The 57,671-nt window shown below is 40.2% G+C and carries 52 protein-coding genes and 3 pseudogenes (1 of these 55 running past the window's edge); 51 read left to right on the top strand and 4 right to left on the bottom strand.

Going from position 1 to position 57,671, the window contains the following annotated elements; all coding sequences use genetic code 11:
• The 13 genes from ABWW58_RS10680 to ABWW58_RS10620 all read left to right on the top strand — a co-directional run.
• Positions 1-360, top strand: the 3' portion of a protein-coding gene (locus ABWW58_RS10680) for a rod shape-determining protein (protein ID WP_353869137.1). Its footprint begins 642 nt before the window's first position; the window shows 360 of its 1,002 coding nt (coding positions 643-1,002); its start codon lies beyond the left edge, outside the window; its stop codon occupies positions 358-360.
• 146 nt (positions 361-506) lie between these two features.
• Positions 507-1,322 carry a flagellar hook-basal body protein gene (locus ABWW58_RS10675; RefSeq protein ID WP_353869136.1) on the top strand — a complete coding sequence of 272 codons (816 nt, stop codon included), beginning with the start codon at positions 507-509 and terminating at the stop codon, positions 1,320-1,322.
• A 66-nt stretch (positions 1,323-1,388) separates the two neighbouring features.
• A complete protein-coding gene (locus tag ABWW58_RS10670; protein WP_353869135.1) occupies positions 1,389-2,231 on the top strand; it encodes a flagellar hook-basal body protein in 843 nt (280 codons plus the stop codon).
• Positions 2,232-2,245: 14 nt separating this feature from the next.
• On the top strand, positions 2,246-2,581 hold the full coding sequence (locus ABWW58_RS10665) for a DNA-directed RNA polymerase subunit beta (protein ID WP_353869134.1): 336 nt from the start codon (positions 2,246-2,248) through the stop codon (positions 2,579-2,581).
• Between the two features lie 18 nt (positions 2,582-2,599).
• The gene (fabZ, locus tag ABWW58_RS10660; RefSeq protein WP_353869133.1) at positions 2,600-3,031 is read left to right on the top strand and encodes a 3-hydroxyacyl-ACP dehydratase FabZ; all 432 of its coding nucleotides are present in this window, start codon (positions 2,600-2,602) and stop codon (positions 3,029-3,031) included.
• A gap of 439 nt (positions 3,032-3,470) precedes the next feature.
• A complete protein-coding gene (locus ABWW58_RS10655) occupies positions 3,471-4,172 on the top strand; it encodes a hypothetical protein (RefSeq protein WP_353869132.1) in 702 nt (233 codons plus the stop codon).
• Positions 4,173-4,543: 371 nt separating this feature from the next.
• Positions 4,544-5,461 (top strand): dihydroorotate dehydrogenase, encoded by a 918-nt coding sequence (locus ABWW58_RS10650; protein ID WP_353869131.1) that lies wholly within the window; start codon positions 4,544-4,546, stop codon positions 5,459-5,461.
• Positions 5,462-5,552: 91 nt separating this feature from the next.
• On the top strand, positions 5,553-6,065 hold the full coding sequence (locus tag ABWW58_RS10645; RefSeq protein WP_353869130.1) for a thioredoxin domain-containing protein: 513 nt from the start codon (positions 5,553-5,555) through the stop codon (positions 6,063-6,065).
• A gap of 366 nt (positions 6,066-6,431) precedes the next feature.
• Positions 6,432-7,661 carry an MFS transporter gene (locus tag ABWW58_RS10640; RefSeq protein ID WP_353869129.1) on the top strand — a complete coding sequence of 410 codons (1,230 nt, stop codon included), beginning with the start codon at positions 6,432-6,434 and terminating at the stop codon, positions 7,659-7,661.
• 38 nt (positions 7,662-7,699) lie between these two features.
• Entirely contained in the window at positions 7,700-8,461 is a 762-nt protein-coding gene (locus ABWW58_RS10635) for an IclR family transcriptional regulator (RefSeq protein WP_353869128.1), read from the top strand.
• Between the two features lie 138 nt (positions 8,462-8,599).
• Positions 8,600-9,868 (top strand): Zn-dependent hydrolase, encoded by a 1,269-nt coding sequence (locus ABWW58_RS10630; protein ID WP_353869127.1) that lies wholly within the window; start codon positions 8,600-8,602, stop codon positions 9,866-9,868.
• Positions 9,865-10,644, top strand: a complete 780-nt coding sequence (locus ABWW58_RS10625; protein ID WP_353869126.1) for a dihydroorotate dehydrogenase electron transfer subunit — start codon at positions 9,865-9,867, stop codon at positions 10,642-10,644. Before ABWW58_RS10630 ends, ABWW58_RS10625 begins: the two co-directional genes overlap by 4 nt.
• Positions 10,644-11,558, top strand: coding sequence for a dihydroorotate dehydrogenase (locus tag ABWW58_RS10620; protein WP_353869125.1), 915 nt, complete (start codon positions 10,644-10,646; stop codon positions 11,556-11,558). Before ABWW58_RS10625 ends, ABWW58_RS10620 begins: the two co-directional genes overlap by 1 nt.
• Before the next feature lie 196 nt (positions 11,559-11,754).
• Here ABWW58_RS10620 and ABWW58_RS10615 read toward each other — a convergent pair whose 3' ends face one another.
• Positions 11,755-11,937, bottom strand: a complete 183-nt coding sequence (locus ABWW58_RS10615) for a hypothetical protein (RefSeq protein WP_353869124.1) — start codon at positions 11,935-11,937, stop codon at positions 11,755-11,757.
• Between the two features lie 80 nt (positions 11,938-12,017).
• On the opposite strand from ABWW58_RS10615, the gene allB reads away from it, so the two are divergent.
• On the top strand, positions 12,018-13,412 hold the full coding sequence (gene allB / locus ABWW58_RS10610; RefSeq protein WP_353869123.1) for an allantoinase AllB: 1,395 nt from the start codon (positions 12,018-12,020) through the stop codon (positions 13,410-13,412).
• A gap of 498 nt (positions 13,413-13,910) precedes the next feature.
• On the top strand, positions 13,911-14,339 hold the full coding sequence (locus ABWW58_RS10605; RefSeq protein ID WP_353869122.1) for a hypothetical protein: 429 nt from the start codon (positions 13,911-13,913) through the stop codon (positions 14,337-14,339).
• 148 nt (positions 14,340-14,487) lie between these two features.
• Here ABWW58_RS10605 and tnpB read toward each other — a convergent pair whose 3' ends face one another.
• Positions 14,488-15,639 (bottom strand): IS200/IS605 family element RNA-guided endonuclease TnpB, encoded by a 1,152-nt coding sequence (gene tnpB, locus ABWW58_RS10600; RefSeq protein WP_353868932.1) that lies wholly within the window; start codon positions 15,637-15,639, stop codon positions 14,488-14,490.
• Positions 15,640-15,868: 229 nt separating this feature from the next.
• Here tnpB and ABWW58_RS10595 point away from each other — a divergent pair, with 229 nt between their 5' ends.
• The 4 genes from ABWW58_RS10595 to ABWW58_RS10580 all read left to right on the top strand — a co-directional run bounded on the left by ABWW58_RS10595 (position 15,869) and on the right by ABWW58_RS10580 (position 19,910).
• Positions 15,869-16,342 (top strand): hypothetical protein, encoded by a 474-nt coding sequence (locus ABWW58_RS10595; protein ID WP_353869121.1) that lies wholly within the window; start codon positions 15,869-15,871, stop codon positions 16,340-16,342.
• Between the two features lie 353 nt (positions 16,343-16,695).
• Positions 16,696-17,997 carry an AAA family ATPase gene (locus ABWW58_RS10590; protein WP_353869120.1) on the top strand — a complete coding sequence of 434 codons (1,302 nt, stop codon included), beginning with the start codon at positions 16,696-16,698 and terminating at the stop codon, positions 17,995-17,997.
• A gap of 174 nt (positions 17,998-18,171) precedes the next feature.
• Positions 18,172-19,245, top strand: coding sequence for an AAA family ATPase (locus ABWW58_RS10585; protein ID WP_353869119.1), 1,074 nt, complete (start codon positions 18,172-18,174; stop codon positions 19,243-19,245).
• Positions 19,246-19,247: 2 nt separating this feature from the next.
• The gene (locus tag ABWW58_RS10580; protein ID WP_353869118.1) at positions 19,248-19,910 is read left to right on the top strand and encodes a DUF3226 domain-containing protein; all 663 of its coding nucleotides are present in this window, start codon (positions 19,248-19,250) and stop codon (positions 19,908-19,910) included.
• 264 nt (positions 19,911-20,174) lie between these two features.
• Here the strand turns inward: ABWW58_RS10580 and ABWW58_RS10575 are convergent, their stop codons facing one another.
• Together ABWW58_RS10575 and ABWW58_RS10570 are read right to left on the bottom strand one after the other, a co-directional pair.
• On the bottom strand, positions 20,175-21,524 hold the full coding sequence (locus ABWW58_RS10575) for a TrkH family potassium uptake protein (protein WP_353869423.1): 1,350 nt from the start codon (positions 21,522-21,524) through the stop codon (positions 20,175-20,177).
• Between the two features lie 48 nt (positions 21,525-21,572).
• Positions 21,573-22,229, bottom strand: a complete 657-nt coding sequence (locus ABWW58_RS10570) for a potassium channel family protein (RefSeq protein WP_353869117.1) — start codon at positions 22,227-22,229, stop codon at positions 21,573-21,575.
• A 402-nt stretch (positions 22,230-22,631) separates the two neighbouring features.
• Here ABWW58_RS10570 and ABWW58_RS10565 point away from each other — a divergent pair, with 402 nt between their 5' ends.
• From ABWW58_RS10565 to ABWW58_RS10410, 32 genes and pseudogenes are all read left to right on the top strand, one after another.
• The gene (locus ABWW58_RS10565) at positions 22,632-22,880 is read left to right on the top strand and encodes a hypothetical protein (RefSeq protein ID WP_353869116.1); all 249 of its coding nucleotides are present in this window, start codon (positions 22,632-22,634) and stop codon (positions 22,878-22,880) included.
• Positions 22,881-23,308: 428 nt separating this feature from the next.
• Positions 23,309-24,190, top strand: a complete 882-nt coding sequence (galU, locus tag ABWW58_RS10560) for a UTP--glucose-1-phosphate uridylyltransferase GalU (RefSeq protein ID WP_353869115.1) — start codon at positions 23,309-23,311, stop codon at positions 24,188-24,190.
• A gap of 74 nt (positions 24,191-24,264) precedes the next feature.
• Complete coding sequence (locus tag ABWW58_RS10555) at positions 24,265-24,906, top strand: sugar transferase (RefSeq protein WP_353869422.1); 642 nt, start codon at positions 24,265-24,267, stop codon at positions 24,904-24,906.
• Between the two features lie 32 nt (positions 24,907-24,938).
• The gene (locus ABWW58_RS10550) at positions 24,939-26,348 is read left to right on the top strand and encodes an O-antigen ligase family protein (protein WP_353869114.1); all 1,410 of its coding nucleotides are present in this window, start codon (positions 24,939-24,941) and stop codon (positions 26,346-26,348) included.
• A complete protein-coding gene (locus tag ABWW58_RS10545) occupies positions 26,345-27,115 on the top strand; it encodes a DUF4422 domain-containing protein (RefSeq protein WP_353869113.1) in 771 nt (256 codons plus the stop codon). Before ABWW58_RS10550 ends, ABWW58_RS10545 begins: the two co-directional genes overlap by 4 nt.
• Before the next feature lie 22 nt (positions 27,116-27,137).
• Positions 27,138-28,214 (top strand): glycosyltransferase, encoded by a 1,077-nt coding sequence (locus tag ABWW58_RS10540; protein WP_353869112.1) that lies wholly within the window; start codon positions 27,138-27,140, stop codon positions 28,212-28,214.
• 14 nt (positions 28,215-28,228) lie between these two features.
• Positions 28,229-29,143, top strand: coding sequence for a glycosyltransferase family 2 protein (locus ABWW58_RS10535; RefSeq protein ID WP_353869111.1), 915 nt, complete (start codon positions 28,229-28,231; stop codon positions 29,141-29,143).
• Positions 29,144-29,161: 18 nt separating this feature from the next.
• Positions 29,162-30,271 (top strand): UDP-galactopyranose mutase, encoded by a 1,110-nt coding sequence (gene glf / locus ABWW58_RS10530; protein ID WP_353869110.1) that lies wholly within the window; start codon positions 29,162-29,164, stop codon positions 30,269-30,271.
• Positions 30,272-30,284: 13 nt separating this feature from the next.
• A pseudogene (locus ABWW58_RS10525) lies at positions 30,285-31,725 on the top strand (flippase).
• A 69-nt stretch (positions 31,726-31,794) separates the two neighbouring features.
• On the top strand, positions 31,795-34,032 hold the full coding sequence (locus ABWW58_RS10520; protein ID WP_353869108.1) for a hypothetical protein: 2,238 nt from the start codon (positions 31,795-31,797) through the stop codon (positions 34,030-34,032).
• Between the two features lie 29 nt (positions 34,033-34,061).
• A complete protein-coding gene (locus tag ABWW58_RS10515; RefSeq protein ID WP_353869107.1) occupies positions 34,062-35,054 on the top strand; it encodes a glycosyltransferase family 2 protein in 993 nt (330 codons plus the stop codon).
• A gap of 29 nt (positions 35,055-35,083) precedes the next feature.
• Positions 35,084-36,112, top strand: a complete 1,029-nt coding sequence (locus tag ABWW58_RS10510; protein WP_353869106.1) for an acyltransferase family protein — start codon at positions 35,084-35,086, stop codon at positions 36,110-36,112.
• A 519-nt stretch (positions 36,113-36,631) separates the two neighbouring features.
• Entirely contained in the window at positions 36,632-39,064 is a 2,433-nt protein-coding gene (locus tag ABWW58_RS10505) for a GW domain-containing glycosaminoglycan-binding protein (protein ID WP_353869105.1), read from the top strand.
• Positions 39,065-39,158: 94 nt separating this feature from the next.
• Positions 39,159-39,589 (top strand): annotated as a pseudogene (tnpA, locus tag ABWW58_RS10500) (IS200/IS605 family transposase).
• A gap of 352 nt (positions 39,590-39,941) precedes the next feature.
• Complete coding sequence (locus ABWW58_RS10495; protein ID WP_353869104.1) at positions 39,942-40,127, top strand: GH32 C-terminal domain-containing protein; 186 nt, start codon at positions 39,942-39,944, stop codon at positions 40,125-40,127.
• Positions 40,128-40,815: 688 nt separating this feature from the next.
• Positions 40,816-41,070, top strand: a complete 255-nt coding sequence (locus tag ABWW58_RS10490) for a hypothetical protein (RefSeq protein ID WP_353869103.1) — start codon at positions 40,816-40,818, stop codon at positions 41,068-41,070.
• Between the two features lie 129 nt (positions 41,071-41,199).
• Positions 41,200-41,337 (top strand): hypothetical protein, encoded by a 138-nt coding sequence (locus ABWW58_RS10485; RefSeq protein WP_353869102.1) that lies wholly within the window; start codon positions 41,200-41,202, stop codon positions 41,335-41,337.
• A gap of 604 nt (positions 41,338-41,941) precedes the next feature.
• Entirely contained in the window at positions 41,942-42,715 is a 774-nt protein-coding gene (locus ABWW58_RS10480; protein ID WP_353869101.1) for a YveK family protein, read from the top strand.
• Entirely contained in the window at positions 42,702-43,403 is a 702-nt protein-coding gene (locus ABWW58_RS10475; RefSeq protein WP_353869100.1) for a CpsD/CapB family tyrosine-protein kinase, read from the top strand. The genes ABWW58_RS10480 and ABWW58_RS10475 overlap by 14 nt, the downstream gene beginning before the upstream one ends.
• A gap of 41 nt (positions 43,404-43,444) precedes the next feature.
• Positions 43,445-44,212, top strand: coding sequence for a tyrosine-protein phosphatase (locus ABWW58_RS10470; protein WP_353869099.1), 768 nt, complete (start codon positions 43,445-43,447; stop codon positions 44,210-44,212).
• Between the two features lie 22 nt (positions 44,213-44,234).
• Complete coding sequence (locus ABWW58_RS10465) at positions 44,235-45,554, top strand: UDP-glucose dehydrogenase family protein (protein WP_353869098.1); 1,320 nt, start codon at positions 44,235-44,237, stop codon at positions 45,552-45,554.
• A gap of 21 nt (positions 45,555-45,575) precedes the next feature.
• Positions 45,576-46,457: pseudogene (gene galU, locus ABWW58_RS10460) on the top strand (UTP--glucose-1-phosphate uridylyltransferase GalU).
• An 11-nt stretch (positions 46,458-46,468) separates the two neighbouring features.
• Complete coding sequence (locus ABWW58_RS10455; RefSeq protein ID WP_353869097.1) at positions 46,469-47,170, top strand: sugar transferase; 702 nt, start codon at positions 46,469-46,471, stop codon at positions 47,168-47,170.
• Between the two features lie 47 nt (positions 47,171-47,217).
• On the top strand, positions 47,218-48,267 hold the full coding sequence (gmd, locus tag ABWW58_RS10450; protein WP_353869096.1) for a GDP-mannose 4,6-dehydratase: 1,050 nt from the start codon (positions 47,218-47,220) through the stop codon (positions 48,265-48,267).
• A gap of 109 nt (positions 48,268-48,376) precedes the next feature.
• Positions 48,377-49,303, top strand: a complete 927-nt coding sequence (locus tag ABWW58_RS10445) for a GDP-mannose 4,6-dehydratase (protein ID WP_353869095.1) — start codon at positions 48,377-48,379, stop codon at positions 49,301-49,303.
• 14 nt (positions 49,304-49,317) lie between these two features.
• Positions 49,318-50,478: a glycosyltransferase gene (locus ABWW58_RS10440; protein WP_353869094.1), complete on the top strand. Its 1,161-nt coding sequence runs from the start codon at positions 49,318-49,320 to the stop codon at positions 50,476-50,478.
• A gap of 9 nt (positions 50,479-50,487) precedes the next feature.
• Positions 50,488-51,534, top strand: coding sequence for a glycosyltransferase family 4 protein (locus tag ABWW58_RS10435; RefSeq protein WP_353869093.1), 1,047 nt, complete (start codon positions 50,488-50,490; stop codon positions 51,532-51,534).
• Positions 51,531-52,604 (top strand): glycosyltransferase, encoded by a 1,074-nt coding sequence (locus ABWW58_RS10430; RefSeq protein WP_353869092.1) that lies wholly within the window; start codon positions 51,531-51,533, stop codon positions 52,602-52,604. The genes ABWW58_RS10435 and ABWW58_RS10430 overlap by 4 nt, the downstream gene beginning before the upstream one ends.
• Positions 52,605-52,606: 2 nt before the next feature.
• On the top strand, positions 52,607-53,656 hold the full coding sequence (locus tag ABWW58_RS10425) for a glycosyltransferase family 4 protein (protein WP_353869091.1): 1,050 nt from the start codon (positions 52,607-52,609) through the stop codon (positions 53,654-53,656).
• 25 nt (positions 53,657-53,681) lie between these two features.
• Entirely contained in the window at positions 53,682-55,133 is a 1,452-nt protein-coding gene (locus ABWW58_RS10420) for a flippase (RefSeq protein WP_353869090.1), read from the top strand.
• A 107-nt stretch (positions 55,134-55,240) separates the two neighbouring features.
• Entirely contained in the window at positions 55,241-56,533 is a 1,293-nt protein-coding gene (locus ABWW58_RS10415; protein ID WP_353869089.1) for an O-antigen polymerase, read from the top strand.
• Positions 56,530-57,447: a glycosyltransferase family 2 protein gene (locus tag ABWW58_RS10410; protein ID WP_353869088.1), complete on the top strand. Its 918-nt coding sequence runs from the start codon at positions 56,530-56,532 to the stop codon at positions 57,445-57,447. The genes ABWW58_RS10415 and ABWW58_RS10410 overlap by 4 nt, the downstream gene beginning before the upstream one ends.
• Positions 57,448-57,671 lie beyond the last annotated feature (224 nt).

Raw genomic sequence — 57,671 nt, 5'->3', positions numbered from 1 at the left:
AAGAACGCGCGCGACGAAAGCATGGACATCCGCGGCCGAGACATGGTCACCGGACTGCCGAAAACGCTCACCGTTCATTCCAATGAAATCGAAGAAGCACTCGCCGATTCTGTGGGCACACTCGTCCGCGCAGCGAAGAACGTGCTCGAACAAACCCCACCGGAACTGTCCGCCGACATCATCGACCGCGGCGTCATCCTCACCGGCGGCGGCGCGCAGCTGCACGGCATCGACCAACTACTCGCAAGCGAACTAAAGGTGCCCGTAGTTGTAGCCGACAACCCGATGACCTGCGTCGTCGAAGGCGCCGGCAAAATGCTGGAACACCTAGACAAACTCCCAAAGCGCAAAGCAAACTAATTGCTCTGCGCTTTTCGCGCATAGAGAATAAGGACGACCTCCTATAGGGGAAAATGCGGCATCCGCCGCACCGAAGCCGATGTTTCGGCAAGCCGCGCGTCATGTTGGCGTGAGGCAAAGAAATCAAAACAGGCAGGTGAAAGACATTGATCAGAGGCTTATACACATCGGCGGCAGGCATGATTGCCCAACAAAGAAAGCAGGAAACGCTGTCAAACAACTTGAACAATATGGATACGCCGGGGTATAAGAGCGACCAAAGCAAGCTGCGTACGTTTCCCGAACAATTGATTAATCGGCTGGGCGGCGATGCGACAACATCACGAGAAGTCGGCAGAATTGCGACCGGTGTTTATATGGATGAGGCAATCCCTGACTTTTCGCAAGGAACCGTCACAGAGAGCGGCAAGGCAACCGATGTGGCACTGACCACCGCGCAGTTGCCGGTGAATCCGCAAACCGGCGCGCAGGAAGGTGCCTTGCTCTTCAATGTCCGGACACCCGCAGGCGACACGCGCTATACGCGCAATGGTCATTTCACGCTCAGCCCGACCGGTTATTTGACCGATGATATGGGCGACCAAGTACTCAGCACCGCGGGGCAGCCGATTCAGCTTCCGTCCGATCAATTTCAAGTTGCCGGAGACGGAACGATCTCAATAAATGGTGCTAACTACGGACAGATCGGCGTCAGCTATGCGGCAGATACGAACCAGCTCGTCAAAGAAGGAAGCGGCCTGTTCCGACTTGATGGCGGCGGCACGCTTCCGGCGGCCGGCGGCAACGCGGCAATCAGCTATAGCTTGAAACAAGGCTTTGTTGAGGGCTCCAACGTCCAGGCCGATCAGACGATCACCGACATGATGGAATCGTATCGATCCTTTGAAGCCAATCAAAAAGTACTGCAAATCATCGACGGATCGCTGGATAAAGCAGTCAATCAAGTGGGTCGCGTCAATTAAATGAGGCTTTTCTGATAAGCGACGTGCACAATGCAGTAGTAAAAATGAAAAGGGCAGGTGAGTGGAATGCAACGGCAAATGATGGCCACAGCAGTAACTTTAGGACAGATTCAGCAGCAATTGGCGACGGTCGCCGACAATATCGCGAACGTCGGTACAACCGGCTATAAGAGCCGCGATGCGAAATTTACCGATCTGCTCTTTCAGCAAATTGATAACATGCGCCCGGCAGATAGCGATCAAGCAGATCAAAAGAATCGACTGACTCCGTCCGGAATTCGTGACGGGTCCGGCGCGCGAATCGGAGACACAGCGGTGGATTTGTCCATGGGCGCGATCAAGCAAACCGACAATCCGCTCGACCTTGCCTTGACCAATGAACACCAATTTTTCACCGTGAGTCACGGTGGCGCGACCGCCTATACGCGGTCGGGCGCTTTTAACGCGCAGCCGGACGCCAATGATCCGAACACCCTGCGCCTGCTCACGAAAAGCGGCGACGCTGTGCTCGGCGCAAGCGGACAGCCGATTACTCTCCCGGCAAATTATCGAAATCTGCAAATCAGTAGCGCGGGCGTGATTACGGCTGAATTGCCAACCGGCGCGCGTGTCAACGCGGGGCAGCTTGGACTGGTCACAGTCAGCCGTCCTCAATTACTCGAAAACCAAGGCAACAGCCTCTACACATTGCCCAATCTCGCACAGCTCGGTGTCGGCATGAACGAAGTTGTTCAGCCGGTTGCCGCAGATGCGGGGAGCGTGGCTCAAGGCAAGTTGGAAAATTCAAATGTTGATCTGACCAAGGAAATGGCGGATCTGATTAATCTGCAGCACAACTATCAGCTGAACGCGCGATCCGTTACCATCGGCGATCAGATGGCCGGACTGGTGAACGGTCTGCTGCGCTAAGCGAGGAATTGATCATGGAATCTAACGAAAAGCTACATAATAAATCAGATAAGCCCAATACGAGGCAAGCGGCCCGCGCGGCGAGTGAAGAAGCGCAAAAGGCTGAACGAGCGGCTTCAAAAAGGCCCAAGGCAGAAGAGGAGAAAAAACCGCTTTTTAACCCATTTTTCGGCTATAAAAAGCGGCGCTTCCCCATCTGGCAGCGCCTGATCGCGCTAATCGCTCTGTGCGCGATCGCTCTGGTAGCCGGAATGATGGTCGGTTACGGCGCGCTTGGCCACCGCAGTCCCTGGGCCGTATTTGAGCCTGCCACTTGGCAGCATATTTTCGACTTTTTGAAAACGAAATGATGAAAAGGAGGCGGTCGTTTGTTAACGATCGACGAAATCAAAAAAATATTACCCCATCGTTATCCATTCTTGCTTGTCGATAAAGTACTCGAAGTTGAGGACGGCAAGAAAGCGGTCGGTATCAAAAATGTTACCGTGAACGAGCCTTTTTTCCAAGGTCATTTTCCTGATTATCCGGTAATGCCCGGTGTCCTGATTGTTGAGGCGCTGGCCCAGGTCAGCGGCATCGCCGTTCTCAGCAAAGGCAAACAGGAGAACATGCTGACACTTTATGCCGGCATTGACAAATGCCGTTTTAAACGCCAAGTACGCCCTGGCGATCAGCTGAAGTTGGAAGCAGAGATTCTCCGATTCCGCGCGGGCTTCGCTAAAGCAAAAGGCGTTGCAACCGTTGACGGAGAGGTCGCTTGTGAAGCGGAAATGATGTTCGCACTCAAGGCAGTAGAATAAGCAGTAGACCACAGACGCCAACAAGTCATTAGGCGTCTGTTTTCACACTGATAAGAAAATATATGATTGTACGTCAATAAGTGCCATAAAAATTCGGTTGGGCGATTAGACAAGTGCCCAATCGGATAAATAAGCGGAAAAATTCCGCTTATTTCCGGATTGAAGGAAAAAATAGCTTAAATAGACGGAGAAATTCCGCTTATCGAATTGAAAAACGTGAAAATGGAGGGCTTTTCTGTGAATAAGCGGAAAAATTACCCTTATTTACCCGTGAAACAGGCGCCTTGAGGGAAATAAGCGGAAAATCTCCGCTTATTTTACACGAGTTATGACCAATCGGTAACGAGCCAGAGCGCCAATCCAATCGGGGCCGAATGCTCAATTAATCAGTGAAAAATCCGGAACAATCAAGGAAAAAATCGGATCAATCGGGAAAAAAGTGCGGCTAATCGGTGAAACGAGCCAGAGCACCAATCCAATCGGGTCAAAGGTTCATTTAATCAAGGGAAAAAGCGATTTAATCGGAGAAAAATCTGGATCAATCAAAGGAAAAGTGCGGCTAATCGGTGAAACGAGCCAGAGCACCAATCCAATCGGTCCCAACGCTCAATTAATCAAGGGGAAAATTGATTTAATCGGAGAAACGAGCCAGAGCACCAATCTAATCGGGTCAAAGGTTCATTTAATCAGGGGAAAAAATGATTTAATCGGAGAAAAATCCGGATCAATCAAGGAAAAAGTGCGACTAATCGGTGAAACGAGCCAGAGCACCAATCCAATCGGTCCCAACGCTCAATTAATCAAGGAAAAAATTGATTTAATCGGGGAAAAAACCGGATCAATCAAGGAAAAAGTGCGGCTAATCGGTGAAACGAGCCAGAGCACCAATCCAATCGGGTCAAAGGTTCATTTAATCAAGGGAAAAAGCGATTTAATCGGAGAAAAATCTGGATCAATCAAAGGAAAAGTGCGGCTAATCGGTGAAATGAGCCAGAGCACCAATCTGATCGGGCCGAATGCTCAATTAATCAGTGAAAAATCTGGAACAATCAAGGAAAAAATCGGATCAATCAGGAAAAAAGTGCGACCAATCGGTAACGAGCCAGAGCGCCAATCCAATCGGGGCCGAATGCTCAATTAATCAGTGAAAAACTTGGATCAATCAGGAATGTCTGTTCAAGTACAAAGTTGATGATTCAAAACGACATTCGGAGCAAGGGTCTTTCCTATGTAAGGGACTTTCGTGTTGCATACAGGACGTATGCGTAATTAGCGAAAGTCCCTTACCTTAGCAGAAGCTCCTCATTGCTTTTTTCCCGGACTTTTTGAACACCCTCTAATAAGTCAAGCGAAAAAAGGTAAAACTAAGGAGAAATCATTCTATAATAACAGTGGATCGATTTAGAGACAAAGCACTGTTGACAACCGGATATTGGAATACGGAAACAAATAATTGGAGTGAATGGACACCATGAGAATTCAGCAACAGAAGGCTATTTTGGAGACCTTGCAATGAGACAGGAACCGGATCTATCTGTTAACATTGCTGATCTGTCTTTGCAAAGTCCGGTCATGCCCGCGTGCGGCACTTTTAATGTGAGTGAAGGCGCGCCGTTCGATCCGGGCCTGCTCGGCGCCTTTATTCCAACAAGTGTCTCAATGAATGCGCATAGCAAAGAACAAGCGTCAAGCATTTTCGAGGCGGGGGGCAGCATGCTAAACGCCGCTACCTTCCAAAGTGATGCAATTGACTTTTTTGAAATGAGCGTCTTACCTACATATAACGCATACAGGCAGCCGCTGATCGCCAATATTTCAGGTGAGTCTGTCGATGAATTTACTCGGACAGTGGATCGGCTGAGCAAACAGGACAAAGTCGCGGCCTTCGAAGTGAATCTTTCCTGTCCGGATCGGGACAACAATCGGCAAATTTTCGGCTTCCTCAGTGAGACAACCTATAGCCTCATTCGCAATATTCGTTCGGTTACCGACAAACCATTGATCGTCAAATTATCTCCGAATGTGTCACGCATTCAAGAAATCACACTCGCGGCGGAACAGGGCGGCGCCAATGCATTTACGGTGGCGAACGCCTATTCAGCGATGTCCATCGACATTGAAACACGAAAGCCGAAGCTCGGCAATGTCATCGGCAGCCTGTCCGGCGCGACGATCAAACCTTTGATCGTACGCCTTGTTTTTCAAACACACCAGGTCACGCATTTGCCAATTATCGGCAGTGGCGGCATCATGAGCGGCAGCGATGCAATCGAAATGATACTCGCCGGCGCCTCCGCAGTTCAAATCGGCACGGCGAATTTCCTGAATTCCAACGCGATGATCGAAATCACGAACGAAATCCGCGACTACATCGTCCAACATGAACTCAACTCGGCTGCTGAATTGGTCGGTCAAGTTGACTTTAGCTGAGCGCCGCAACATGATTCGTTGCTTATTTCTTGCAAGACGCATCTATTTAAGCTAGCGTAAACGTATCAATATCATTTATGGAGGGATTCACATGTCGACATTATCAGAAATCGGCTTTCATTTCGGCGCCAAAGAAGCACCAATAAAAGTGTTCGTGTTCACCAACCTCGCCTGCCCGCACTGCTCAATCTTTTTGCAAGACTATGATACCGAGCTAATGCCGGCAATCGAGAATAAACAGCTTGAGCTCATCCTGAAACCGTTCGACAAGCCAAAGGTCGGCCTGCTTAAGGGAAACCTCGTTCACCTGTTCCTCAATTATGAGGATCAGGCAACGACCAACCCAATCATTCTGCAGCTGTTCAAGGATCAAGCAGAATGGAAAGCTCTTTCCGACAACGAAATCAAAATCTACCTCACCGAAAACTACGGCCTGACCGCGCAGCCGGATAACACCGACAAAAGTCTCGTCATCACTCAAGAAGCAGTCACTTTCGACGCCACCTCCGTGCCAACCGCACTGATCAGCCGCAACGGCGCAGCGCCAACCAAAATAACGCAAGACGAGCTTAAAAAAGAGCTCAAAGCCGCAACGGCAAAATAATCGAAGTACAAAAGGACCGAGCGCCTCATGCGTCCGATCCTTTTTCACACCGTAACAACTCGCCCAGCGAGTTGTAACCAAATAGAGAAAAGTAGTAACCAATCGATCCGAAGTAGTAACGGAAATTTGAAGCCGTAACCAATCGCTAAATTCGAACACAGTTGGTCATTCTCAAAAAGAAGTGTGTCAGAAAATATGACAGACTTCTTTTCATTTTGACAAAAATACTCTAGAATTGGTTTTGCAATTAAATTTTAGTTTATTCTAAATCGAAACGGAGTTCCACTAAACGGAACAACAGCTACAACACCAGCAATTCTGGGCACTCATAACACATTTCAGAAAAAGAAGGGTTGAGAACAAAGAATGACAGAGTCAAGCAGCACTGTAGAATTGAACGGAAAAATCGGGCCTTATCAACATAAGACCCTGTGGGCATCTATTGTCGGGTATGCAATGGACGGGCTGGATATGATGATGCTCGCGTTCGTACTGCCATTAATTATTGCTTATTACAGCATCAATCCGGCACAAGCCGGAAGCATCTCGACCATTACCATGCTCGGCGTAGTGATCGGCGGTTATGCCTTTGGTATTCTTGCCGACAGCTATGGACGTGTTCGCGTGTTTACATGGACGATCCTCATATTCTCCGTATTTACAGGATTATGCGCGTTCGCTCCGAACTTTGAAACCTTTAATATTTTCCGCTTTCTCTCCGGACTGGGTCTTGGGGGCGAGTTCGGAATTGGTATGACGCTTGTTACCGAAACATGGCCGAAAAAATTGCGAACACGCGCTACTTCCTACGTCGCACTCGGCTATCAGGCCGGAACCATACTGGCGACACTGACCGCTGCGTTTATCGCGCCGCATTTTGGCTGGAAAGGCGTTTTCCTAGTTGGCGTTATCCCTGCGCTGCTTGCGTGGTGGTCGCGCCGCAGCTTGAAGGAACCGGATATTTGGCTGAAAACAAAGAACGAAAAGAAAACGTCAATTTCGATTGTTGAGCTGTTCAAAGGCTGGCGCGTTACCGGTACAACCATCGGATTGATCATCATTTGCAGCGTGCAGAACTTCGGTTACTTCGGCATCATGAACTGGATGCCGACGATGCTTGCGACGCAGCATCACTATACCATTAACGGCACTGTGGTTTGGACGATTTCCACTGTTATCGGAATGGTGCTTGGAATCATCACGTTTGCTTGGCTGGCGGACAAGTGGGGCCGCAAACCAGCGTACATCACGTTCCAGATTTGCGCGGCGATCATTGTATGGATCTATTTCCAGATCGACAGCCCGACACTGCTTGTTGCCCTTGGCTCTGTTCTCGGATTTTTCGTCAATGGAATGATGGGCGGTTACGGCGCGCTGCTGGCCGAGCATTATGCGACGCGGGCACGCTCCACAGCTGAAAATATTATTTTTAACACCGGACGATTCATCGGCAGCTTCGGCCCGCTGATCATCGGATTCATGGCACTCAATCATTCGCTCAGCGCGGCGCTTGGCACCATATCATGTGTCTATATCATTGCGGCGCTGTCCATGTTCTTCCTCGTTCCGGAGACCAAAGGCAAAGATCTCGCATAATCACAAAAAGGTGAAGGGATGCGATCACGATCGAATGGATGGACCGGTTTGTGAAGCTGATGGATCAAATCAGCGAATGCCCGGCTGCCGGCATTGGGATTGCAGATCTTTCTAGGCAGACCCTGCTCAGCAAAGGGACCCTGCATCGCATGCTCCAGAGCATGATCGGTTACCAATTAGTGGTGCAGGATCCGGAATCAAAAAAATATACACTTGGGCCCAAAGCGATGACCTGGGGAAGCAGCTTCCTCCATAATCGCGACCCGATCGGCCTGCTCGCTCAGTACTGTAAGCAGGTCGGCGATGAGACAGGCGTGTACGCATTCATCTGCCGCTACCAAGCCGATGAAATATTCTGCACACACACCTATCAGCCATCGAGCACCGGCAACAGCTTTTTCGTCCATGTCGGACAGCGCATGCCCATCCATGCCGCAGCCGCAGCACAGATCATCGCGGCCTTTCAATCGGACGAAACCATTAACCGGCTGCTCGAAAAAGAAGTCCCGGAGCCCTACACACCCTTTACATTGACGGACCCGGACCAACTGAGACAAAAGATCCATCAAGCACGAATCAACAAAACCGCCTACTGCGAGCAAGAGCTCGAACTCGGCACATCAGCACTGTCTGTCCCAATTTTTCACAACGAAACCCAGACAATGATCAGCCTGAGCCTAGTCGGCGAACATCACCACATCGAGACCAATAAAGAAGCATTAATCACAACATTGCAGCGAGTGGCAGAGCAAGCAAGCAGCCACCTCACCTCAATGCAGGCACTGAGTTCATTAGTTTAAAAAAAAGCCGGCTGACGAGAATCTTCTCAAGAGCCGGCTCTATTTTCTTCATTATAGAGAGAGCGTTGAGCTGGCCGCGCATAGATAAATATCAGCAACGTACTTATTTAGGAACTGCATGAAGGATGGCGATAAACAATGGTTGATGTACAGCGAGTCAAACAGACAATGGATGAAATTGGGAAAATCGGTTGCACAGATCGTGGAATGAAGCGGCTCGCCTATAGTAAAGAGGAGAAACAAGCGACGGACTACTTTCGTGCGCAATGCATTGCCGCCGGGCTGACCGTGCGCATCGATGCGGCAGGCAATGTGATCGCGCGCAGGCAAGGTACTTGCCCGGAGCTGCCGGCGATCGGGATCGGCTCCCATCTTGACACTGTCTATCAAGGCGGGAAATATGACGGGACGATCGGCGTGATTGCCGCATTGGAGATTGTGCGCGACTTGAATGATCGGCACGTGCAAACGAAGCATCCGATTGACATTTTTGCCTTTGCCTGCGAGGAATCGGCTCGATTTGGATTCTCACAGATCGGCAGCAAAGCGCTGGCAGGATTGATCGAGCAAAAGGATATCGCGGGATTGACCGATAAAGACGGCCGCCGCATCCAATCCGTCTTTGCCGAACGCGGGCTCGACTTCAGCCGTCTTGAAGACGCGCGGCTGCCGAAGCATGCGCTCGCAGCATTCATGGAGATGCACATTGAACAAGGACCTATTCTTGACGGGAAAAATCTGCCGATCGGCGTGGTCAACGGAATTGCCGCGCCGACACGGTTTAACATTTGCGTCAAAGGGCATGCGGCTCATTCCGGCTCGACGCCGATGAATCAGAGACAGGACGCGCTGATTGGTGCCGCCGAAATTACGATTGAGCTGGAAAAAGAAGCACGCCGCGAGATGGAGCACGGAACAGTGGCCACCGTCGGCGATATCGAAATCGCTCCGGGCGCCATGAATGTTGTCCCCGGCGAAACCCATCTCAAGGTTGACATCCGCAGCATTTCACGTGCGTCCAAAGACCGAGTTGTCCAATTTCTCGACACATTCCTTGACCATTTGCGCGCGGCACGCCACCTGCATATTGATTGCACCCTGCTCAGCGATGAAACACCGGTGCGCATGGATGCCGGTGTCATTGATACCTTTGAAACCGTCTGCCGCAAGCAAAACGTTGGCTTCATCCGTATGCCAAGCGGAGCGGGACACGACACCATGAACATGGCAGCCCTTTGCCCCGTCGGCATGATTTTCGTCCCATCCACCGGCGGCATCAGCCACCATCCCGACGAACACACCGACCTGCCGCAGATCATCAACGGAATCGAAGTTCTGGAAGCGGCGGTGCTCGATCGGGCGGTTATCGCTACAACCAAGAAAGAGGGGACAGGAAACGTACAATGAAAACATTCGATGCTCAAATTCTCGCAAATCATCCCGTAAGCGCGCGCTACTGGCAAATGACATTGGACGCGTCCGTACTTGACGGTCCTGTCCGCCCCGGTCAATTTTTTCATATTCAGTGCGGGGACCCGTGGAAAAATCCGCTCCGTCGCCCGCTCAGCGTTTATCACTACGAACAAACAGCGCGCACATTGAACTTTCTGTATCTCGTCAAAGGAATCGGTACGCGGCAGATGACCCGCATGAAAAAAGGCGACACCGTAAACCTTATTGGACCGCTTGGGCGCGGGTTTACGCTGCCGGGCCAAGGGGCGCTGCTTCTGATCGCGCGCGGTGTCGGTGTCGCCACACTGCATGCATTGGCCTGTCGGGCGCGCGAAGAGAATAAAAGCGTGCATGTCATTTTAAGCGCGCGCACGCCTGCAGATTTGCTGACCGTCGATGCATTGACGCAGATTGGCGCAGCAGTATACACGGTGACAGATTCAGAGAGAACCAGCTCAGTAAACTCAGTGCGCACCCTTTCCGAAAAAATAATTCGAGAAGAAGGAGTCAGCGCAATCTATACCTGTGGCTCCGGCCGGCTGAACACGCTCGTGCAAGAACTTGCAGAGACCTACCAGCTAAAAGGCGAGCTCGCCGCCGAAGCGCATATGGCCTGCGGCATCGGTGACTGCTACGCCTGCGCCTGCACCATTCGCAAAGACAACCAGTTGAAAACGGTCCGCGTCTGCACCGACGGACCGGTGTTCCCAATCAGTGAGGTGGTGCTCTAATGACTGATTTATCCGTGAAAATCGGCAGCCTGACCTTGAAAAACCCGATCATGCCGGCTTCCGGAACATTCGGACCTGAACTGGCGCCGCTGCTTGACATCAACCGTCTCGGCGCACTCGTGCCCAAGAGCATCACTGTGTCCGCACGCGACGGCAATCAAACGCCGCGCATTTGCGAAGCGGACGGCGGAATGATCAATTCAATTGGCATTCAAAGTAAAGGCATTGATCATTACATCGCGCATACACTGCCTGCTTATCAAGACTATGAACCGCCGCTGATCGCCAGCATTTCCGGTGAAACCATCGACGAATTTGAGCAGTTGGCCGCGCAGCTGGACAAGCAGCCGGATGTTGCGGCACTTGAACTCAATATATCCTGTCCGAATCTGCGCGACAATGGTCAGGCATTCGGTATGAGTGCAGACGCCACGAATCAACTGCTCAGCACCGTGCGCGAAGCAACCGACAAACCGCTGATCGCCAAACTGACTCCGAATGTCACACGTATCCAGGACATCGCCGAGGCTGCCGAACGCGGAGGTGCCGATGCGCTTACTGTCGCCAACACCTTTCTCGCAATGGCGATTGACATCGAATCACGCAAGCCGCGCATCGGCAACGTCATGGGCGGTTTATCCGGAGCAGCCGTCAAGCCACTCATCGTTCGGCTGATTTACCAAGCACACCAAGCAACCCATTTGCCGATCATCGGCAGCGGCGGCGTCATGAACGGGCAGGACGCCATCGAGATGATCCTCGCCGGCGCAACCGCCCTGCAAGTCGGCACGGCAACCTTTATCCAGCCGAATGCCATGAACACAATCACCAACGAGATCAGCGATTATCTCACGCGTCATCACATTAACGCAGTCACAGATCTCATCGGCCAAGTTGATATCGGCCAAAGCTAGCCCGAACGGATGAAAAGTTAGACCGAATGCCCAGAAAACTAGATCGAATCAACTAGAAGTTAGACCGAACTCATCCAAAGTTAGGCCGAAAATAGTAGGTTAGACCGAACGCCGGAGTTGAACCGAACAGCTGAAAAGCAGAACCGAACCAGGGAAAAGTCGAACCGAACACTCAGAAACCTAGACCGAACTTTCTCTAAACTCCACCGAACCGGAGTTTAGATCCGATCCATTTTTCAAATGCGTAACCGATCGCCCAGCAACAGAAACCAATAATTTCCAAATCGCAACCGATAATCAACGCACTTCTTAATTCCCATGCTGACAGATCCGCATCCGGCGGATCTTCCGAATGACCATCAAGATCAACCTTTGGCATCCGGACATAAATCCCGTATAATCGAATCAGACAGAGGAGACCGCGCGCGGTCTCACTGAACGGATGGAGGCTCAATACAGATGAACTGGGATTACGTCATCAAGAACGGAACCATTGTCACACCAACCGAAACGTACCAAGCCCATATTTATATCAATGATGGAAAAATCGCCGCGATCTCAAAACAGCCGCTCGAAGGCAAAGCGACAAAAGAGACCGACGCCACCGGCCAATACATACTGCCCGGCCTGATCGACGTCCACGTCCATTCGCGCGACCCAGGCCCGACTTACAAAGAAGACTTCTTCACCTCAACCCAAGCCGCGGCCGCCGGCGGAATCACGACCATTTTCGATATGCCCAACACCACACCGCCGACACGCGACGCAGCCAGCTTTAACGCGCAGGTCGCCAACCTGACGCCCAAGGCACACATCGATTTCGGCATCTGGGGCATCGCCCTCGGCCCGATGAACAACGCGCAGCTGCCCGAGCTCCATGTGTCAGGCGTCATCGGCTTCAAGTACTTCTGGGGCTACGCCGTCAACAAGAACACCTTCCAGCTCACCTACAACTATGAGCCCGGAATGACCGACGTCCTGCCGCCACTGTCCGACGGCGAAGTTTATGAGATCTTCCAAAACGTCGCCAAAACCGGCCAAGTGCTCGCCATCCATGGCGAAGACAGCAGCCTGATTCAAGTACTCACTGCCCAGGTGAAAAAATCGAGCCGCACCGATTACGACGCGCTGCTCGACGGACGGCCGAATTTAGCTGAAGAAGTCACGGTTCAGATGGGGACCTCTTTTTCACGAGCATCCGGTGCCAAGCTGCATGTGCTTCATGTGACAACGGCGGAAGCCGCCGATGCCATCCGACGCGCGCAGGCACAAGGCGCGCCGGTCAGTGCAGAGACTTGCCCGCACTACCTGTTCCTCAGCAACGAGGACTATCCGAAGGTCGGTCCGGTCATGAAAATCTATCCGCCGGTCAAATATGAAAGAGACAAGGAAGCACTTTGGCAGGCGATCAGCGACGGCACGATCACCATCGTCTCATCCGATCACGCGCCGCACACCCCCGAAGAAAAAGCGGGCAGCCTGTGGGAAATCCCTGCCGGCATGCCCGGCACCGAAACGATGGCGCCGCTCATGCTCAACGCCGTGAGCGAAGGCAAGCTCACGTTGCAAAAGCTGACCGCGCTGATGGCCGAGAATCCGGCCAAGCGCTTCGGCATCTACCCGCAGAAAGGTTCGCTCGAAGTCGGCACCGACGCCGATATCACGATCGTCGACATGAACAAAGAAACGACGATCAAAGCGGCCGACCTGCACAGCAAAAGCAAAGTCACCGCCTACGACGGCTGGCACGTTAAAGGCCTCCCCGTCGAAACCATCGTCCGCGGCGAAACGATCATGAAGAACGGCGAAATCGTCCACAAGCCGATTGGGCACGTGGTCAAACCAGGAAAATAAAGAAACGAAAAGGCAAACGTCCACACCTGGATGTTTGCCTTTTTTACAAGAAAGGAAAAATAGGTTGTGCCTTGCTGGTACGATGATCAGTCATAGGGTGATGATTCCCAATTCGTACGGATCAGTTGGACGATCAGGAGAGCGTCCAATCTGAGAAATAGACGGATAAATTCCGCTTATTTAGAAAATAAACGAAAAAATAGCTTAAATAGGCGGAAAAATTCCGCTTATCGAATCGAAAAACGTGAAAATAGAGGTTTTTTCTGTGCATAAGCGGAAAAATTACCCTTATTTACCTGTGAAACAAGCACCATGAGGTAAATAACCGGAAAATCTCCGCTTATTTACTCTCGCCAGATTAATTCACATCTCAGCCTTTTCACTATATAAAATGTCTGCGCGCCACATCCGAATTTTTTTGCGCATCTTCAGAGTATACGAACATGTATGATGCAGTTTATAATGCTCGTAAACAATAAAAATCGAGGGGGAGACGCAATGAAAAAAATAGCGAGCGCGCTCGTATCCCTATCTCTGGCATTGTCACTGGCTGCCTGCGGCGGAGCGGACTCAGAACAAAGCAATCAGAAATCCGAGACTGCGCATGCGAAGAAGGAAGCACCATCCGCCCCCTCCGCAAATAGAGGAACCGCTGCGGATTCTCCCGGTCAAACGGTAAAAAGTGATCCGACTGCTGCTAAGAAGCAGCCCTATAGCGGTTATTGGACATCCACAGGCGATCCGTCTCATTCCATAACGATCCGACCTGACCGCATTTTGTACAATGAAGGCATGGACAGTTACGGACAGGTCGCTTGGAGCAATAGGCTGACGACCAAAGGAAACCAAATCATCGTGCAAAAAGCGCCGCTGATTGGAGACGGTGGCCAAGCAGCCGGCTTCGTGACACAGACCATGACCTTATGAACCTCCCACGACTAAAGTCGCGGGCTTCTGATCTCTCAATCAAAAGTTCCTGCGAACAATAAGCTTGCCCAACACGACTTATCATTGGGTAGCGGCTCATTTCTTTGAGCAGGCGAACCCCGTCGTTCCGACGGTTCTTAGCTTTTATTCAGCCCCCAATTGAGGGCTTTTTTAGCCCTTCATGCAAGATGTTGAGAGCTGCATTGACATCTCGATCGTGGTGAGCCCCGCATTGCGGGCAGTCCCATTTCCGGATGTGAAGCGCTTTCTTTCCATCCTGGTGCCCGCAAGTGGCACACCTCTGGCTAGAGGGAAAGAAGCGATCTATTTTTATCAGTGTTTTGCCATACCATTGAGCTTTGTACGTGAGTTGACGCACAAATTCTGCCCAACTGACCTCACTAATGGTTTTGGCTAAATGATGGTTTTTTAGTAACCCTTTGACGTTGAGGTCTTCGACCACTAACTGGTCGTGATTTTTGACCAGTTTCGTGGACCATTGATGTAAAAAATCTGTCTTACGGTTACTGATTTTTTCTTTAAGACGAGCAACCTTAATCTTTTGTTTCTGATAGTTGCGCGCATCCATTAAGGTTAGATTCTTTTGTTTTAGGATTCGCTTTTTCGCTCCCTCGTAGCGATGGGCCAGCTTTCGCTGCTCACGGCGAAGCTTTTGTTCCACGGAACGCCCAAACTTGGGATTGGTGATTTTTTCTCCGGTAGACAAAGTCATGAAGTCCAGCAACCCTAAGTCAATGCCGACTGCTTTGCCGGTTTTCGGATGTTCTTTTACTTCCGTTTCCGCAACGAGCGAAATAAAATACTTGCCGCTTGGCACATGCCTGATAAAGGCAGATAAAAGGCGTCCTTTCACCTGACGAGAGCGGGCGTAACGCACCCAGCCCAGTTTAGGAAGTTTGATTGTTTGATCCGTCACCTCAATATTGTGATTGGTGAAGCAGGTCTTATACGCCTGATTCGGATTCTTTTTACTCTTAAAGCGAGGATGCTTGGCTTGTTTTTTAAAGAACCGGTCATAAGCCTTGGAAAGGTTCTTTAAGCTATTCTGTAAGGCAAACTTATCCGGCTCTTTGAGCCAAGGCAGCTCGGCTTTGAGCTGCGTCAGGGCTTTACTGCAGGTGTTATAGGTTAAGCCCTTCCCGGTTTGTTTATAGGTCTTTTCCCAACAGTCTAAAAAATGATTGTAGACAAACCGGCTGCATCCAATGGACTTATTGATTTGAACGGCTTGTTCTTCCGTAGGGAAAAGCCGAAACTTAAACGCCTTTTGGATGAGCACAGCCGTTCCTCCTCGTCTGCAAAAATAGTATCTTTATTATAGCGTGTATGTTCGCTTTTTGTAAAAAAAGAGCGTCCTTACTCATGACTGAAGTCACGAGTAAGGACGCAGGAAATCAAAAGACAAAAAGACGTTAAACGTATCAGAAAATACAGCTTTCGGCAGTTCGAACGAGAAGGATCCTGCGTGGGCTCAGTACTATGCGCGTTTTAACAAGAATTATTCCGGCGTGTTCAAAAAAGTGGAGACCCAAAACAGCAAGACAGCATCTGCCGACACGCAGCAGCGAAGCGATAACCGTACAAAGTCCGCCACCAATTCCGGCTCCGGATATAGCGGAATCTGGTCCAATACAAAGAAGAGCTTTAACGAATACTATAAAGATCAATTTACCGATCATGGTCCCACCGAACCCATACAAAATGTGACGATTGAGATGCCGGTCTATAATGTCGTGAGAATTTCAATAGAAAACATCCTCGGCAATAGGCAGGCGCCGGCGACAATGAATCATACCGTTGCAATTGATCTCAAGGGCAGAGGCCAGTTTCGCTTCGTCGACAGCTTTCATAACAAGGGCGGAATCGCTAAATTCCAATTAAAAGACAACAAGCTCTATTATGAGATAGACTACTCAATCAAGCCGAAAAATCCATCCATTCCTGAAGGCGCGCATGTGCTCAGTCTGATGAGAGGCGGGTAAATCACTACACAGACAGAACAGCATTAAAATGAAAAAATTTATTCAGAGGTACCTATGAAAGTGCCCTGTAATCCAAGCAGGTGCCCGATTAATTAGGCATAAAACTCAATCTAATCCGGAAAAAAACTGAACAATGCCGTGCAATAGGTCCTCGATCCGGGAACAGACACCTTGTGCACCCAGTTCTTAAAGCAGCCACGAAACCGTACTTTGGTCTCGTGGCTTATCCTTTGGCACTTTATTAAGATACTCACGAAAAGTGAGAAAATATCTCAATATTAGTGTTAAAAATTGATATAATGTATATAATAGTGGTATCAATTGAGAATAATTCGAATGTTGAGGTGCGTTGTATGATCCTGCAATTCAGTGTGGGTAATTTTCTATCCTTTAGGGACGAAGTGACATTGAGTATGGTCGCCTCCAGAATAACGGAACATAAAGACACCCATTTAATAAAGTTACCGCACATAAACCTGCTCAAAACCGCCGTTGTTTACGGAGCCAACTCAAGTGGTAAAAGCAATCTAATTAAAGCAATCAATTTTATGAAGAATTTTGTCCGGTTATCTTCAAAAGAGGGACAAATCGGAGAAGAAATTGGCGGAATCGACAGTTTTAAGCTAAATACGGTAAATGCTGATAAACCAAGTTTATTTGAAATTGTATTTGTTCATCAGGAAAAACAATACCGTTATGGTTTCCAGGCAGACCGCAAAGAAGTAAAAAACGAATGGTTATACGTTGCCCATTTAGGTGGAAAAGAGAAAGAACTTTTTTATCGCGAGAATGGAGAAATCAGTGTTACTAAAGATTTTCCAGAAGGTGAAGGATTAGAAAAAAGAACGAGAATTAATGCGCTATTCTTATCAGTAGTCGCTAATTTAAATGGTGAGATAGCGACAAGTATTCTTTATTGGTTTAAAAGTCTACGCGTACTCGATGGATTAACTGACTTTACAGTTGGATACACGATGAAAAAAATACAGGACGCATCTTCTAAAAAAGAACTAATGATCCTTATAAATAAGTTAGATTTAGGCATTGAGGATCTCATTGTTGAGGACGAAACGCTCCCTAAAGGAATGTATGAATTCATCAAAAAGTTTTCCGCACCTGTCAACACTGATCAATTACCTGCACAACATCATAGCATAAGTACCTTGCATAAAAAATATGACGGAAATAATCAGTTCGTAGGTCTCGAAAAATTTCGGATGGCAGCCAATGAATCGGAAGGAACAAAAAAAATCATTTCTCTATTGGGACCAATTATTGACACGTTAAACAATGGCAGAATTCTCGTTGTTGATGAACTTGATGCCAAACTGCATCCACTTCTGACACGATTTATTATTCGTTTATTTCATTCAAATGAGTTCAATAAAAAAAGTGCGCAGCTGATTTTTAACTCCCATGATACAAATTTATTAAGTAAGGAATTTTTCAGAAGAGATCAGCTTTGGTTTACCGAAAAGGACGAATATGGAGCGACTGACTTATATGCCTTATCTGACTATAAGGTTAGAAAAGACGCAAGCTATGAAAAAGATTATTTACACGGTAAGTATGGTTCCATACCTTATATAGGTTCATTTGATTTCTCCGATAAGGAAGGGAGGACTAAAATCCTTTCACAATTTAAAAACAAGTAAAGTAAGAGGAGCGCTTGTGTGGACTGTCCAGAAGCTTGGTCTGAATGAAGCAGATTAATCCTTATAACCAAAGTGCTATCTGGGAAAACTGTTTCTACTTATGAATCAATGATTTGATTTCGAAAGTGTTATAATATTTGGAGAACGAATTAATAGTATACGGAGGAAAGCCGAATGATAAGATCGGTGAGCGTAAAAAATTTTAAAGGATTAAAAAGTGTTTCATTAAAAAATGCCTCGCGAATTAATTTACTTGGTGGTAAGAATAATGCGGGGAAGACTTCAATTTTAGAAGCACTTTTTTTATATCACGACCGTTTAAACCCTAACATGTTATTAAGACAATACAATTGGAGGGGAATCGATAATATTGACTTTTCTCCAGGATCGATTTTCGGACCGATATTCTTCGATTATAATCTTAATAATAGAATTGAAATTCAAGTAACCGATCATAAAGAGTTTCAGCATAAGATGCTTATAAAGCATGAAGATAATGTGGGCAATATTATCAATAGCAATATTAAAGATGGTCAGATCAATACAGCGGATGAACGTGTTGCTCCTAATGAAGCTTTGGATATTAGGTATTCAGGCGGTAATGAAAGAGAGCAGCATGTGAGGCTGGTTCTTAATAATAATGGAATTACGCTCAACGTAATTACGGCCAAAAACTTTGGCATTACATGCTCGTTTTTAGCTGCCAAAGCGCATTCCAATACAAATGAAACGGCAATTAAGTTTGGCAAAATGGATCGAGAAGGTAAATCGGAAGAATTGATTGATTATTTAAAGATCATTGAACCGAGATTAAAATCATTGAGCACCATAACACTAAATCCGAATAATTCAATGGTATTTGGTGATATAGGATTTGGGAAAAAGGTCCCCATTTCTTATATGGGCGACGGAACGTCACGACTGTTAAATATTTTATTATCAATAGCAACGAATCGAAACGGAATTGTATTTATTGATGAAATAGAAAATGGAATTCATTATTCAGTAATGAGTACTATTTGGAAAGCGATTAGTAAGGCATCTTTGGACTATAATTGTCAAATTTTCGCTACCACGCACAGTTATGAATGTCTATCTGCCGCAATAAATGGGCTGGATGTAGATGTACAATCTCATTTTAAATACTTTAGAATTGAACATTCACCAAAGAATGATGAGATCACTCAAAAGACATTTGACTTTGAAACATTAAGAGCAGCAATTGTTAATGGTTGGGAAGTGCGATAAAGATGCCTACAATGCCTATGAGCACACAACGCGCGAATCTGGAAATATCCAAACGTCGATTGTTATTGGTTGAAGGAAAAGATGAGGAAATTTTTTTCGATGCTTTATATCGGGAAAATAACCAATTAACGGATAACCTTTCCGACATTCAAATAATCCCAGTTAATGGGAAAGATAACTTCAAGTTCAAGTTACTTGCCTTAACGAATACTTCAGGTTTTGATATCGTTACTTCCCTTGCGATTATTAGGGATGCTGACAGTAGTGCTGATGATGCGTTCAAAAGCATAAAAAATACGTTAATAGATTGTGGACTTCCTTTTCCTTCTGATCATGGAAAGTTCTCTGAAACTGCCGATTTTGATGATTTGCGCATAGGAATTTTTATTATGCCGGGGGACAATAACGAAGGCACCATGCTAGAAGACCTTTGTCTTAACACTAAAAGTGATCATCCGGCAATGCCTTATATTGACTCCTTTTTTCAAAATATAGCTGAACTAGATATTCCTTACCCATCAAATAAGGCTAAAGCTAAGTGTCAGGTCTATTTAGCCTGTATGCATAAAATAGTGAATAATCTTGGATTAGGGGCTCAAAAAGGGTATTGGGATTTAAATAATGATTGTCTTAAAACGCTTATAGATTTTCTAAAAGAACTCTAATGCCTTGTTAAGCTTGCACTTAAAATTTCTCCGTAACCCTGTTTTTCTACATTTATCAACAAAAAACACGTCCGAATTCGGAACCGAATAAATAATAAATGACGATTAAAGCAGACAAATCTGCACCGCAAAAGTAAAGGTACCCTACACCGACCTGTGCGTCAAAGGGGTGCCAGTCGAAAGTTAAAGAGGCTACTCACGGTAGCCTCCTTAACTGCACTTAATAAAAGCCGCAAACCCACCTTTGGGTTTCGCGGCTTTCCATCACCCCGTATAAATCTCCCCGTCCGGATAGCGGATGTCCACATGGGAGCGCTTGGTCACGGAGAAGGCCAACGTCAGCGGGCCGACCTTGCCGAAGAACATAACGCACATGATCACAATCTTGCCAAAGGCGGAGAGGTGGGCGGTCGCGCCGATCGACTCGCCCGCCGTACCGAACGCCGAGATCACTTCAAATAGAATCGCAACAAACGGCTGATTCTCAGACAGACAGAGCAGGAACACAGCAAGCAGGACGACAATCACTGAAATTGAGATGATCGACACCGCCCGCACAATAACCTGATGGTTGACCGTGCGCTTGTTGATCACAACCTCGCGCCGTCCCTTCAAAAAGGTGAACACCTGAGCAATAATGATCATAAACGTCGTCAGCTTGATACCGCCGCTTGTCGATGTACTGCCCGCGCCAATGAACATCATCAGCATGGTGAGCAGCAATGAAGCTTGGCTCAGTCCGGCCGGATCAATCGTCGTCAGACCGGCAGTTCGCGGCGAGATGCCTTGAAAAAACGCTGCCCAGAATTTGTCGCCAATGCTGAGTGGTCCCAAACTATTCGGATTCGCATACTCAATAATGAAAATAGCGAGCACAGCGAGCGCATTAATAATCAACGTCCCGGTGATCATCACCTGAGCGTGAAGCGAGAGCTTGTGATAGCGATGCGTGGACAGCAGCTCGGCAAGTACCGTGAAGCCGATACCGCCGAGCGTAATCATCACGATCATCGTCAGATTCACAATCGGATCACCAAGATATTGGCTCATGCTGCCGGGAAAAAGCGAAAAACCGGCCTGATTGAATCCGCTGATCGAATGAAAGAGCCCATAATAAAGCCCCTTGCCCCAGCCAAAATCAGGCACAAACCGGAACGCGAGGAAGAAGGTACCGATCAGCTCAATCACAAAGGAGAAGACTAAGATCCAACTGACCAGCCGGATCACGCCGCCAATCGACGGAACATTCAGTGCTTCCTGCATTAACTGTCTCTGCCGAATCGACACCTTTTTGCCCAGTAAGATAACGAAAAATACGGCAAACGCCATAACGCCGATACCACCGACCTGAATCAGCAGCATCAGAACGATCTGCCCGAAAAAGGTAAACGTCTGCCCGGTTTCAAAGGGAGACAAGCCTGTAACCGTCGACGCCGAGGTTGATAGAAATAAAGCATCCAACCACGAAATCGGATGCACGGTGGAAATCGGCAGCTTCAGCAGCAAGGTACCGATCACAATAATGACAAACAGCAAAATGGACAGAAAGAGCGGGGGGCTGAATCGGAACGGCTTGAGGTCAAGCGCGGAAAGTATTTTCTTTGTTGATTGCATCATATCAAACTCCCTACCTTAAATAGGAGGAATGCCCGAAAAAATTAATCAGACGCCCTCTTTTTCAAACCGTTCCAGATCCTCGCTCTTTCCGATAATCAGTAGCACATCATCGCGCTCAAGCTTCAATTCACCAATGTTGCGGACAATGACCGTACGGTTACGGCGGATCGCGATCACGTTGCATCCGTAATTCGCGCGCACATCGATTTCCATGATCGACTTCCCAATCAGTCGATCTGTCACTTCAATTTCAATAATACTGTAATCCTTCGACAGCTCGATGTAATCAAGAATCTTATTCGCCGTCGCCAGGTGCGCGATCCGGTAGCCGATTTCAACCTCCGGACGAATGATCTTGTCCGCGCCGAGCTTTCTCAGAATCTTCTCATGATAGTCATTCTGAGCCTTCGCCCAAATCTCCTTCACGCCCGACTCCTTCAGCAGCAGCGTCGTCAGGATGCTCGCCTGAATGTTGCGCCCGATCGCGACAATTACATGATCGAAATTGCGGATCCCGAGCGCTTGCAACACCTTCTCATCCGTCGAATCCGCCTGCACCGCCTGCGTCACCACGTCTGAGTAATCATTCACTTTATCTAAATCAATATCGATCGCCAGAACCTCACAGCCCATATTGCTCAGCTCAATGCTGACACTTGAGCCCAGCTGACCGAGACCGATGACAGCAAATTGTTTGTTCATTAGAATCTTCCTTTATGTAGGATGCACCAACAGAGGGGAAATACCCCGGAAATAGTCCAAAAAAACCATGAAAGTCACATTTACTTTATTTGAAAGAACGGTCAATGTCAAATGCCTCCGGGACGCCAAAACTTCGTTACACATACCGTTTGAACCATAAAATACAAAAATACTTTCCGACAAAATTCGGGAATCGAAACGAATCAGTATAAAGGATGCAGGACAGAATACTAGCGTGTTGGTCCATTTTTCGGCATCAAACAACGGAGAACATCCCCCAAAAAATGACCCAAGCGGACACTATTCCCCACCACGCGAGCCCACTCGCCGACAAGGAATTCCGCATAGAAAGCGAGAAGAGAATCATACATTCAATTCGGAACATAAAGGAGAACATCAATTATGACCATATACACGTTTTATCATGAATCCGATGGCAAGCGGACAATCTCTGACGCATATAACAAACCAATCGCAACGATACAAGCGGAAAGTATTGAGCAGGCGGCAGAACAGTTCAGTGAGAAATACGCGCTGAAGCTTGTTGACTTCGAATCATTACTGCAAGGCGACTATCGTGTCTACACAAGGACGACGCGGCCACTATGGAACCGCCATGAGCAGATTTATTATGTAAAATCCGAGGTATGACAGTTCAGACGCGCAATGCATACGAATTATAGCGGAAAATTGCCTAAGTTCACGCAACAAACGACAAAATAGAACACATTCAGCACATCATTCTGAAACATTTTTGTAAACAAAACGTAAATAGAGAGCAACATAATGTAACAAAAGCCTATCTAGTCAACTTCTATGACTTTCTTCCCATATCTCCCTCTTTTCATAAAAATTAAATATGCTATAATGCTTATAGCTTGACGAGACAAAAAATGTCGAGTTTTAGCTTCACAGCGCATATGAATAGTGTATAATTAGAGAATCTTGAGTTCTCAATCCTTTCCAGTAATTTATTATTAAAAAGATAAACTAGAATTTCCTCATTACTTAACGAGACATCATCCCAGATTTTCACAACAACGAATAGACTATGTCTCCACTTTTCAGGGGGTTTTTTGATGAAAAAGGTTAGAAAAGCGGTCATTCCGGCTGCAGGATTAGGTACACGGTTCTTACCGGCGACAAAGGCACTGCCAAAGGAAATGCTTCCCATTGTCAATAAGCCGACGATCCAGTATATTGTGGAGGAAGCAGTTCAAGCCGGTATTGAAGATATTATTATTGTTACCGGCAAGGGCAAACGCGCAATTGAAGATCACTTCGACATTGCATACGAATTGGAACAGAATTTGATTCAAAAAAATAAATTAGATCTACTCGAGAAAGTGCGTGAACCATCCAGAATTGATATTCACTACATCCGGCAAAAGTCGCCGCAAGGTCTGGGTCACGCCGTTTGGTGCGCCCGCAAATTCATTGGCGATGAACCATTCGCTGTCCTTTTGGGCGATGACATTGTTCAGGCTAAGACACCATGCATCAAGCAATTGATGGACCAATATGAGAAAACCGGCTGCTCCTGCATCGGTGTCAAAGAAGTTCCTGAGAATCAGACACACCGTTATGGTATTATTGATCCGAAGGAACAGGATGGCCGTCTATTCGATGTACGCAAGTTCGTTGAAAAGCCGGAAAGCAATCCGCCTTCCAATATGGCGATTATCGGCCGCTACGTGCTGACTCCGGAGATCTTTGACTTCCTCGACAAGAAGGAAATCGGAGCGGGCGGAGAGATTCAGTTAACTGACGCAATTCAAAGATTGAATGAACTACAGGGTGTATATGCCTACCAGTTTGAAGGCAAACGCTTTGATGTTGGTGAAACCCTGGGTTTTGTATTGACAAACATTGAGATGGCACTTCAGGACAAAACGATCCAGAAGGAAGTCTTAAAGGGTATTGAACAAATTCTTCACGACAACAAACTACCACTCGAATGATGGAGGATAAGACGATGGCTATGCCAAAATCAGAAATTAACGCACGTTATCTTGAAGAAACTCAGCGTACCGTTATGACGAGCAGCCTTAAAAATGACAGTACAGTATATTCGTTCTTTAAAAGGACGCTTGATCTGTTTGGCGCAGTCATTGGCCTTATATTAAGTTCACCTCTGTTCTTGATCATTTCTTTACTCTACCTTAGAGGCAGTCAAAAAGGACCTGTGTTTTTTAAACAAGAAAGAATTGGTCAAAATGGAGTACCATTTTATATTTATAAATTCCGCTCGATGGTTGTTAATGCTGAAAGTGTGCTGAAAGCGAACCATGCATTATATCGGAAATATCTAGATAGTAGCTATAAACTAGAACAAGATGAGGATCCACGTATTACAAAAATTGGTCGTTTCTTGCGCAAAACAAGTTTAGACGAACTTCCTCAGTTAATTAATGTGCTAAAGGGTGAAATGAGTTTAGTTGGTCCACGTCCGGTTGTTTCAGAAGAATTACGAGAATATGGTGATGATAAACATTTATTTCTCTCGGTTAAACCAGGATTAACTGGAAATTGGCAGGTATGTGGACGGAGCGAAATTGAATATCCTGAAAGATGCAATGTTGAATTGTACTATGTCCGTCACAAGTCAATGGCATTTGATCTGAAAATTATTTTCAAAACAGTTTTGACTGTAATTACTAAAAAAGGTGCATATTAATTTTTAGAAGAAAAAATAAATGAGGTCAGTGCATGGCATATTTACTTTTACCAATTAGCTTGTTTATTAAAACATTTAATATTTCAACAACGCTTTATTATGTTGTTCAGTTGCCAGTGTATCTGTATTCATTAATTGCCGTTTATGCTTTTTTTAGTCAATCTAAGAATAATTATAGACGGTTGATGAAGGATTCATTTAATAAACGGGTTATTAGTTGCTTGTTAATTACTTTAGGCCTTCAAATAGTTGCATTAAGTTGGAGCTATTTTAGTCTCATAGGGAATGACTTCAATAGGAACCCAATAAATGAGTTTGTAAAATTAATCATTGTGATACTATGTATAATTAGCCACTATTGTGTAGTAAAATTTGTAGTTTCTGATGAAAAAAGTATAATGAAGTTTCTACAGGGAACTGGTATTGCTTTAGTAATTCTATTAGTCATTTCTTATATACAATTTCTATATTTGTTATTTCCTAATATATTTTCAAAAGCAGTCGAGATATTGGGGAGCTTTGAATATAGGTATAAAAGGGATTGGTATAGTGCTGGCAGCTATGTTCAAACAGAGAGTAGAATTAATGGATTGAATCCAGAATCAGACTATTTGGCAGTACAATATTTGGTTATATTTGTTCCGTTTATACTTGCTTCGATTAAAAATAAATTTAATTTTTTTTCGGAAAAAATTAAATATCATCCGTCTCTCTACTATCTTCTGTTAGTTAGTATTATAGTGATTTTGTTTTTTGCAAAAACTTCAACAGGCATTCTAGCTATAGGAATGATTATGTTTTCATTATGGTTAATTGTTCCATTGAGAGAAAAGATAATTTTTGCAGTTCTGATATCAATTGCCTTAGTAACTATATATATAGCAGCTATACATAGTCCTATGATTATGGAGATACTAAATATCACTTTATTCACAAAATTAGGTGGAGACTCCATGCTCAACAGAACTGGGGGCACATTAGGATTAATATTTACATGGTTGAGACATCCTATATTTGGTGTTGGCTTTAATTATCACGATTATTATCTATTTAAATTTGTTCCCAAATGGACGATGACAAGCTATGAATTCAGAAGTGTTTTTGCACCCGAAAGAACATATCCAATTCTTAGTGCTATCTTTGGTTGGCTTGCTGAATTTGGGGCTATCTTTGTAGCTTTCATAAGCGTGTACGTATACCGATTATTAAAGGATTTCCGGCGGATTTCTAACTTTGTGCAATCAGTTAATATTAGTGAACGTGAAAAACAGATGATAAATGCACTAAAGGATTCAGTTTATTACTTTTTCTTTTTTTATCTTATATGTTCCTTGCTTATCTTTAACTGGTACGAAAGTATCTACATGATCACGCTCTTTTTCTTCGTTGTTGTGCGACAATATCTAAAAAAACGATTCAATATTGAGGAGTCATATCGTTGATTATTAAAGTCCTGGTAGCAACTCACAAAAAGTATAGAATGCCAACAGATGAGATGTATACTCCTATCCAAGTTGGAAAAGAAGGAAAGCCAGCACTAGACTATCTTCCAGACAATACGGGGATAAATATTTCAATTAAAAATCCTAATTACTGTGAATTAACGGCAATGTACTGGGCATGGCAAAATTTGCGGGCTGATTATGTGGGATTAGTTCATTATCGTCGCCATTTTTGTAATCGTGAAGTTTTGATATTTAATAATGAAAAAAAATGGCAAAATATTTTAACTTCTACAAGAGCTGAACAATTACTCGAACAATACGATGTAATTCTTCCTAAGAAGAGAAATTATTGGATTGAAACCAGCATGTCTCATTATGAACATGCACACAATATTAATGACTTGCGAAAGACAAGGGAAATAATTGAAAAAATATATCCTGATTTTTTGGGATCGTTTGACCAGGCGATGAAACAAACTGCGTCTCATCGCTTTAATATGTTTATTATGAAACAAGATATTTTTCGGGAATATTCTAACTGGCTCTTTTCTATACTGTTTGAACTTGAGAAGAAAATAGATATAACTGATTATTCTCCAAAAGAAGCCCGAGTATTTGGTTATATCAGTGAACGTTTATTGGATGTATGGATAGATAAAAAGCAAATATCGTACACTGAAGTACCTGTGATGTTTATGGAAAAACAAAACTGGTGGAAAAAAGGATTTTCGTTTCTCAAAAGAAAATTCATTGGTGAACACTAATTACAAAAGGTGCTAAAAGAGTATGAAAAAGATCTTATTTATTATGCCACATGTTACAGGAAAAGGCGGTACCGAGAATGTAATGGCGATTGTAATGAAATTATTGCAAAAGGATTCCAATATACGACCATCACTCTATCTTTTTGGTGGCAGTGAAGATAAAAATTGGTTGGATGGAGTTAATTATACTGAAACAACCTTCTCTGATAACCGGATCATTAGGACAGTCCAAAATTTATTTTCTATTTTTATATGCTTATCCGGCGCTATAAGAAAAACAAAACCAGATATGGTGATTGCCACACATTCTATAACATGCTTTGTGTTGTACTGGCTTCGTAAACTTAGTGGAAGAAAATTTTCTATTGTTTCTTGGGTCCATTTTTCGCTAAACGTGAAAAACGTGAATAAAGCTCTACTAAAGTACGCAGATTATCATTTTGCTATATGCCCAGGAATTAAACAGCAATTCATGGAAATTGGCACCCAAGAATCCAAAGTTTACGTAGTGAATAATCCGATTTATCGGACGGAGCAAATCATCCTCCGTCCAAAGAACCACACTGTATTTTTATATATAGGTCGTGTGATTTTTGAAGGTCAGAAGAGGGTTAAAGATTTACTTGAATCATTATCTCTTGTACAGGGAGAATGGAGTTTAGTCGTAGTCGGTGATGGAAATGATAGAGCGCAATGTCAGAAGTACGCTGAACAATTGCATATCAATCAAAGAATTACTTGGTATGGTTGGTTAGAAAAACCTTGGGATATAGTTAATGAAGTAACAGCATTAGTTTTAACGTCCGAATTTGAAGGCCTCCCAATGGTTTTGGCAGAGGGAATATCAAGAGGTGTCTATTGCGTTAGTTCTGATTGTGAAACAGGGCCAAGTGATATAATAAAACATGAAGTGAATGGAGAACTTTATCCACCCCATAGTGTCAATCAACTACATGATATATTGCAAAATATTGTGGACCGAAAGAAGCTTCCAGATCAAAAACTCATTCAGTCCTCAATTAGTCAGATGTATATTGAAGAATACATGAGAAATTTTAAAAAAGCTGTAAATGATATATTTGAAATTGAAAATATTTAAATTAGGAGTAACAAATGGGAACAATCGGATGCGTCATTGTAACTTATAACAAATTATCTCTTCTGAAAGAATGTCTTGAAGGCGTTATTAATCAAACTCGCAAAGTAGACGAAATATTTGTTATTGATAATTGTAGCGATGATGGTACAGATGAATACATAGATCTGCTTCAAAAAGATGTTGATAATATTAATTACATAAAATTGGAAAATAATATTGGTGGGGCTGGTGGCTTTAGTTATGGAATAAAGAAAGCTTATGAAGCCGGTATGGAGTATATTTGGATTATGGACGATGACACTATACCACAGCCACTGACATTAAAAAATTTGATAGTCACTGCAAACGACAAAACACTTAGTTGGGGATTTCTTTCTAGTAATGTAAGATGGATCGATAATTCAGCTTGTGTTATGAACGTTCCAAAGGTAAGTAAGGACTGGAATGAAAAATCGGATAGAGGAATTATTAAAATAGAGTCAGCTTCCTTTGTATCTCTACTTATTAATCGAAAAGTGCTTGATGAAGTCGGATACCCCATTAAGGAATACTTCATCTGGGGAGATGATGTAGAATTTACAAGGCGAATATCTCAATCGAGGTCTGGCTATTTTGTGCCTAATAGCATTGTTCTGCACAAGATGAAGAGTAATAACGGAATTAATATAATATCAGAAGACAATAATCGCTTAGAGAGATACTTTTATGAGTACCGGAACAGAATTTACACAGCGAGAGAATTTGGAAACAAAGAATTCGTTTCAATTATAGTAAGGACCATAGGAAAGGTATTTCAAATACTACTTAAAAATAACAAATATAAAATAAAAAAAACGAAAATAGTATTAAAAGGCTTTTTTGCAGGATTAGTATTTCATCCTGAGATTGAAACAACAAGAAACAGTATAAAAACGAATAAATATTCTTAAATTGAAAGGAAGATTTCTGTGAAATATGACTATCTGATTGTAGGCTCTGGATTGTTCGGCAGTACTTTTGCATATGAAGCTGCAAAACGAGGTAAGAGAGTAAAAGTAATTGAAAAGAGAAAACATATCGGTGGAAACATATACACGGAAAAAATAGAAGATATAAATGTACATAAATATGGGGCACATATCTTTCATACAAACGACAAAAAAATATGGGATTATGTAAATCAATTTGCGGAGTTTAACCGATACACAAATAGTCCAATTGCAAACTACAAAGGTGAAATATATAATCTCCCGTTCAATATGAATACATTTAATAAGTTATGGGGAGTAGTAACACCTGAACAGGCAAAGGCAAAAATAGAGGAACAAAAAGCTAAATCAAAAATAGAAATTCCAAAGAATCTAGAAGAGCAGGCAATCTCATTAATTGGTACAGATGTCTATAAGAAATTGATAAAGGGATATACAGAAAAACAATGGGGTCGAAAAGCTACGGAATTACCTGCTTTTATTATCAAACGTCTTCCAGTAAGATTTACTTATGACAATAATTATTTCAATGATAAATATCAAGGTATTCCAATTGGTGGATACACCAAAATCATTGAAAAAATGCTAAGTAATGAGTTAATTGATGTTGAATTAGATGTGGATTTTTTTGAGAAAAAAGATGAATATTTGAAAGAATATCCAAGAATTATATACACGGGTATGATTGATCAATTCTTCGATTATCAGTACGGTACTTTGGAATACAGAAGCTTAAAATTTGAAACAGACGTTTATGATCAGAAAAATTATCAAGGCAATGCAGTTGTCAATTACACGGATGCTGAAACACAGTATACAAGAATTATTGAGCATAAACACTTTGAATACGGAGAACAACCTAAAACTGTTGTTACAAAGGAATATCCTGAAAATTGGAAAAAAGGTGATGAACCATATTATCCAATGAATGATGAAAAAAATAATAACTTGTTTAAGAATTACAAAGAACTTTCCGAACAAAATTCAAATATCATCTTTGGTGGAAGACTTGGCATGTATAAATATTTCGATATGCACCAGGTAATTGCAGCTGCTCTTACAACTGTTAAAAATGAATTTAATGATTAAGTGTAGGTAAACCATGAATATTGCTAAAAATTATCTTTACAATGTTGTATATCAAGTTTTTGTTCTTATTGTTCCTTTAATCACAATTCCGTATATTTCTAGAGTGCTAGGAAGTAGTGGCATTGGTATTAATGCATACACCAATTCTATTATTCAGTATTTTATTCTGTTTGGAACGATAGGAATTGCTTTATATGGAACAAGGGCAATTGCATATGTACGAGATGAAAAGAATAATTTAAGTCGTACATTCTGGGGGATTTTATTTCTTAAGCTAATTACTGTATCCGTGTCTTATCTGTTTTTTTTTGATTTTTTTAAATATTATTCATCAGTATACCTTAATTTTTTTGATTCAATCTATTCTTATAATTTCTGCGGCAGTTGATATTTCATGGTTGTACATGGGATTAGAAGATTTTAAAAAGACAGTGCTTCGAAATTTAATTGTAAAAGTAATTGGTGTTTTATGCATTTTTATATTTGTTAAAACTTCCAGGGACATTTGGCACTATGTACTTATACTGAGTGCTTCTGAACTTTTTGGACAGCTGACACTTTGGATGTATCTACCAAAAGTTGTAAAGAAGATAAAATTGAATTGGCATGATATAGTAATCCATTTTAAACCAGCGTTGGGATTGTTTATTCCACAAATTGCTATTCAAATTTATATAGTTTTGAATAAGACAATGTTAGGAATATTATCGAATGTAAATGAAGTAGGATATTTTGAAAATGCTGATAAGATAGTAAAAGTTATTCTCGCGGTAGTAACAGCTATGGGGGTTGTTATGTTGCCGAGGATATCGAATACGTTTGCAAAGGGCGATACGAATAAGGTAAAGGAATATCTTTATAAATCATTTGGTTTTGCATCATTTCTCTCTATTCCGTTGATGTTTGGAATTGCATCTATTTCTGAAAACTTTACTCCATGGTTTTTTGGTCCGTCTTTTAATAAAACTGGAATAATTATTGTCATGCTAAGTCCCATCATTGTCTTTATCGCATGGAGTAATGTTCTGGGTGTTCAATATCTAATGCCTATTGGAAAAGTTAGAAGTTATACAATTTCGGTTATCTGTGGTGCTGGAATAAATTTTGTTCTAAACCTTTTATTGATCCCTCATTTTCAGTCGCTAGGAACAGCGATAGCAACACTTATTGCGGAATTGATTGTTACTTTATATCAATTTATTTGCATCGTTAAAGAAACCAAAATTAAATATTTATTTAGTGAAACATGGAAATACATAACTGGCGGTTTTATGATGTACTTCATTAATCAGGTCATTGGTTATTTAATGCCAATAAATCCTTTGACGACTTTGGTCCAGATTATTGTGGGAGTATTAATTTATTTTAGTATTTTAATTGTCTTGAAATCCCAGGTTAACAAACAAATGATCAACAAAGTTGTATCTTTAATAAAGATAAAAAAACAATCTTAAAGAGTTTGAACTATCATTAGAGGTGGTTCCCTCAGGGTCATTGAAGGTTTCAATAAGGAGGAGTAGCTTTTGTCGCAAATAATGAAGAAATTCCCTTTTTTTTTATACTACGACCTATTGTTTTGTATCATTGTACTTGCGGTTCATAAAGTCGCGCTGATTCAACCTTTTTTATCAGTGTTGTTTCTCATTGGCTTTTTGGGTACGTTATTAGAGATAGGTATTCGTGTGCTGAAAAAATATGAATACTTTAAGTTAATGAGTTTGAAATCGTTAATAACATTTGCAATATTGGCGTTTTCTGGGAACATTTATATCTATTTATTCTTTACTAGAGAAAAAATGATTCAATTTTGGGATTCATCCCTTTATTGGTCAACATCGATCATTTTTACAGATAGTCTTTTTAATAACTTTAATGCAACGGCCAAAATGTTATATGCCTCTATTTTGAATGATGATTATAATATGGTACCCGTCATTGCTCTTTCTCTTCCAATGAAATTATTTGGGTTTAGTTATAAAATTTTCGCCTTATCTATATATAACTTGTATTTAATACCTGCAATATTTATAACAATCCTATTAATTAAAAAAATAATTAAGGACAATAATATATTAACGCCGACGACTGATTTTTTGTCTCTGTCTGTTCCATTTCTGTTCACACCATTTATTATTCCATTAATGAGTGGGTACCTTGATGCTGCAGGATTATTTTTTGTGGCATTACTTTTAGTGCTTGTTTATAGTGATAACTTTGTAAAAATTGATTTGTTTCGTGATTTGTCTTTTATGATGCTTCTAATCCTCTTATTATTTACGAGAAGATGGTATGCTTATTTTGGAATTGCATTAATTATCTCTTGGGGATTTACCAATATTTTACGTCAGGCTTATAATAAGCATGGTAAAATTAATTTTAAACGTCCAATAATGTTTATTGCCAATATGTGCCTCATTGGGTCAGGGTGCTTATTTATCTTTCTTGTCTTTTTTAGAGAATTTATTAAAAGAAGCCTATTTAATAATTATTCACAAATGTACTCAGCATATCAATCCGGTTCGTATATAAACAATTTAGACTTGTTCATTCAGTATATTGGATTACTATTGTTTTTAATTATTCTAATAGGAATTGTTTTTCTTTATAGAAATCATAAAAATATTTACTATGTTTCCCTTTTATTATTATTACTATTAATTTCCTTTTCGCTATTTGTCTCGGTTCAATCTTTAGGAGTTCAGCATTATTATATTATGGTAATTCCCCTATGTATATTACTCACAATAGGATCGTGTTGGCTTTCGATAAGAAAAAATAGGTCGATAGAAATCTTAACTAGTTCAATTATTATCGTGGTATTCCTAATTAATTTTGCTCAATCTTTCGAAACGGCATTTGCAACATTTAAGAAAGGAACTGTTTTGTCAAGTGCAGTTGTCTATCCAACGGTACGTTCTGATATACATCAAATTAGAGAAATGACAACTTATTTAAATAAATTGACTAAAGATAATGGCAAGAAAGTCTATGTGTTAGCTAGTTCAAGTATTTTAAACGGTAGTATCGTTTCAAATGCTTTTATGCCAGACACACTGTATGCAATACCGTCTTTACTATCAACGCATGATGTTGATTTAAGAGATGGCTTCCCTAACGCTTTCTTCTTAGCTGATTATGTAGTTGTCACTGATCCGGTACAATATCATCTGCGTCCTGAAGATCAAAAGGTTATTGGGGTATTAGCAAATCTATTTCAGCAAAATAAAGAGAATAACTTTAAATTGGTAAAGAAGTTTCAATTAGATAATAATGTTAGGGCGAAGGTTTATGAAAAAGTCCACGCTTTCAATAGAGAATGGATTAATCAAGTTTCATATGAATTTAATTCAAGCTACCCCAACAATACTTTACTGACAAATATTAATCAGCTTTCACCATTAATAAATAGTATCGAACTGAAAAATCAACACATGCAGGTTTGGGACGATCAAGGAACCTTAATGGTGGATTGCTGGAGTTCACGTCGTCTAACTATCCCTCTCTCATTGAATGAAGATTATAAAGAGTTGGCCTTTTCATTAACAAATGTTGGACAACAGAAACCTGTTCATTCAAAAAGAATTTTAGTGGAATTCTATTATGATGGGAAAAAAATGCAGTCAAATACAATTCTAGCGAACCATCCTGAAAAAGTTCATTTAGATGTTCAAAATGTAAATTCACTAAAAATGGTATTTAAAGTGCAAAATAGTGATAGTGCAAATAATCCAATCACAATTTCAAATATTCAAGTGAAGTAACAAATAAGACTTATTGAGGAGTGGAAGCTATGAATCAGAGACCTTTGTTGACTATAGTAGTTCCTTGTTACAATGAAGAAGCTGTACTTTACGAAACGATTAAAGAGTTATCAAATGTTTTAAGCGATCTCGTTAATAATGATTTAATAAATTCAAAGAGTATTCTTTTGTTCGTTGATGACGGTAGTTCAGATGAAACATGGTCAATTATTGAAAAAAAATCCGAAGTCATTCCATTTATTCATGGATTAAAATTAAGCAGAAATTTTGGCCATCAAGGCGCCCTAATTGCAGGACTCGAGACAGCAAAAGCGTATTCCGATTGTGTTATCTCCATTGATGCTGATCTCCAAGATGATGTTCAAGCAATAAAAAAATTCATTGAAAAATACAGAGACGGTTATGATATCGTTTATGGCGTTCGCGATAAAAGAGATACGGACACGTTTTTTAAAAGAAATACCGCACTTGCATTTTATAATTTAATGGGCAAAATGGGTGTTAAATTAATACCTAATCATGCTGATTTTCGATTAATGAGTAGAAGAGCTCTAGATGAATTTTCAAAATATCAAGAAGAAAATTTATTTCTTCGAGGTATTATACCAATGTTAGGATTTAAAAGTACAAAAGTGTACTATGACCGGAAAGAACGTTTTGCTGGCGAATCTAAATATCCTTTAAAAAAAATGATTTCATTTGCATTAGATGGATTGACTTCATTTAGTATAGTGCCAATTAAAATGGTTTCTTTTACAGGTTTTATTCTTGTCCTGATCGGAGTTTGTATTGCAATTTATACATTGTTTGAAAAAATATTTGGAAATACTATTACGGGTTGGACGTCACTAATGATATCAATTTGGATTATTGGGGGAATGCAACTGCTGGCCATTGGAGTGATTGGTGAGTATGTTGGGAAAATTTTTAAAGAAACAAAAAATAGACCGAGATATACAGTTGAAAAAAATACATTGTTTGAAAATCAAAAAGTTAATAATAGAGAACATCAAGAAGTTTAAAGAAAGATTAATTTTTAGGTGGCGAAAAAATGTCAAAAAGAATTGAGTGGATTGATGTTGTCAAGGGATTAGCCATTTTATTAGTAATTGTTGGCCACACAATACACCCACGTTCATTTAGTTGGATCGTTATTTTTACTTTTCATATGCCGGTTTTTTTTATCATAAGTGGATTTCTCTATAAACCAAGAACACCATATGAAATTATGGCAAAAAAATCCAAAAGGTTATTAATTCCTTATTTATCCACATGCCTTTTGTTACTCATTGGTGCCAATATTATAAACTACTTAAATCATATGAATTTTGAACAGATATCTTATTCATTTAATCATCTTATTTTTGCATTTCTTTATGGTAACGGAGTAGTACCCCCAAAAACATATCCATTTTCAGATGTGTGGCAGGTTGGTATGCTTTGGTTTTTACTATGTTTGTTTTTGGCTGAACTTCTTTTTTCTTCCTTAATGATGGTTACAAAGAATAAGAATTCAAATTATTTTCCGTTGGCTATTATAACGACTGCTGGAGTTGGTTTTGTAATAAGTCATTTTATCTTTTTACCATGGAATATTGATTTAGCAATGATTGCACTAATTTATCTTTATATAGGCTATGAATTGAGAAAAAGATCATTTGATTCTGTTAAAATTCCGATGTATATAATTGTTTGTATGATTCTTTTTTGGATTCAAACGGTACATATTGGCGGAATAGAAATGTCGAGTCGAACCTATCCAATGTTTCCATTCTCAATTCTTGGATCGATTTGTGCCAGCATTTTGTTTATTCAGGGATGCAAAATAATTTCAAAGATAGAGATGATAAAAAAGCCTTTAGCTTTTCTTGGATCTGAGTCGCTAATAATTTTATGCTTTCATCAATTGGAAATTAATTTAATTCCATGGTATAAATTAACAAATTTATACCCTGTATTAATTGAATATCCTCGACTATTAGAAATAGTCTTGATATGCTTGAAAATCGCACTATTAACACTGGTTGCATTATATGTGAAGAAAGTTCCTTTTATTAGAAAACTGTACTACATTAAATAATCATTGGATTTTTCATTATTAGTCAAACATAAATTAATGTAGAAGAAAAAAAACTATTGCTACGCTGATTTGTGTAGTCAGATTCAGTCGTTTATAAAATGCAGAAGATACAGGTTAAATCAAGTGATGAAATTCTAAATATTATTAATAATTCTGCCTTTGATGTTAAAAGAAAACGTTTTTATTAGGTTTCATACCCATCTGATTTGCTTGGCCAAGTCTTAAAAAATCTCTCACTTTTATCAAATACTCTGTCTGTAATCTCATTTACGAGTACTGTTATTGGATTCATTTTTCATTTTTTGAATCCATTGATCATCCTAGATTAGTAGGTTCAACTCGTATATTATTCATGATCAATTATTAACTCGGATGGATTTATGTCAGTACCTTTTGATGAGGGGACAATAAAAATTAGATTTCAACTTATACATGTTGTGATACTCAAAGAGATTAAGATTACGGTTGTAGATGAATTAAGGTATATATAACTGGAATATTCTGAATGGGGGAGCTGGAATGATAAGAAAGACTGTGATGAGTCTCAAAGCTTTAGTGACAACACTTTTTGGGTGCGTCTTGTTTTTAATCATGTCGACTTATACACAAGCAGCTGACAACCAATATTCACACATTATAAACCAAAACGAAGTTCATTACATGGCCCAAATCACATCAGAGGATGAAAATCAGGTGTGGAGCGAACCCTATTTTATAGAGGGGTGCGATTGGGTAGCTTCAGCAAAAAGCTTTAATGGTCAATGGGTTAAAATTATTCAGCAGGCTCAAACAGATAAAGGGACATATTTCTTATTTCAAACAAATGATAAAACTATTGGTTGGCTTGATAAAACAGCTTTCCAATCATTAACCGATGATACTTACTATGACAAAGAAGTAAACTATGTCGGGCAAGTCAAATCCGTAAGTGAAAATCAGATTTGGACCCAACCTTTTCAGATTCGAGGAAGCAGCTGGGCAGGTTCGCAACAAACGTATGCCAATCAGTGGGTGCAAATTGTGCGGGAAGCGAAAACAATACGGGGAATCTATTATCTCTTCCAAGTGAATGGTAGAGACATAGGTTGGATGGACAAAACAGCCTTTCAATCTATTGGTGACGATACATATGATGATCAGGAGGTACATTATACCGGACAAGTGAAAACGGGTGGTACAGATCAAGTATGGGAAAAACCATTCCCCGTCAGTGGAAGCAAATGGTTGGCAAGCCAGAGCAGTTATGCAGGGCAATGGGTTAAAATAATTAGACAGGCAAAAACTGTTGCCGGAACATACTATCAATATCAAATTAACGGACAAACCATTGGCTGGATGGATACGAATGCCTTTCAATCATTAGCTGATGATACTTACTATGACAACGATGTAAACTATGTCGGGCAAGTCAAATCTGGAAGTGAAAATCAGATTTGGACCCAACCTTTTCAGATTCGAGGAAGTAGCTGGGCAGGTTCGCAACAAACGTATGCTAATCAGTGGGTGCAAATCGTGCGGGAAGCGAAAACGATACGGGGAACCTATTATCTCTTCCAAGTGAATGGCAGAAACATAGGTTGGATGGACATAACGGCCTTTCAATCTATTGATGACGATAAATATGAAGATCAAGAAATTCACTATACCGGACAAGTGAAAACAGGTGGTGCAAATCAAGTATGGGAAAAACCATTCCCTGTCAGTGGAAGCAAATGGTTAGCAAGTCAGAGCAGTTACGCTGGTCAATGGGTTAAAATAATTAGACAGGCCAAAACCGTTGCTGGAACATACTATCAATATCAAATTGACGGACAAGCCGTTGGTTGGATGGATACGAATGCTTTTCAATCATTAGCTGATGATACTTACTATGACAACGAAGTGAACTATGTCGGGCAAGTCAAATCGGGAAGTGACAACCAGATCTGGAGCCAACCATTTCCAATTCGAGGAAGCAGTTGGGCAGGTTCGCAACAAACGTATGCTAATCAGTGGGTGCAAATCGTGCGGGAAGCGAAAACGATACGGGGAATCTATTATCTCTTCCAAGTAGATGGTAGAAATATAGGCTGGTTGGATAAAACAGCTTTTCAATCTATTGGAAATAATTCTTATACTGATAAAACAGTTGATTATATTGCTCAAATCATTTCAGGTAATGAGAATCAAATTTGGAGTCAACCATTCCCAGTAAATAGAAGCAGTTGGGTGGATTCAGCAGGAAGTTATAAAAGTGATTGGGTTAAAGTAATAAGAGAAGCTCAAACTTATAAAGGTACATACTGCCTTATTCAATTAAACGGTCGCACAATTGGCTGGATTGATAAAAATGCATTGTTAGCAACTAATGCATATAATGTGGGCATTGATATTTCGCATCATCAAAATGATAAAGGAACTATTGATTTTAATGCTGTAAAAAATCAAGGTATAAATTTTGTGTCTATAAAAGCTACTGAAGGCACAACATATAAAGATCCATACTTTGAAGAAAATATTAACAGCGCAAGGAACGCGGGACTTAAAACTAATGCTTATCACTTTTTTCATGCCACAGATAATGATAGTGATGCGATTCATGAGGCAGATTTTTTTGCATCACAGTTGAAAAACGTCAATTTTGATGGATATGCTTTTATTGATGTTGAAATTAATGGCAGCGTTGGAATGGGCAATGTCACAAACAGAATTGCACTTTTTTTACAAGAATTAAAAAATCAGGGAATTAATAAGATTGGAATCTATTCTTCTAAAAATTATTTTAATAACTATATTGATTTATCAACACTAAAAAATAAATACTCAGGATTAATAATTTGGGTAGCAGCGTATCATGATATAAATCTTGGCCCACAATTTACTACTGACTTATGGCAATATTCGAGTTCTGAAAATGTATCAGGGATTACAGGGCCAGTTGATATGGATCTCACTTTTAATACACAGTTTTAGTTTTCAAAAGCGGGGTCTAAACCCACCGCCTTTTGGCCGCATCCGATTTTAGCCTTATCTTTCCGCGTCCATAATTTTTATAGAGGTGAAAAGTATGGATGGTTATCAAAAAAGTGGTCACGCGATTTATGATATCAAGTATCATGTGATCTGGGTGACAAAATATCGATATAAAGTGTTGTGAGGCCAGGTTGCTATCTGGTTACGGGAACTAATCCGGCAGGGGGTGATGCCAGAGGGATCACCATTCTGCAAGGGAGTGTAGGTAAGGAGCACATTCACTTGCTGATTTCCTGTCCGCCCAGTCTGGCCCCGAGTAAAGTCATGCAGTACCTAAAGGGACGTTCATCTAGGTTATTACAAGATGAATTTCCAGGATTGAAAAAACGATATTGGGGTCAGCACTTATGGTCCAGAGGCTATTTTTGTGCAACGGTAGGCACGGTGACAGACGAAATCATCCGAATTTATACTGCCAACCAATCAAATAATGTCAGGGACGACATTTTCAAGAATGCTGACTGAGTTCAGTCAGCATTCAGTGTGCATTGAGCACACGGCCTTTCAGAAGACTTTAGTCATGACAAGTTGCGGAATTTCTTCTACTGAACATGCAACCTTTGCGCCGGGCTCTTTGTTGACGGTCAATGGTGACGAGACGCAGGTTTAGCAACAAAGTGTTCTTGAACAAGGTCAAGTAATGACAAAATAATCAATTGCACTAATAAATATGTAGAAAAGGCGAGAGTAGCTTCCCGTCTTTTTATCTCAAAACAAGGATTCGCTTATAAGTGTGAAGAGATGGTTTTTAGGTATCAGTGTGCTGATTATTTTGATATTGATTGCTTTGTTTATTTGACGCTTACTCTTAATCGAATTGTTTGTTACTGATGGGGAAAAGACGTTAACACGAATTATTTATCTGAATCCTGAACAGCCGCTCGATTCAAAAGGAATTGCGTTATTTTCAACGGGTGACACCGCTCAGATCAGTCAGATTGTGGTTGAGGTTGATCCGATTGAGTCAATTTGGAGGGAATTGAACTGGAATAGGTGGTTATGAATTCTCATATAAATCATGTTTACGAATTAGGCTCAACATATGATGCAATGAACGGCAATGACAGCGAGACGAAAGTGATTCTAATTCTGAATAAGAGGTTGACATGGATTCATAAACTAATCAAACAAGTTATCATTCCAACCGCTGAACGATGAAATAGTCCTGTAAAACAAAAAACTCTGCTTCTCTTTTGTCGCAATCGGGTTCAATCGAACTCGGCTGTTTTTTTTTCGTATTTATCGCCCCTATCTTAAATAAGTCAATTAATTCTCTATTTTTTTTAATAATTGCACGAAATACTGATGCACAATAAATAATTTATGATATAATTTTATGTAATTCTTAAGACATGATCCAAAAGGCTTATGTAGATGCATTTTTTTCTAAATGATAATAAATATAAAAGTGTATTGTTTTAAGAGTTTCAACGTGTACGATTGATTTGCATCGGAAGATTTTTGCCTCGTTTTGTCATTTCTGTTTACTTCTTTTTCATTAAGCAGTAGTGTTTCGTTCATAATACAGGTGGTGAATTGGAAAAAAGTACAGGTTTATTTTTACTCGTCGACAAGGTACGGTAAATGGAAATTAAACAATATAAAGATATAGAGAAACTATTTGGACCCGAGGCAGAAGTTGATGCCAATGGGGTTCAACTCAGAATTTGTATTGACTTAGGGGGATAAGAGTGAGTCGCTTTTTATTTTATTTGGAATATGATGGCAAACGAACGGTGTCCAACACGTACGAGGCACCGGTTGATGCGGTTCAAGCAGATGGTGTGCTTGGCGCAATTTCTTTATTTGCTGAAAAAAATAAATTGAAAAAAGTGAGAAACGAAGGTCTTGAGAATAGTAATTATCGCGCTTTTTTCATTAAAAAAGCGCACTTCGGTCGTTCAAGAGAACTTGTCTATTTTATTCAGGAAGATGTCAGAGGATAACATCAGTTATAAGGATCAAGTGGGAAGGGTGGTTCGCCTCGACGAGAGGTGAGCCACCCTTCTGTTATGCTAAACATCATATGGGATCATAACGATAATAAGGTATATAAAAAATCGGGAGGTTGTATGATGGAAATTACACTGTGCCAATCCATTGCGTTGCAGGACTATTCAGTGCAGTTGTCTTTGTATAAGACGATCGAATCCAGCTTTTTTACCGCATCGAGGAGATTTTGTTTCCGACAGCGCGTTCCCGGAGCCTTATGAACACGTGATCGAGAAAACGGTGATTAATTACGAATGTCGGCTTTGTTCTGTTTATTTTGCCCCGATTTGCTTGGAAGCTGGCGAAGAATTGAAATCATATCTGAACCATTTCAAACGTCATGGTTGGATTGACCAGCTCTTCAAAAGCCGCCTCTAATCCATTCTCCAAAATTCATGGTGGGTCCCTCACCTCATTCTCCTGACGCAGGAGATCGAGAGTTTATTTATTTCATACGTATCAGTTAACGAAAAGATTATTACAATAAATTAAAAATGTGTAAAAAACTACAAAATTGATTATAAAGTGCTATAATAATTCTTGTTTTAGTTCATATCTCATGAATCTATTGACTTGGTTTCGCCAAAATGAATAATCACTCTCATTTTAACATTAACAGACAAATCTGTACCGTTTCTGAACGAATTTCAGGAGTTTTGGTACACGATCATCTTTTTCCTGCACGTGTTGCCTCGCAATTGGCACTAATTTCCGCATTTGCTATGAAACTGTTACGTTGGTAAAGGGAATTCTATGTTATAATTTATTAGAATTTATCGGAAATTGTTTAATAAGAAGCGACTAATCTACTTTGCGAGGGATATCATGGAAGAAACAATTAGCCTTAAAGAGATTTTTGCTACATTAAAAAAACATCTAATGTTAATCGTGACGATTACACTCCTAGCTGTCATGGTTAGCGCCGGGGTCACCTTCTTTCTGATGACACCGAAATACGATGCATCAACACAGATTCTGGTTAACCAGGCAAACGCTAATAGCAATACGATCTATCAGCAAGCAAATACCGTTCAGACGAACGTGCAATTGGTTAACACATACAGCGTCATTATCAATAATCCTTCAGTACTCAATCAAGTGATTAAGAAATTAAAGCTTGATATGACCGACAGTGAGTTAAAAGGAATGCTTACCGTAAACACCGAACAGAATTCTCAGGTATTTACGTTAACTGCGGAAACGGACAGTCCTTCTCAATCGGTACGCATAGTGAACGGCGTTGCATCAGCGTTCAAATCACAGGTTCAAAAAGTGATGAATGTCGATAACGTCAGCATCCTGTCACCGGCAAACATCGCTTCAAGTCTTAATCCGGTTAAGCCAAAGACGAGCATTAATCTAGCGATCGCATTTGTGGTGGGATTGATGGTGTCGGTTGGTTTAGCATTCTTACTCGACTATATGGATAACACCATTAAGACGGAAGAAGATATTGAAAAAATTCTTGATCTGCCTGTTCTTGGCGTGATCTCTGAAATTAAGAATAGTAAAGAGTCAAGCAGGACCCATTCACGATCAGCCGTACATACATCGGGACGTCATCAAGTGAGAGGAGCTGGTCACGTTGAAACGAAGTAAACAAAGCCTTTCGAAACAGAGGCACTTAATCGCCTTTAATAAGCCCAAGTCAACAACAGCGGAGCAGTACCGTACGATTCGAAGCAATATTGACTTCTCACAAGTTGACACGGAATTGAAAACGATCATGCTGACCTCGTCGGGTCCCGGTGAAGGGAAATCAACATCAACTGCCAATCTCGCAGTAGTCATGGCACAGCAAGGTAAGAAAGTGCTCTTAATTGATGCCGATCTTCGTAAACCGACGATGCATTATACGTTCCGGCTTTCGAATACAGAAGGCCTGACAACGCTGCTGCGAAAGTTGACCACTTTTGATGACTCAGTCAAGAAAACAGAAGTTGAAAATCTATTTGTTTTAACAAGTGGTCCGATTCCTCCGAATCCGGCTGAACTACTAAGCTCAGTTGTTATGGCAAGCTTCATTAAGCATGCACTCACCTTGTTTGATACGGTGATCATTGATACACCGCCAATCCTAGCCGTTACCGATGCGCAAGTGCTTGCCAACCTATGTGATGGAGTGGTCCTTGTTGTCCGAAGTGGCGTGGCTGAAAAGGAAGCGGCACTCAAAGCGAAGGACCTGTTAACCAAAGCCAAGGCTCGAATCCTCGGTGTTATTCTAAATGGCAAGCCGATCAGCAAGGGCAACGACTACTATTACTACAATTATTATGGCAATGATTAACAGATTATAGTGGATTTTAAAGGAAAGGAGCGTTGGTGCTGTTGATTGACATCCATTGCCATATACTACCCGGAATCGACGATGGTGCTCAAGATGAACAAATGTCCTTGAACATGGCAAAGCAAGCAGTTGCCGAGGGCATCACGCAAATTGTCGCAACCCCGCATCACAAGAATAGACATTGGGATAATCTCAAATCTGAGATACTGACACGTGTTCAAACGCTAAATCAACGCTTTGAACAGAATCAGATTGGCTTAAGGGTGCTTCCCGGACAAGAACCGAGAATTTTCGGTGAAATGGCCACTGAAGATGCATCTCAAGAATTACTAACCGTTAATAACAACAAGAAGTACATCCTCATTGAATTCCCAACACACCATGTCCCGAGATACGCACAGCAATTATTCTTTGATCTGCAAGTGAAAGGCGTAACACCGGTGATTGTCCATCCGGAACGTAATGAAGAAATTGTTCAACATCCCAATAGGCTCTATCAATTCATTGCCGACGGCGCTTTGTCTCAAGTGACAGCAGCCAGTCTGATCGGCAAAAACGGTCGATCCGCTAAAAAGCTGACCTTACAATTTATTGAAAACAATCTCGCACAATTTGTCGCCTCGGATGCACATAATGTCAGCGCACGCCCTTTCTATATGCAAGAAGCATTCTTGGATCTAAAGAAACACTTCGGAAGAGACTTAGCGAACTTGTTTCGAGAAAACGCAGAATTGTTAATCAACGGCGACCTCGTTTACCGAGAAGAGCCGATTGAGATAATAGAGAAAAAATTTCTTGGTATCTTCTAAATAAACTCAGGGGGAGTTAGAAATGAAAATTGCGGTTATTGGCACCGGCTATGTTGGGCTGGTCACAGGTGTCGCACTTTCAGAAATCGGCCATCATGTGACCTGTATCGATGTAGATCCGGCAAAGGTTGAGACATTAAGCAAGGGGATTCCAACGATCTATGAGCCAGGTCTTGGGGAACTGATGAAGAAGAATATGGCTGCGGGATGCTTAGCATTTACCTCAACGCATCGTGAAGGACTTGCCGAGGCAGCAGTTATTTATATTGCCGTAGGAACACCAAAACGTGCAGATGGTTCTGCAAACCTAGATTACGTTGAAGCTGCGGCAAAAGATATTGCGCGCAACATCACTCAGAACGTGATCGTTGTGATTAAAAGCACGGTTCCGGTAGGAACAAACTTCCATATCCTTAATGTCATTAATACGAACACATCGAATGGAATCCAAGTGAAAATTGCGTCCAATCCTGAATTTCTCAGAGAAGGATCAGCAGTTAAGGACACTTTTCATGGTGACCGCATTGTCATTGGTGCTGAAGATTTGGAAACAGCAAACGTTCTGGATGAAATTAACGCGCCATTTAACATGCCAATCATTAAAACAGACATTTCCAGCGCGGAAATGATTAAATATGCGTCCAACGCCTTCCTTGCGACAAAGATCAGTTTCATCAATGAAATTGCGAACATTTGCGAAGCTCTTGGTGCCAATGTTGAAGAAGTAGCAAAAGGCATGGGCTTTGACCACCGCATAGGACCTGATTTCTTAAAAGCCGGTATCGGTTATGGCGGTTCCTGCTTCCCGAAAGACACCAATGCGCTCGTTCAACTTGCCGGAAATAATCACCATGATTTCAATTTGTTGAAATCGGTTATAGAAGTCAATAACAATCAGCAAGTCCTGCTCATTGACAAGATTCTCTCACGCTTTGGCAGCCTTGAGGGAAAACGGGTCGCAATTCTAGGTATCGCGTTTAAGCCACACACTGATGACCTCAGAGAATCACCGGCTCTGGTCATGATTCCTAAACTGGCAGAGCTTGGTGCAGACATCATTGCCTATGATCCAATTGCTATTGATAATGCCAATAGACAGATCAAAGAAGAGATTGAATACACCGAAGATCTGTCAACAGCGTTGCACAACGCAGACTTTGCCGTAATCATCACCGATTGGCCGGATGTGAAAACTATTGATCTTGTGCAATACAGTCAACTCATGAACGAACCGATCGTATTTGACGGGCGTAATTGCTACAGCTTAGATGCCGTTAAGCAAGCGACTATTGAATACTATTCCATTGGCCGTCCGGACCAATCATCAGAATTAATTAGCTGAGCGGAGAGGAGAACAGTCCCTATGAAAAAAGTTAGAAAAGCGATCATCCCTGCGGCTGGCTTAGGCACACGATTCCTGCCGGCAACAAAAGCCTTGCCTAAAGAAATGCTCCCCATTGTCAATAAACCAACGATACAATATATCGTTGAAGAAGCAGTCAATGCGGGTATGGAAGAGATCATTATTGTAACCGGAAAGGGAAAACGAGCAATCGAAGATCACTTTGACTATGCTTACGAACTTGAACAGAATCTGGAACACAAAGGTAAGTTAGACCTGCTCGAAAAGGTCCGTGAATCTTCCAAAATTGATATTCACTACATAAGACAAAAGTCACCAAAAGGACTAGGCCACGCCGTCTGGTGCGCACGTAAATTCATTGGTGACGAACCATTTGCTGTGCTTTTAGGCGATGATATTGTGCAAAATGAAAAGCCATGTATTCAGCAGCTTGCAGAACAGTATGAGAAAACAGGTTGCTCAGCAATTGCTGTACAACAGGTTCCTGAAGATCAAACGCATCGTTATGGCATCATTGATCCGTAAAGCCAAGATGGACGACTATACAATGTAAGGCAATTCGTCGAGAAGCCGAAGGAAAATCCGCCATCCAATTTGGCAATTATCGGCCGCTACGTGCTTACCCCGGAGATCTTTGACTTCCTTGATAAGAAGGAAATCGGTGCCGGAGGCGAGATTCAATTAACCGATGCAATCCAAAAACTGAACGAAAAACAAGGTGTCTATGCCTACGAGTTCGAAGGCAAACGCTATGATGTTGGTGAGACACTTGGGTTTGTGCTCACGAACATCGAAATGGCATTGAAGAACAAAGATTTACAACAAGACGTATTACTCGGCCTTCATGAAATATTACAATTAATGAAATTACCTTTAGCGTAAGGGTGATGACTATGGCTATATCTAAAAGTTCAATAGAAACGGATGACACTTTCGTTATTAATATCGGACAAACATTACCAAGTTTGAAAGATAAAATAGAAAATCAAAAAAATTATTTAATTGCGAAACGCGCCCTGGATCTCATTGGGTCCTTAGCCGGAATTATTCTATTGTCTCCATTATTGTTCGTTATTGCCTTATTAATAAAGTTTGAGGATCGGAAGGGCAGCGTTATTTTTAAACAGCTTCGTGTGGGTAAAAATGGCAAACTGTTTTACATCTACAAGTTTCGTTCCATGGTAACGAATGCTGAGAAACTATTAGACCAGCTACTTGATAAAAATGAAACAACTGGCGCGATGTTCAAAATGAAAAATGATCCACGTGTCACCCGAATTGGGCATTTTATCAGAAGAACGAGCATTGATGAGTTACCACAACTATTCAATGTTTTGAAGGGGAATATGAGCCTTGTCGGTCCAAGGCCACCTCTTCCACGAGAAGTTGACAAGTACACTGATTACGACAAACAAAGACTGCTCGTGACACCAGGTTGTACCGGATTATGGCAAGTAAGCGGGAGAAGCAATGTCGGATTTAGGAAAATGGTTGAACTTGATTTACGCTATATCAAAACGAGATCAATGTGGATTGATATCAAACTTGTTGTTAAAACCATGCTCTTATTACTTGGTTCAAAAAATGCTTTTTAGCTTTGAAATAATAGATTAGAATAATACAATTACGGGGAGAGTCAACAATGAAAAAAATTGCACTTATAACAGGAATTACTGGGCAGGATGGTTCTTATTTGACCGAGTTTTTATTAGAAAAGGGTTATGAAATTCATGGTATTATACGTCGATCTTCAGTTTCTACTACAGAACGAATCGATCATCTGACTGAAAAAAATGAAATTATTCTACATGATGGAGATCTTTCGGACTCCTCCAGTATTATTCGCATTATGTCTGAAGTAAGGCCAGACGAAGTGTACAATCTTGCTGCACAAAGTCATGTAGGTGTCAGCTTTGATGCTGCCGAATATACAGGTGATGTAGATGCATTAGGTGTACTTCGCATTTTGGAAGCTGTCCATATGCTCGGGTTAGGCGAAACTTGCCGTATTTATCAGGCATCAACTTCTGAACTTTACGGAAAAGTTGAAGAGTGCCCTCAGAGTGAAACTACACCGTTTCATCCATATAGTCCCTATGCTGTTGCAAAGCAATATGGTTATTGGATGATTAAACAATATAGGGAAGCGTATGGTATGTTTGCATGTAATGGAATCTTATTCAATCATGAGTCAGAACGTCGTGGAGAGAATTTTGTTACTAGAAAGATTACCCTTGCTGCTGGACGCATTGCATGCGGTTTGCAAGACCATCTAGAATTAGGTAATCTCGACTCCTTACGTGATTGGGGATATGCAAAAGACTATGTAGAATGTATGTGGTTAATATTACAGCAGGATGAACCAGAAGATTATGTCATTGCAACAGGCGTTCAGCATACTGTTCGTGAATTTACCACTCTTGCATTTGCACATGATGGAATTGAGCTTGAATGGAGTGGAGAAGGTATGGATGAAAAAGGATATGATACGAGAACTGGTAAGATGCTGGTTTGTGTCAATCCAGAGTGGTTCCGCCCAACCGATGTAGTAAATCTGTGGGGAGATCCTACAAAAGCAAAAACGAAACTTGGCTGGAATCCCCAAAAAACTAGCTATGAAGAATTATGTGCAATTATGGCAGAGCATGATTTTCAATTGGCAAAGAAGCATGAATTAAATAAGACTATATAAGAAGTAAGGAATTCTTGGAGAGATTCAGAGTTAATTCAAGTATTCTTTTAACTAGGAGAATCCAAGTTTCCATGAAATATCCCATTATATAGATATGAGGGTGAAAATAATGAAGAAAGTTTTAATTTTTGGAATCAGTGGATTTGTCGGTCATTATTTGGCACAGGAATTCTTGGATAATGGATATGCTGTTTGTGGAAGTGATATTCATAAAAGCAGTAGTGTGCAGAGTACGGTAGACTTATATGAGTGTGATTTGCTGAATACAGAAGCTGTCGATGGACTGGTTAAAGAAGTGCAACCGGATATGGTTGTAAATCTGGCCGCCATCAGTAGTGTTGGACTTTCTTGGTCCATTCCGCAGACAACTATGTCTGTGAATGTAATTGGTGCTCTTAATATCATGGAAGCAGCAAGACAGTGTGGGAATATGCCTAAGGTAATGTTTATTGGTTCCAGTGAAGAATACCAGGAATCAGATAAGCCGATTAATGAAGAACACCCGTTGAATGCGAATAACCCTTATGGTATTTCTAAAATGGCACAAGAAAAATTTACGGATGTGTATAGAGAAAGATACGGAATGAAGATTTATTACGTTCGTCCATTTAATCACACGGGAATTGGACAGAAAGACAGTTTTGTTCTTCCTAGCTTCTGTAAACAGGTAGCCCAAATTGAGAGGTCGGGAAGACCAGGAAGTATCAAGGTAGGAAATCTTGAGGCTAAAAGAGATTTTAGCAATGTAAAAGATATTGTTCGGGCTTATCGCATGATAGTAGAAAGTGATGATTGCTCAACTAAATACAATGTAGGTTCTGGTAAAGCATATAAATTAAGCGAGATGTTGGAGTATATTGTTTCACTCAGCTCGCAAAAGATTACAATAGAAATTGACTCAGAAAGATTTCGTCCAACTGACACACCAATTATCTGCTGTGATTATAGTAAGATTAAGAACGGACTTGGATGGGAACCACGATATAGTATATTTGAGACTTTAAAAGAGATGTTTGAACATTATAGAAATAATTAGTTGGGGTTGTCATTATGAAAAGAGTGCTGCAGATATCAAAATATTATTATCCTTTTCTAGGTGGAACGGAACAGGTAGCCAGAGATATGGCAAATGCAATGTTGAAAATGGATAATGTTGAGCAGAAAATCATCTGTTTTAATGAAGACGCAACGGATGGAGTATCTACATGCCACAGAGGAGCAACAGTTCGTGATTATGTAGATGGTGTAGAAGTTATCAGATGTGGATATCAGCTTAAGATATCTTCACAGGCTCTTTCTACAACATATTCAAGGGAATTAAAGAGGATCATGGATGAATTTAAGCCGAATATTATTATTCTTCATTATCCTAATCCGTTTGTAACACATTATCTGTTGAAATATAAAAGAAAAGATTTTAAGTTGGTGGTTTACTGGCATTTGGATATCACAAGACAAAAAATACTAAAAAAGGTATTCCATGGTCAGAATCTTGCTCTAATTGAAAGAGCAGATAGAATTATTGGGGCAACACCGAAGCATATAGATGAGTCTGCCTATACTCCTTATTTTGAAGGCAAGAAACAAATATTTCCATATATGATTGATGAAAACAGGCTTGTTATTTCAGAGGAAGAAATTGAGAAGGCTATAGAAATAAGAAAACAGCATGAGGGAGAACAACTAGGATTTTTCATAGGGAGACACGTTCTTTATAAGGGACTTAAGTATTTAATAGAAGCATCCAAGGAACTTGGGGATGAGAAAATTCATTTCTTTATTGCTGGCTCAGGAGAATTGACAGATGAATTAAAAGACCAGGCAAACGGCGATAATAAAGTGGAGTTCCTTGGTAGAATAACTGATTCTGAAAGAAGGTCTTACTTATATGCATGTGATATTGTTTGCTTCTCATCCATAACTAAAAATGAGGGATTCGGACTTGCACTGGCTGAAGGTATGTATTTTGGAAAACCGGCTGTCACATTTTCTATACCAGGCAGTGGTGTTAATTATGTTAATCTGGATGGTGTGACAGGAATAGAGTGCCCTAATAGTGACAGTAAAGCTTATGCAGTAGCTTTAAAGAAACTTGCGGGGGATGATGAGCTTCGAGAGAAATATGGCAAAGCGGCAAGAAATCGTGTGCTTAATAACTTTACTGTTGAGAGATTCAATGAGAACATGAAAAATCTTATTGAAGCACTGTGAGGTGAGACGTTGAAAAAGATAATTATTAATGGTAGATTTCTTGTGCACAGAGTAACTGGAGTAGAGAGATATGCGCGAGAAATATTGGCTAATTTGGATGAAATAATACAACCTGGCGAAATCGAGATGGCAATGCCACCAGAGATCGAGAGTATTCCGGAGTATAAAAATATAGCTTTCAAGAAGGTGGGGAAGCTTCATAATAGATTATGGGAGCATGTGACATTCCCATTGTATGTCATGAGAAAAAAAGCAATATCACTTAACCTTTGTAACGTAGCGCCATTGATAAATCCGGGTATTGCATGTTTGTTTGATGTAAAGATTAAAGTTCACCCAGAATTTTTTAGTAAAACATTTTTGATTTGGTATAACATATTGTTTTCAAATGCCACAAGAAGGACGAAATTGATTTTAACTGATTCTGAATCTGCAAAGAAGGATTTAATAAATTATTATCCTTATTTGAATCCGGAAAAAGTTGTTGTGATTTATCCTTCTTGGCAGCACTTTCAGAGAATTAGATTTGATGAGTGTACTTTAGATAAATATGCCCTGGAGAAAGATAATTTTTATTTTGCAATGGGTAGCATGGAACCAAACAAGAATTTTAAGTGGATTGCTGAAGTTGCTAAAAAAAATGGAGACAAGTTTTTTGTAGTAGCTGGATCAATTAATGAAAAAGTGTTTGCTGATGGATTGGAATTTGAATGTCCTCAAAATATGAAACTCCTAGGATATGTAAGCGATGGAGAAGCAAAGACTTTAATGAGAGACTGTAAAGCGTTTCTCTTTCCTACAATTTATGAAGGATTTGGAATTCCTCCTTTGGAAGCAATTAGTGCAGGTGCACGAGAGATTGTAGTGTCAGATACAGAGATTATGCATGAGTTATTTGAGGACACCGTAAATTATATAGATCCAAAGGATTTTAATTTAAAGATTACTAACTTCCAATCTATGTCCGAAACCGATGCAAAACGTATTTTGGAGAAGTATATTTGGGAGCAGTCAGCAGAAAAATTATATAGTCTCTTTAAAGAGGTATGTTTATGAAGATAATTTACTCGCCATTTGTAAATAAAACTAATAAATATGTGGACATTATAAAAAGAGTTTTACAAGCCAATGATATAGAAGTAGTAAATCTCAAAGAAAACATTTGTCCTTCAAAATTAAAAGATATATCATTTGCTGATTTTAATTGGTTAGAGGCAAAGGTCAACCAAAGAAGCTGGGTGTCTTGTTTAATTAGCTACATAAAGAGTATATTGCTGCTATATTGGCTTAAAGTTAATAATGTGAAAATAATTTATACTGTGCACAATAAAATCTCACATGACTGTATACACAAAAAAATTAACGAACAATTTATTGCTACTGTATTGCGAATGAGCGATAGGATAGTTGTTTTATGTGAAGAATCGAAAAAAATGCTTAGGGAAATGGGTGATAATAAAAACATTGTAGATAAAATTATGCTTATACAACTTCCAAATTATATTGGCGAGTGCTTTGATTATTACGAGTCATTAAATAATAATTATGGTACATTTTCTGTATCATTTATTGGAGCAGTTAAGCATTATAAAAATATAGAACTTTTAATTGAAGTAGCAAATAAATGTAAAGAACTTGACATGGAGTTTAACATATATGGTAAACCAGAATCTGAATCATATGCTGATGAACTGAGAAAGAAAGTGAGTAACTCTAAGATACGATTTAGCTTCTCGTTTTTAGAAGATAAAGAATTATATAGAGTTATAAAAGAAAGTGATTTACTGGTATTCCCGTATGATAAGGTATCCTCGTTAAACTCGGCATCGATAATGCTTTCTTTCTCATTGGGCCGTAATGCAGTTTGCCCTTGCATTGGAACAATTAAGGAATTTCCAAATGACATTATTTATAGTTATGATTATAATAACGAATTGGAGCACAAATATGCTTTATATAAGTTGATTTTAAAGGCTTATGATGAATATAAAAATGATTTTAATTTCTTTAAAGAAAAATCAGAATCTCTTTATAAATTTGTTAAAGAAAATAATTCAGAGGAAGTAATAGGGCAGAAATATAAAGAACTTTTTTCCTCATCACAGTTAACCAAGAGAGGATTTTAGTCTTGATCTATTTGGATTGTACAAAAATTGGTAAAACGGGGATTGGAAGATATATCCAGCAACTAGTAAAAGGATTAACAGATGTATTTGATTTTTTCGTAGGTGATAGAACAAAATTATGTGAGTTAGTTGCAGATGAAAAGATTATTAGTGTGGATGAGTTTAATCGAAATGTAAAACTACATTTGAGTGAATCAGATGTTATTCATTTTCCCGGGAATACAATGAAAGCCTTGAATGGAATTGAAAAAATTAATTGCAAGAAGATTGTAACAATACACGATACAACGCCATTAATAATAAATGTTTATAGCAAGAAAAAAACCGAAACTTGGAGACAGGAAGCTGCAAAAGCAATAGAGTGCGCAGATTTAATTATAACGGATTCTAATAATTCACGGCAGGATCTCATTAAATATTTCGAAGTGGAAATAGAACGAATTAAAGTGGTTTATTTGTATGCTAGCTCATTTTTTGGCGCCATTAATCAAGAAAAAAAGATGCTCATAAAACACAAATACAATGTTTCTGAGAATTCTCAAGTTTATTTTGTGAGTGGCACTATGGCCAAAAATAAAAATATATATAGAGAGCTTATCGCAATCAGATTGTCAAAAAGGTATAAAAAATGCACAGTTCTGATAACAAATAAGTCTAAAAAGATAAAATTGTTATTTGCCATATTAGGTATGAAAAAAAATCTAAGATTATTAGGAACTGTTAGTGATGAAGAATTAAATGAGATATATAATATTGCAGATGTGTTTCTGTATTGCAGTCTATATGAAGGATTTGGGCTTCCACCATTAGAAGCTATGAGATGTCATACTTCGGTAATTGCATCAAATTTGTCATGCATACCTGAAATATTGGGGGAGACCGTATGTTATGTGAATCCTTATTCTATTAAAGAAATTAAAAATGCTATAAATATTTTAAGTGATAGCAGTTCTAAAAATAAAGAGCTTTCTAATAAGGGATTTGAACATAGTGAAAAATATTCTATGAAAAAATTTGTGGAAGATACCAAAAATGCAATTTTGTCTATATGATAATTCCTTATAGGATAGGATTAAAATGAAAAAAAATGGCATTGTACAGAATTTTATATATAATTTATCTTATCAGATTTTAATTGTCATAGTTCCTTTGATTACTACTCCTTATGTTTCTAGAGTATTAAAACCTGATGGTGTAGGGATCTACAGCTATACATATACTATTGCTGCAGTATTTGCATTGTTTGTTTCTTTGGGGATCAGCAGTTACGGCCAGAGGGAAATTGCTTATAAACAGGATTTAATAGAAGAAAGAAGCCGGATTTTTTGGGAATTATGTTCCATAAGAATTTTAACAGTGACTGTTGTAAGTGTAATTTATCTTTTGATTGCAGCTTTTTATAAAGAATACAAAGTATTCCTACTGTTACAATATTTTTTGATAATCGCTGAGATGTTTGACATTTCCTGGTATTTTAGGGGGATGGAAGATTTTAAAGTTGTTGTTAAAAGAAACATTGTTATCAAGTTGTTAGCGACAGTTTGTATATTTGTTTTTGTAAGAACCGAAGGAGATGTGTGGAAATATGTGTTATTTAACTCGTTGTCTGTTTTAATAAGTAATTTAATTTTGATGACTTATGTCAAGAATTCGATTATTAGAGTTAATTTTAAAAAATTAAATTTTCAAAGGCATATACGTGGAATTATTGAATTATTTATTCCACTTATAGCTGTTCAGATTTATTCAAACTTGGACAAAATAATGCTTGGAGCTATCATTCAAAACAACGTAGAAAATGGCTATTTCGAACAAGCTAGAAAAATTGCAAATCTATTAGTAACAGTCGTTGTTTCGCTGAATTCTGTTATGTTTTCAAGAATAGCATATCTATATGCAACCAAAAAAAATAAGGAAGAATTTATCTTTTTATATAAAAGAATTCTGAAAATCATATGGATGATTCTTCTACCAATGTGTTTTGGACTTTTTGCAATATCAGATAATTTTGTTATCTGGTTTTTTGGTGAGGAATATTCAAGTGTTTCAATTTTGTTGAAAATATCATGCCCATTGATTATATTTTCTGCCGTTGGTAATTTCGTGGGGCAACAATATTTAAATCCTACAGGGCAACAAAACAAAGCTACTGTTGCATATATTACTGCAGCGGTAGTTAATATTGCATTGAATGTGCTATTAATACCGATTTTTTCATCCGTCGGAGCTTTATTAGCATCAAATGTGGCTGAATTTATTTCTTGTGGCATCCAAATCCGATATTTGAAAAAGAGTGACTATAATTTCAAGTTGAGTGAAAATTTGTATAAATATGTTATTTCAGCAATGATTATGTTAATTTCTATATATTTGATAAATAGTATATTATCATTCAGCCCGTTCATGACATCTATGCTGGATATTATACTAGGTGCGTTTATATATTTTGCGATGCTTTTTGTTTTACGTGATGAAATTATAGGTTTTGGAATATCAAAAATTAGTAAAAAAGCTTGGCTTAAGAATTAGAAGTCTAAGAAATCACTGATCAAATCAGTAGTTCTCTAGAGGTCGGTGAACTATATAAAGATGGAGAGGAAATATGATTTCTATATTAGTGATCATAGAAGAAAAATATGTATAAGAAAATATGGTGGATTCATCCGGTATCTATATATGCTATTTTGATGCTGTTAGTTATTTTGGCAAATAGAATGAGTGAAGCACAATACCGCTTACAATATAATACAAGTAAAGGCATTAATAGTACTTTCGTCATTTTATATTTTGCGACGTTTATATGTTTCGTATTTGGATATTTAATTTCTAAGAAGCATAGAGTGGTTTTATCTGCAAAGAGAGGACTTCATTATGGCATAGATAAATTTGATTTCGGTGCACTTTCCATTAATTCTGTATATAGAGTGTATCGGATTTTGTTCTGGATCTGTATAATCGCCTACTGTATATGGTATATAAATTTTCTTCGCATTAATGGTCTTTCTATATTGTCTAGTTTTAGATCGACTACTACTTTAGCTAATGCAATGTATGTTATGCGAGATAATTCTGGACGAGTATCAGGAATAACAACATTTACTGAAACAGGTATGCTGGTACTCCCTTTGGGAGTTTATGTAATAGCAAATGTTAATTCTAATTTGATAAAAAAGAAAATAATTAAACAAATGGGGCTAATTATAATATTAGCTTTATTTCGAAGCATTTCATTTTCGGAAAGATTGGCAATCATTGAGTTACTTGTTCCTATGATTGTAACAATGATTGCACTTACAAATAATAAAAAATTTCGTGTGTGGATTTGGCTGGCTCCGGTTTTCGCAATAATTGCGCTCGTAGTAGTATTTGGACTGTTTGAATATACAAGAAGTTGGCTACGATTTTATCACACAGAATATGATTCTTATTTAGAATTTATCATTCAGAGAATTGTTGGTTACTATAACAATGCAATAAATACAGAATGTTTATATGTATCTCACAGCTCAGCTGGAATTTTACCTTACAGGAGTATTGAATGGTTATGGAACTTACCAGGCATGAGTTATGTATATTCTTTATTGGCTCCTTTTAATATTCCGGAAGCGTTCACCAGTGTATTAAATACTTATGCTAATCCTGAATATAATAATCCAGGAGGATTACTTACATTTTATGTGGATTTTGGGCTCTTTTTTCCGATATTTCAAATAGCTTTTGGGTATATCGTTGGAAGATTATATAAACTGTTCCTGAAAGGTAATCTGGTTGGACTTATAATGTATTCTTATGTCTACATGTGCTTGTTGGAATTGCCGAGGTTATTTAGTTTGGGAGGAACGCGAAGCTTTTTCGTTTATGTAGCACTTATTATTATTTTATTTAAGGTTGGGAGACAACCTAACGCTACTGAGGAGATGGAAAGATGATGTTTTCTATAATAATGCCAACATATAAAAATACACCTCACACGTTAACGAAAGCAATAAGTAGCGTTATCAAGCAAGAAGAAAAAGATTGGGAATTACTAATTATAGATGATAATTTTGCTGGAACTGATTTTAAAGCATATTCGGATAGTATTAAAAATCTGGTTAATGATCAACGAGTAAAGGTATATCTTCATCAGAGTAATATGGGGGCTAATGCCGCAAGAAATACAGGTATAAAAAACTCATCTGGTACTCATTTAGCTTTCTTAGATGCGGATGATGAATGGGATAAAGATTACCTTTTATCTGTAAAAAATATTTTTAAAGAATACGATGTTGGATTGGTTTCTTCAGCATATCGATTGGTCACTAATAATAAAACATTTGATGTATACGAAAATAGAGAATGTAGTGGCTATATATATATGAAAATGATATATAAAGATATAGTTGGGCCGACTTCCGCAGTAGTTGTAGACAAAAAAATACTACTAGATGCGGGTGGATTTGATGAAAATTTGCCCGCACGACAAGATTATGATATGTGGCTTCGTATAACAAAACTATGTAATGTTGCATCAATACACAAGGCTAAGTTATCGATATATCGCAGGGGAACTGAAAGCATTAGTTCAAGGGGAATGAATCATATAAATGGAACGGATATAGTCATAGAAAAACTACTGAAAAATCCAAAGTTGCTTCCATTTAAGACAAAAGTCTTGAAAAGCCACTATTCTGAATCATCATACTATGCTTTGCGTCAAAAGAATTATAAGGTATCAAGGGTATATGCAATAAAAGCACTTAAAAATGGTTTTTCATTTAAAAATATTGGTTATATATTAATGAGTTTTTGTCCAAAAATGATTGAAATGATGAGGAAAGTGTATAGAAAGGTAAGATCCTGAAAAAGGTTTCGTCCGAAACTTAATAACCATTCCTTTTTCGGAAGGAACGGTTGCTAGCTTTTTCAGGTAAGCTTCAAATAATGGACAACTACTCATGATTAACTGATCGTGCGATAATACCTTTATCAATAGATCAGGAGGATTGGTATATCAACACTAAATCAAAAAAGTTTTTAAAGGTGTTATAACTTGTATTCAATCGGCGTTCAATAAGGATTTTTAGT

It is taken from the genome of Sporolactobacillus caesalpiniae, from assembly GCF_040513385.1.
GTDB lineage: Bacteria > Bacillota > Bacilli > Bacillales > Sporolactobacillaceae > Sporolactobacillus.
The sequence above is the reverse complement of the archived record's forward strand: the minus strand, read 5'-3'. Positions and strand labels throughout refer to the sequence as shown.

Coding starts and splice junctions, on each gene's coding strand:
- ABWW58_RS10670 (WP_353869135.1), top strand. CDS start 1,389: ATGCAACGGCAAATGATGGCCACAGCAGTAACTTTAGGACAGATTCAG.
- ABWW58_RS10665 (WP_353869134.1), top strand. CDS start 2,246: ATGGAATCTAACGAAAAGCTACATAATAAATCAGATAAGCCCAATACG.
- ABWW58_RS10650 (WP_353869131.1), top strand. CDS start 4,544: ATGAGACAGGAACCGGATCTATCTGTTAACATTGCTGATCTGTCTTTG.
- ABWW58_RS10645 (WP_353869130.1), top strand. CDS start 5,553: ATGTCGACATTATCAGAAATCGGCTTTCATTTCGGCGCCAAAGAAGCA.
- ABWW58_RS10640 (WP_353869129.1), top strand. CDS start 6,432: ATGACAGAGTCAAGCAGCACTGTAGAATTGAACGGAAAAATCGGGCCT.
- ABWW58_RS10635 (WP_353869128.1), top strand. CDS start 7,700: ATGGACCGGTTTGTGAAGCTGATGGATCAAATCAGCGAATGCCCGGCT.
- ABWW58_RS10630 (WP_353869127.1), top strand. CDS start 8,600: ATGGTTGATGTACAGCGAGTCAAACAGACAATGGATGAAATTGGGAAA.
- ABWW58_RS10625 (WP_353869126.1), top strand. CDS start 9,865: ATGAAAACATTCGATGCTCAAATTCTCGCAAATCATCCCGTAAGCGCG.
- ABWW58_RS10620 (WP_353869125.1), top strand. CDS start 10,644: ATGACTGATTTATCCGTGAAAATCGGCAGCCTGACCTTGAAAAACCCG.
- ABWW58_RS10615 (WP_353869124.1), bottom strand. CDS start 11,937: ATGCCAAAGGTTGATCTTGATGGTCATTCGGAAGATCCGCCGGATGCG.
- allB (WP_353869123.1), top strand. CDS start 12,018: ATGAACTGGGATTACGTCATCAAGAACGGAACCATTGTCACACCAACC.
- ABWW58_RS10605 (WP_353869122.1), top strand. CDS start 13,911: ATGAAAAAAATAGCGAGCGCGCTCGTATCCCTATCTCTGGCATTGTCA.
- ABWW58_RS10590 (WP_353869120.1), top strand. CDS start 16,696: ATGATCCTGCAATTCAGTGTGGGTAATTTTCTATCCTTTAGGGACGAA.
- ABWW58_RS10585 (WP_353869119.1), top strand. CDS start 18,172: ATGATAAGATCGGTGAGCGTAAAAAATTTTAAAGGATTAAAAAGTGTT.
- ABWW58_RS10580 (WP_353869118.1), top strand. CDS start 19,248: ATGCCTACAATGCCTATGAGCACACAACGCGCGAATCTGGAAATATCC.
- ABWW58_RS10575 (WP_353869423.1), bottom strand. CDS start 21,524: ATGCAATCAACAAAGAAAATACTTTCCGCGCTTGACCTCAAGCCGTTC.
- ABWW58_RS10570 (WP_353869117.1), bottom strand. CDS start 22,229: ATGAACAAACAATTTGCTGTCATCGGTCTCGGTCAGCTGGGCTCAAGT.
- ABWW58_RS10565 (WP_353869116.1), top strand. CDS start 22,632: ATGACCATATACACGTTTTATCATGAATCCGATGGCAAGCGGACAATC.
- galU (WP_353869115.1), top strand. CDS start 23,309: ATGAAAAAGGTTAGAAAAGCGGTCATTCCGGCTGCAGGATTAGGTACA.
- ABWW58_RS10555 (WP_353869422.1), top strand. CDS start 24,265: ATGACGAGCAGCCTTAAAAATGACAGTACAGTATATTCGTTCTTTAAA.
- ABWW58_RS10550 (WP_353869114.1), top strand. CDS start 24,939: ATGGCATATTTACTTTTACCAATTAGCTTGTTTATTAAAACATTTAAT.
- ABWW58_RS10540 (WP_353869112.1), top strand. CDS start 27,138: ATGAAAAAGATCTTATTTATTATGCCACATGTTACAGGAAAAGGCGGT.
- ABWW58_RS10535 (WP_353869111.1), top strand. CDS start 28,229: ATGGGAACAATCGGATGCGTCATTGTAACTTATAACAAATTATCTCTT.
- ABWW58_RS10515 (WP_353869107.1), top strand. CDS start 34,062: ATGAATCAGAGACCTTTGTTGACTATAGTAGTTCCTTGTTACAATGAA.
- ABWW58_RS10510 (WP_353869106.1), top strand. CDS start 35,084: ATGTCAAAAAGAATTGAGTGGATTGATGTTGTCAAGGGATTAGCCATT.
- ABWW58_RS10505 (WP_353869105.1), top strand. CDS start 36,632: ATGATAAGAAAGACTGTGATGAGTCTCAAAGCTTTAGTGACAACACTT.
- ABWW58_RS10485 (WP_353869102.1), top strand. CDS start 41,200: ATGGAAATTACACTGTGCCAATCCATTGCGTTGCAGGACTATTCAGTG.
- ABWW58_RS10480 (WP_353869101.1), top strand. CDS start 41,942: ATGGAAGAAACAATTAGCCTTAAAGAGATTTTTGCTACATTAAAAAAA.
- ABWW58_RS10465 (WP_353869098.1), top strand. CDS start 44,235: ATGAAAATTGCGGTTATTGGCACCGGCTATGTTGGGCTGGTCACAGGT.
- ABWW58_RS10455 (WP_353869097.1), top strand. CDS start 46,469: ATGGCTATATCTAAAAGTTCAATAGAAACGGATGACACTTTCGTTATT.
- gmd (WP_353869096.1), top strand. CDS start 47,218: ATGAAAAAAATTGCACTTATAACAGGAATTACTGGGCAGGATGGTTCT.
- ABWW58_RS10445 (WP_353869095.1), top strand. CDS start 48,377: ATGAAGAAAGTTTTAATTTTTGGAATCAGTGGATTTGTCGGTCATTAT.
- ABWW58_RS10440 (WP_353869094.1), top strand. CDS start 49,318: ATGAAAAGAGTGCTGCAGATATCAAAATATTATTATCCTTTTCTAGGT.
- ABWW58_RS10430 (WP_353869092.1), top strand. CDS start 51,531: ATGAAGATAATTTACTCGCCATTTGTAAATAAAACTAATAAATATGTG.
- ABWW58_RS10420 (WP_353869090.1), top strand. CDS start 53,682: ATGAAAAAAAATGGCATTGTACAGAATTTTATATATAATTTATCTTAT.
- ABWW58_RS10415 (WP_353869089.1), top strand. CDS start 55,241: ATGTATAAGAAAATATGGTGGATTCATCCGGTATCTATATATGCTATT.
- ABWW58_RS10410 (WP_353869088.1), top strand. CDS start 56,530: ATGATGTTTTCTATAATAATGCCAACATATAAAAATACACCTCACACG.